At 53.0% G+C, this 57,671-nt stretch carries 50 protein-coding genes, 1 rRNA gene and 1 riboswitch (1 of these 52 running past the window's edge); of the genes, 21 read left to right on the top strand and 30 right to left on the bottom strand.

The features are described 5' to 3' along the window. Nucleotides 1-646, top strand: partial view of an anhydro-N-acetylmuramic acid kinase gene (locus AC9UEO_RS02015; protein ID WP_509529206.1) — the 3' portion only. Its footprint begins 461 nt before the window's first position; the window shows 646 of its 1,107 coding nt (coding positions 462-1,107); the start codon falls outside the window, past its left edge; it ends in the stop codon at nt 644-646. Between the two features lie 3 nt (nt 647-649). Here AC9UEO_RS02015 and erpA read toward each other — a convergent pair whose 3' ends face one another. From erpA to rplM, 3 genes are all read right to left on the bottom strand, one after another. Further along, the gene (erpA, locus tag AC9UEO_RS02010; protein ID WP_509529203.1) at nt 650-1,015 is read right to left on the bottom strand and encodes an iron-sulfur cluster insertion protein ErpA; all 366 of its coding nucleotides are present in this window, start codon (nt 1,013-1,015) and stop codon (nt 650-652) included. A 151-nt stretch (nt 1,016-1,166) separates the two neighbouring features. Further along, nucleotides 1,167-1,559 carry a 30S ribosomal protein S9 gene (gene rpsI / locus AC9UEO_RS02005; RefSeq protein ID WP_509529200.1) on the bottom strand — a complete coding sequence of 131 codons (393 nt, stop codon included), beginning with the start codon at nt 1,557-1,559 and terminating at the stop codon, nt 1,167-1,169. Next, on the bottom strand, nt 1,556-1,999 hold the full coding sequence (gene rplM / locus AC9UEO_RS02000) for a 50S ribosomal protein L13 (RefSeq protein WP_509529197.1): 444 nt from the start codon (nt 1,997-1,999) through the stop codon (nt 1,556-1,558). Before rplM ends, rpsI begins: the two co-directional genes overlap by 4 nt. A gap of 175 nt (nt 2,000-2,174) precedes the next feature. On the opposite strand from rplM, the gene AC9UEO_RS01995 reads away from it, so the two are divergent. From AC9UEO_RS01995 to AC9UEO_RS01970, 6 genes are all read left to right on the top strand, one after another. Beyond that, nucleotides 2,175-3,074, top strand: a complete 900-nt coding sequence (locus AC9UEO_RS01995) for a 23S rRNA (adenine(2030)-N(6))-methyltransferase RlmJ (protein WP_509529194.1) — start codon at nt 2,175-2,177, stop codon at nt 3,072-3,074. Between the two features lie 69 nt (nt 3,075-3,143). Further along, complete coding sequence (gene paaA / locus AC9UEO_RS01990; protein WP_509529191.1) at nt 3,144-4,145, top strand: 1,2-phenylacetyl-CoA epoxidase subunit PaaA; 1,002 nt, start codon at nt 3,144-3,146, stop codon at nt 4,143-4,145. Next, on the top strand, nt 4,142-4,435 hold the full coding sequence (gene paaB / locus AC9UEO_RS01985; protein WP_509529188.1) for a 1,2-phenylacetyl-CoA epoxidase subunit PaaB: 294 nt from the start codon (nt 4,142-4,144) through the stop codon (nt 4,433-4,435). The genes paaA and paaB overlap by 4 nt, the downstream gene beginning before the upstream one ends. After that, complete coding sequence (gene paaC / locus AC9UEO_RS01980; protein WP_509529186.1) at nt 4,432-5,220, top strand: 1,2-phenylacetyl-CoA epoxidase subunit PaaC; 789 nt, start codon at nt 4,432-4,434, stop codon at nt 5,218-5,220. Before paaB ends, paaC begins: the two co-directional genes overlap by 4 nt. 11 nt (nt 5,221-5,231) lie before the next feature. Then, the gene (gene paaD / locus AC9UEO_RS01975; protein ID WP_509529713.1) at nt 5,232-5,732 is read left to right on the top strand and encodes a 1,2-phenylacetyl-CoA epoxidase subunit PaaD; all 501 of its coding nucleotides are present in this window, start codon (nt 5,232-5,234) and stop codon (nt 5,730-5,732) included. A gap of 7 nt (nt 5,733-5,739) precedes the next feature. Next, on the top strand, nt 5,740-6,822 hold the full coding sequence (locus AC9UEO_RS01970; protein WP_509529183.1) for a 2Fe-2S iron-sulfur cluster-binding protein: 1,083 nt from the start codon (nt 5,740-5,742) through the stop codon (nt 6,820-6,822). 3 nt (nt 6,823-6,825) lie between these two features. Here the strand turns inward: AC9UEO_RS01970 and metF are convergent, their stop codons facing one another. The 3 genes from metF to ahcY are packed head-to-tail and all read right to left on the bottom strand — an operon-like array spanning nt 6,826 to nt 9,855. Continuing rightward, nucleotides 6,826-7,671, bottom strand: a complete 846-nt coding sequence (gene metF, locus AC9UEO_RS01965) for a methylenetetrahydrofolate reductase [NAD(P)H] (protein WP_509529181.1) — start codon at nt 7,669-7,671, stop codon at nt 6,826-6,828. Then, nucleotides 7,668-8,420, bottom strand: a complete 753-nt coding sequence (locus AC9UEO_RS01960) for a TlyA family RNA methyltransferase (RefSeq protein WP_509529179.1) — start codon at nt 8,418-8,420, stop codon at nt 7,668-7,670. The genes metF and AC9UEO_RS01960 overlap by 4 nt, the downstream gene beginning before the upstream one ends. Before the next feature lies 1 nt (nt 8,421). Further along, nucleotides 8,422-9,855 (bottom strand): adenosylhomocysteinase, encoded by a 1,434-nt coding sequence (gene ahcY, locus AC9UEO_RS01955; protein ID WP_509529176.1) that lies wholly within the window; start codon nt 9,853-9,855, stop codon nt 8,422-8,424. Between the two features lie 80 nt (nt 9,856-9,935). Further along, nucleotides 9,936-10,012, bottom strand: a riboswitch (S-adenosyl-L-homocysteine riboswitch). A gap of 61 nt (nt 10,013-10,073) precedes the next feature. On the opposite strand from ahcY, the gene AC9UEO_RS01950 reads away from it, so the two are divergent. Then, entirely contained in the window at nt 10,074-11,867 is a 1,794-nt protein-coding gene (locus AC9UEO_RS01950; protein WP_509529174.1) for a response regulator, read from the top strand. Between the two features lie 46 nt (nt 11,868-11,913). After that, nucleotides 11,914-13,545, top strand: a complete 1,632-nt coding sequence (locus AC9UEO_RS01945) for a peptide chain release factor 3 (RefSeq protein WP_509529172.1) — start codon at nt 11,914-11,916, stop codon at nt 13,543-13,545. Here the strand turns inward: AC9UEO_RS01945 and uvrA are convergent, their stop codons facing one another. From uvrA to AC9UEO_RS01885, 12 genes are all read right to left on the bottom strand, one after another. Then, the gene (gene uvrA / locus AC9UEO_RS01940) at nt 13,546-19,278 is read right to left on the bottom strand and encodes an excinuclease ABC subunit UvrA (protein WP_509529170.1); all 5,733 of its coding nucleotides are present in this window, start codon (nt 19,276-19,278) and stop codon (nt 13,546-13,548) included. It abuts the gene before it with no gap. A gap of 7 nt (nt 19,279-19,285) precedes the next feature. Beyond that, on the bottom strand, nt 19,286-20,008 hold the full coding sequence (locus tag AC9UEO_RS01935) for an ABC transporter ATP-binding protein (protein WP_509529168.1): 723 nt from the start codon (nt 20,006-20,008) through the stop codon (nt 19,286-19,288). Between the two features lies 1 nt (nt 20,009). Continuing rightward, complete coding sequence (locus AC9UEO_RS01930; protein WP_509529165.1) at nt 20,010-20,780, bottom strand: ABC transporter ATP-binding protein; 771 nt, start codon at nt 20,778-20,780, stop codon at nt 20,010-20,012. After that, nucleotides 20,777-21,865 carry a branched-chain amino acid ABC transporter permease gene (locus AC9UEO_RS01925; protein ID WP_509529163.1) on the bottom strand — a complete coding sequence of 363 codons (1,089 nt, stop codon included), beginning with the start codon at nt 21,863-21,865 and terminating at the stop codon, nt 20,777-20,779. The genes AC9UEO_RS01930 and AC9UEO_RS01925 overlap by 4 nt, the downstream gene beginning before the upstream one ends. Then, nucleotides 21,862-22,791, bottom strand: coding sequence for a branched-chain amino acid ABC transporter permease (locus AC9UEO_RS01920; protein WP_509529711.1), 930 nt, complete (start codon nt 22,789-22,791; stop codon nt 21,862-21,864). Before AC9UEO_RS01920 ends, AC9UEO_RS01925 begins: the two co-directional genes overlap by 4 nt. 85 nt (nt 22,792-22,876) lie before the next feature. Further along, nucleotides 22,877-24,640 carry an MFS transporter gene (locus AC9UEO_RS01915; RefSeq protein ID WP_509529160.1) on the bottom strand — a complete coding sequence of 588 codons (1,764 nt, stop codon included), beginning with the start codon at nt 24,638-24,640 and terminating at the stop codon, nt 22,877-22,879. Nucleotides 24,641-24,744: 104 nt separating this feature from the next. Next, the gene (locus AC9UEO_RS01910) at nt 24,745-25,008 is read right to left on the bottom strand and encodes a DUF1289 domain-containing protein (protein WP_509529158.1); all 264 of its coding nucleotides are present in this window, start codon (nt 25,006-25,008) and stop codon (nt 24,745-24,747) included. Nucleotide 25,009: 1 nt separating this feature from the next. Beyond that, on the bottom strand, nt 25,010-27,013 hold the full coding sequence (locus tag AC9UEO_RS01905) for an acetyl/propionyl/methylcrotonyl-CoA carboxylase subunit alpha (RefSeq protein ID WP_509529156.1): 2,004 nt from the start codon (nt 27,011-27,013) through the stop codon (nt 25,010-25,012). A gap of 5 nt (nt 27,014-27,018) precedes the next feature. Next, entirely contained in the window at nt 27,019-28,152 is a 1,134-nt protein-coding gene (locus AC9UEO_RS01900; protein ID WP_509529154.1) for an acyl-CoA dehydrogenase family protein, read from the bottom strand. Between the two features lie 33 nt (nt 28,153-28,185). Further along, nucleotides 28,186-28,587, bottom strand: coding sequence for a type II toxin-antitoxin system VapC family toxin (gene vapC / locus AC9UEO_RS01895; RefSeq protein WP_509529152.1), 402 nt, complete (start codon nt 28,585-28,587; stop codon nt 28,186-28,188). Then, nucleotides 28,584-28,865 carry a type II toxin-antitoxin system VapB family antitoxin gene (locus AC9UEO_RS01890; protein ID WP_509529150.1) on the bottom strand — a complete coding sequence of 94 codons (282 nt, stop codon included), beginning with the start codon at nt 28,863-28,865 and terminating at the stop codon, nt 28,584-28,586. The genes vapC and AC9UEO_RS01890 overlap by 4 nt, the downstream gene beginning before the upstream one ends. A 42-nt stretch (nt 28,866-28,907) precedes the next feature. Continuing rightward, nucleotides 28,908-30,515 (bottom strand): carboxyl transferase domain-containing protein, encoded by a 1,608-nt coding sequence (locus tag AC9UEO_RS01885; protein ID WP_509529148.1) that lies wholly within the window; start codon nt 30,513-30,515, stop codon nt 28,908-28,910. Nucleotides 30,516-30,779: 264 nt separating this feature from the next. On the opposite strand from AC9UEO_RS01885, the gene AC9UEO_RS01880 reads away from it, so the two are divergent. From AC9UEO_RS01880 to AC9UEO_RS01835, 10 genes are read left to right on the top strand one after another with little or no spacing between them, the layout of a single operon-like run. Continuing rightward, entirely contained in the window at nt 30,780-31,400 is a 621-nt protein-coding gene (locus AC9UEO_RS01880) for a type II secretion system protein (protein ID WP_509529146.1), read from the top strand. 9 nt (nt 31,401-31,409) lie between these two features. Further along, nucleotides 31,410-31,964 (top strand): toxin co-regulated pilus biosynthesis Q family protein, encoded by a 555-nt coding sequence (locus AC9UEO_RS01875; protein WP_509529144.1) that lies wholly within the window; start codon nt 31,410-31,412, stop codon nt 31,962-31,964. 7 nt (nt 31,965-31,971) lie between these two features. Further along, entirely contained in the window at nt 31,972-33,675 is a 1,704-nt protein-coding gene (locus tag AC9UEO_RS01870; protein WP_509529142.1) for a secretin GspD/PilQ domain-containing protein, read from the top strand. Between the two features lie 4 nt (nt 33,676-33,679). Then, nucleotides 33,680-34,966: a type 4b pilus protein PilO2 gene (gene pilO2 / locus AC9UEO_RS01865; RefSeq protein ID WP_509529140.1), complete on the top strand. Its 1,287-nt coding sequence runs from the start codon at nt 33,680-33,682 to the stop codon at nt 34,964-34,966. Next, a complete protein-coding gene (locus AC9UEO_RS01860; RefSeq protein WP_509529138.1) occupies nt 34,941-35,585 on the top strand; it encodes a hypothetical protein in 645 nt (214 codons plus the stop codon). The genes pilO2 and AC9UEO_RS01860 overlap by 26 nt, the downstream gene beginning before the upstream one ends. After that, nucleotides 35,582-37,339 (top strand): GspE/PulE family protein, encoded by a 1,758-nt coding sequence (locus AC9UEO_RS01855; RefSeq protein ID WP_509529136.1) that lies wholly within the window; start codon nt 35,582-35,584, stop codon nt 37,337-37,339. Before AC9UEO_RS01860 ends, AC9UEO_RS01855 begins: the two co-directional genes overlap by 4 nt. Further along, entirely contained in the window at nt 37,336-38,421 is a 1,086-nt protein-coding gene (locus AC9UEO_RS01850; RefSeq protein ID WP_509529134.1) for a type II secretion system F family protein, read from the top strand. The genes AC9UEO_RS01855 and AC9UEO_RS01850 overlap by 4 nt, the downstream gene beginning before the upstream one ends. Continuing rightward, nucleotides 38,418-39,353 (top strand): type II secretion system protein, encoded by a 936-nt coding sequence (locus AC9UEO_RS01845; protein WP_509529132.1) that lies wholly within the window; start codon nt 38,418-38,420, stop codon nt 39,351-39,353. Before AC9UEO_RS01850 ends, AC9UEO_RS01845 begins: the two co-directional genes overlap by 4 nt. Before the next feature lie 37 nt (nt 39,354-39,390). Continuing rightward, complete coding sequence (locus AC9UEO_RS01840) at nt 39,391-41,430, top strand: hypothetical protein (RefSeq protein ID WP_509529130.1); 2,040 nt, start codon at nt 39,391-39,393, stop codon at nt 41,428-41,430. Between the two features lie 46 nt (nt 41,431-41,476). After that, nucleotides 41,477-43,384: a helicase HerA domain-containing protein gene (locus AC9UEO_RS01835; RefSeq protein ID WP_509529128.1), complete on the top strand. Its 1,908-nt coding sequence runs from the start codon at nt 41,477-41,479 to the stop codon at nt 43,382-43,384. Between the two features lie 32 nt (nt 43,385-43,416). Here the strand turns inward: AC9UEO_RS01835 and AC9UEO_RS01830 are convergent, their stop codons facing one another. Genes AC9UEO_RS01830 through AC9UEO_RS01815 form a run of 4 tightly spaced genes read right to left on the bottom strand, consistent with a single transcriptional unit; the run spans nt 43,417 to nt 47,544 of the window. Then, entirely contained in the window at nt 43,417-44,598 is a 1,182-nt protein-coding gene (locus tag AC9UEO_RS01830) for an acetyl-CoA C-acyltransferase (RefSeq protein ID WP_509529126.1), read from the bottom strand. A gap of 21 nt (nt 44,599-44,619) precedes the next feature. Next, nucleotides 44,620-46,437 carry a bifunctional isocitrate dehydrogenase kinase/phosphatase gene (aceK, locus tag AC9UEO_RS01825; protein ID WP_509529124.1) on the bottom strand — a complete coding sequence of 606 codons (1,818 nt, stop codon included), beginning with the start codon at nt 46,435-46,437 and terminating at the stop codon, nt 44,620-44,622. A 9-nt stretch (nt 46,438-46,446) separates the two neighbouring features. Next, entirely contained in the window at nt 46,447-47,106 is a 660-nt protein-coding gene (can, locus tag AC9UEO_RS01820) for a carbonate dehydratase (protein WP_509529122.1), read from the bottom strand. A gap of 12 nt (nt 47,107-47,118) precedes the next feature. Then, nucleotides 47,119-47,544: a MerR family transcriptional regulator gene (locus tag AC9UEO_RS01815; protein WP_509529120.1), complete on the bottom strand. Its 426-nt coding sequence runs from the start codon at nt 47,542-47,544 to the stop codon at nt 47,119-47,121. A gap of 53 nt (nt 47,545-47,597) precedes the next feature. Between AC9UEO_RS01815 and AC9UEO_RS01810 the strand changes: the two genes are divergently transcribed. Next, on the top strand, nt 47,598-48,665 hold the full coding sequence (locus AC9UEO_RS01810) for an MBL fold metallo-hydrolase (protein WP_509529708.1): 1,068 nt from the start codon (nt 47,598-47,600) through the stop codon (nt 48,663-48,665). Here AC9UEO_RS01810 and AC9UEO_RS01805 read toward each other — a convergent pair. The 7 genes from AC9UEO_RS01805 to AC9UEO_RS01775 all read right to left on the bottom strand — a co-directional run bounded on the left by AC9UEO_RS01805 (nt 48,634) and on the right by AC9UEO_RS01775 (nt 56,316). After that, nucleotides 48,634-49,482, bottom strand: a complete 849-nt coding sequence (locus AC9UEO_RS01805) for a M48 family metallopeptidase (protein ID WP_509529118.1) — start codon at nt 49,480-49,482, stop codon at nt 48,634-48,636. The genes AC9UEO_RS01810 and AC9UEO_RS01805 overlap by 32 nt on opposite strands. 3 nt (nt 49,483-49,485) lie before the next feature. Continuing rightward, nucleotides 49,486-50,232, bottom strand: coding sequence for a lysophospholipid acyltransferase family protein (locus AC9UEO_RS01800; protein WP_509529116.1), 747 nt, complete (start codon nt 50,230-50,232; stop codon nt 49,486-49,488). Further along, entirely contained in the window at nt 50,232-50,825 is a 594-nt protein-coding gene (gene gmhB / locus AC9UEO_RS01795) for a D-glycero-beta-D-manno-heptose 1,7-bisphosphate 7-phosphatase (RefSeq protein ID WP_509529113.1), read from the bottom strand. Before gmhB ends, AC9UEO_RS01800 begins: the two co-directional genes overlap by 1 nt. A 12-nt stretch (nt 50,826-50,837) precedes the next feature. After that, nucleotides 50,838-52,973, bottom strand: coding sequence for a glycine--tRNA ligase subunit beta (gene glyS / locus AC9UEO_RS01790; RefSeq protein WP_509529110.1), 2,136 nt, complete (start codon nt 52,971-52,973; stop codon nt 50,838-50,840). Nucleotide 52,974: 1 nt separating this feature from the next. Beyond that, nucleotides 52,975-53,880: a glycine--tRNA ligase subunit alpha gene (glyQ, locus tag AC9UEO_RS01785; RefSeq protein ID WP_509529108.1), complete on the bottom strand. Its 906-nt coding sequence runs from the start codon at nt 53,878-53,880 to the stop codon at nt 52,975-52,977. Between the two features lie 24 nt (nt 53,881-53,904). Next, complete coding sequence (gene lnt, locus AC9UEO_RS01780) at nt 53,905-55,386, bottom strand: apolipoprotein N-acyltransferase (RefSeq protein WP_509529106.1); 1,482 nt, start codon at nt 55,384-55,386, stop codon at nt 53,905-53,907. A gap of 81 nt (nt 55,387-55,467) precedes the next feature. Beyond that, the gene (locus AC9UEO_RS01775; protein ID WP_509529104.1) at nt 55,468-56,316 is read right to left on the bottom strand and encodes a CorC family transporter; all 849 of its coding nucleotides are present in this window, start codon (nt 56,314-56,316) and stop codon (nt 55,468-55,470) included. 104 nt (nt 56,317-56,420) lie between these two features. On the opposite strand from AC9UEO_RS01775, the gene AC9UEO_RS01770 reads away from it, so the two are divergent. Then, on the top strand, nt 56,421-57,338 hold the full coding sequence (locus tag AC9UEO_RS01770) for an MBL fold metallo-hydrolase (protein ID WP_509529102.1): 918 nt from the start codon (nt 56,421-56,423) through the stop codon (nt 57,336-57,338). A 58-nt stretch (nt 57,339-57,396) separates the two neighbouring features. Here AC9UEO_RS01770 and rrf read toward each other — a convergent pair. Next, nucleotides 57,397-57,509, bottom strand: a 5S ribosomal RNA gene (rrf, locus tag AC9UEO_RS01765). Between the last annotated feature and the right edge of the window lie 162 nt (nt 57,510-57,671).

Here is a 57,671-nt window from a genome sequence, read left to right as displayed (position 1 = left end):
GCTGTGGGGCGACACGGCAGAAACTACGGCCATACTCAATATTGGAGGCATGGCCAACCTCAGCATATTGCACCCAGATAAAAGTGCTTCAGGTTTTGACTGCGGGCCTGGCAATGTCCTACTCGATCTCTGGTGCCAGCAACACCTTGGACTTGCCTTCGATGCAGACGGCGCTTGGAGCGCCAAAGGAACACAGTCTGAAGCGTTGATCGAACACCTACTGACCGAGCCTTTTTTTGCACTTGCACCGCCTAAAAGTACAGGCCGCGATTTGTTTCATGCACACTGGCTTGCTGAACACCTGTCGGACTTCCAAGCCTTGTCGCCTGTGGATGTTCAATCCAGCTTGGTACACCTGAGTGCTCGCAGTGCCACAGAGGCTGTGGCTCGTTTCGCACCTGAAACGAGTCGTTTAATGGTTTGTGGCGGCGGGGCCTACAACCTGCACCTGATGTCACTGCTTGGCCGCTATCTTCCAAAGGTTGAAGTCAGCACCACAGCGTCCCATGGCTTGCCGCCACTGCAAGTCGAAGCTGCTGCGTTTGCATGGCTGGCCAGACAGTTTGTCTTGGGTTTGCCTGGCAACCTGCCTAGCGTGACAGGAGCCAAAGGCTTGCGTGTCTTGGGCGGGCTGTACCCCGCTTAAAACTTAAGCAGAGAAGGAAGAACCACAACCACAGGTAGAAGTGGCATTGGGGTTTTTAATGACGAACTGGGCACCTTGCAAATCTTCCTTGTAGTCGATTTCAGCGCCTAGTAAATACTGGTAACTCATGGCGTCGATCAGCAGAGACACGCCATTTTTAGACATGGTGGTGTCGTCTTCATTGGTGATCTCATCAAACGTGAAGCCATATTGAAAGCCCGAACAGCCGCCGCCTTGTACAAAGACACGCAATTTCAAATCGGAATTGCCTTCTTCAGCGATCAAATCGGCCACTTTGGCAGCTGCGCTGTCAGTGAACACTATGGGTTCGGGCATGGTGGTAGGTGTTGCTTCAGCTAAGGCACTCATAGCGCACTCCAAAATCTTGATGTCTTAATAGTAACCTAGTTTACTCAACAATACCCGAGAGAGGGTTATTGCCAGGGCATGAAAAAAGCCGCCAGCAGGAATGCCAGCGGCTCTTGTTTGGGCTTGCCCACGCCAAGTGGGCATAACAGCATCAGCGTTTGCTGAACTGCTTGCGGCGACGAGCGCCGTGCAAACCGACCTTTTTACGCTCGACTTCACGCGCATCGCGGGTGACAAAGCCTGCTGCGGACAGCACGGGTTTGAGCGTTGCGTCGTAATCGATCAGGGCGCGGGTAATACCGTGACGAGCGGCACCCGCTTGTCCAGATTCGCCACCACCTTGCACATTGATTTGGATGTCGAAAGATTCGGCATGTTGAGTCAAAAACAAAGGTTGCTTGGCGATCATGATGGATGTTTGACGACCGAAGTATTCGGCGATGTCTTTGCCATTGATCTTGATTTGACCTGTGCCTTTTTTCAGAAACACGCGGGCAACGCTGGATTTGCGACGGCCGGTGCCATTGTTCCATTCACCAATCATTTCGACGCTCCTGAGATGTCCAGCACTTTAGGCTGTTGGGCGGTGTGGGGATGCTCGGCTCCGCCGTACACCTTGAGCTTTTTGATCATGGCAAAACCCAAAGGACCTTTGGGCAGCATGCCTTTGACAGCTTTTTCCAAAGCACGGCCAGGGTGCTTGGCTTGCATATCGCGAAAGTTCATGCTGGAGATGCCACCTGGGTAACCAGAATGGCGGTGGTACATCTTGTCTAAAGACTTGTTGCCTGTGACACGAATTTTGGCTGCGTTGATGACGACAATATAGTCGCCGGTATCGACGTGGGGCGTATAAATGGCTTTGTGCTTGCCGCGTAAACGGAGGGCTGCTTCGCTGGCAATCCGTCCGAGCACCTTATCGGTGGCGTCAATCACAAACCACTCATGCGTCACGTCAGCGGGTTTTGCGCTGAAGGTGGACATGTTTTTCCTAGAGTGGGTTGTGAGGCCCTTTTCCACGGTCGGTGTTCCTCTGCTGGGAACCTCTTAGGTGGGGATGAAAACTCCGCCGCGGGGCCTTGTTCGCTGCGAAGCCTGACATTCTATGCCATTTACTGGCCTTTTTAGCTATTTTGCTTTGGGCGAGTTACGATAGTGCATGTTCAGTTACCGTCACGCCTTTCATGCAGGAAACCATGCCGATGTCTTAAAACACACGGTTTTGATCTCTGCGATGAATTATCTTGCACAAAAAGAGGTTGGTTACACCGCCTTAGATACCCACAGCGGCCCTGGCCTCTACAAACTTGACAGTCCAGATGCCAAACAAAGTGGTGAAGCACAGGAAGGCTTGTTGGCACTGATTCGTAACAAATCCAAGCTATCTGGCCCGATGGCCCCTGCTTTGCTGGCCTACCGCGCCGTACTCGACCACTTCAACCCCCAAGGCGGCTTGTTGAATTACCCCGGCTCTCCTTTCATTGCCCATCATCTGTTGCGCGAGCAAGACAAGCTGAAGTTGTTTGAACTGCATCCTACAGATATCCGCAATTTGGTAGCCAATGTCGAAGCTTTACAAGCTGGACGCCAGACTATGGTGATGAATGAAGATGGGTTTTTAGGACTGCCCAAATACTTGCCGCCGCCTACCCGCCGAGGCTTGGTGTTCATAGACCCCAGTTATGAAATCAAACTCGATTACGAGCGTGTGGTGGTGGCTGTGTCAACTGGCTTGCAGCGATTTGCCACAGGTACTTTTGTGGTGTGGTACCCCATCATTCCGCGTCCCCAAGCGCACAGTTTGCCTCGCCATTTGACCAATTTGGCTCGCCAATCTAACCGGCCTTGGTTACATGCAACTTTGCGCATCCGCTCAGGGGCTCAAGGCCCACAGGCGGTCACGGGAGACCCTGTCAAACGTTTGGGCTTGGTTGAAAGCGGCATCGTGGTGATCAACCCACCTTTCACTTTGAAAGAAGAATTGGAAGCGGCTTTGCCTCAAATGGTGCAACTCATGGGGCAAGACAAACAAGCCGGTTTCACACTGATCACCGGTTAACCAACCGCCCGGTTGGCTAATTGATATACTGCTGCCAAACCCTGTTGACCAAGGGCAATGGAGCTTCCCATGTACACACAGGCTTTGGACCTGAATCCCCCACTGAACAACGCCACTGTCGCCTCGACAGATGCAGACAAACAAGCCCACTTTGAAGAAACCATCAACCGCGAAGGCAAGATAGAGCCGCGCGACTGGATGCCCGAGCACTATCGCAAAACGCTGGTGCGTCAAATCAGCCAACACGCGCACAGCGAAATTGTGGGCATGCTGCCCGAGGGCAACTGGATCAGCCGTGCGCCCAGTTTGAAACGCAAAGCCATCCTGATTGCCAAAGTGCAAGACGAAGGTGGTCATGGTCTGTACCTGTACAGCGCCGCCGAAACATTGGGCACCAGCCGCGACCAAATGCTCGAAGCCTTGCACAGCGGCAAAGCCAAATACAGCTCGATCTTCAACTACCCCACCTTGACTTGGGCCGATGTGGGCGTGATTGGTTGGTTGGTTGATGGCGCGGCCATCATGAACCAAATACCGCTGTGCCGCTGCTCTTATGGGCCCTATGCCCGCGCCATGGTGCGCATTTGCAAGGAAGAGTCTTTTCACCAACGCCAAGGGTTCGAATCGCTGATGGTGATGATGCAAGGCACGCCCGAGCAACAAGCCATGGTGCAAGACGCGGTCAACCGCTGGTGGTGGAAATGTTTGGCCATGTTTGGACCGCCCGACAGCGACAGCCCCAACTCAGCGCAAAGCCAGCGTTGGGGCATCAAGCGCATCAGCAACGACGATTTGCGCCAAAGCTTTGTGGATGCGACCGTGCCGCAAGCCAAGATTTTGGGGGTGAGCCTGCCCGACCCCGATTTGAAATGGAACGAAGAACGCCAGCACCACGACTACGGCGCCATCGATTGGGACGAGTTTTGGGCCACCGTCAACGGCAACGGGCCTTGCAACCAAGAGCGCTTGGCCACCCGCGTCAAAGCCTGGGACGACGGCGCTTGGGTGCGTGAGGCAGCGCTGGCACACGCGCAGAAACAACAAGCCCGACAACTGAAGGAGGCCGCATGAGTTCAACCCCACATGAATGGCCGCTTTGGGAGGTATTTGTACGAAGCAAGCAAGGTTTGGAACACCGTCATTGCGGCAGTCTTCACGCCAGTGACGCAAAACACGCTATGCAGATGGCGCGTGACGTCTATACCCGCAGACAAGAGGGCGTGAGCTTGTGGGTAGTGGCCTCTGCCAACATCCACGCCAGTGAACCGCATGACAAAGCCGCTTTGTTCGATCCTGCTGGCGACAAAATTTTTCGCCATCCCAGTTTTTATGTGATTCCCGACGAAGTCGGGCACATGTGATGGACTCGCCGCAACTGCCTTTGCTGCTGCACTTGGCGGACAACTGCTTGGTCTTGGGTCAACGCAATGCCGAGTGGTGTGGTCATGCCCCCGTCTTGGAAGAGGACATCGCATTGGCCAATCACAGCTTGGATTTGATTGGCCAGTCTCGCTTGCTTTACCAATACGCGGCAGAGTTAATCGGTAAAAGCGAAACCGAGGACAGCTTGGCATATTTTCGTGATGCGCCAGCGTTCAGAAACTTCACCTTGCTAGAGTTACCCCACCATGGGCCGCTCGCTCCCAGTGGCAGCAGTTCGCGTGACTTCGCCACCACTTTGGTTCGTAATTTTTTATACAGCGCTTGGGCTTTGGGCACGTGGACACGCTTGGCCAAATGCGGTGATGCGCAACTTGCAGCGATTGCGGCCAAGGCAGTCAAAGAAACCCTCTACCACTGGCAATATGCGCAAGATTGGGTGATTCGCATGGGGGATGGCACCACAGAGTCGCAGCTGCGAGCCCAAACTGCGCTGGAGCACCTCATGCCGTTCACACAAGAGTTTTGGATGCCTTTGGCACACGCCGAGGCTGCGCAAAGTGTGGGGGTGATGCTTTCCCATGCAGACGCACAAGCCGAATGGAATGTTTTGATTGATGAGGGGTTGCTACAAGCTTGTTTGAAGCGTCCAACGCAGGGTGGTTTTGTGCCCAGTGGCAACCACGGCATCCATTCTGAGCACTTGACCTACCTTTTGAGCGAAATGCAAAGCTTGGCGCGAGCACACCCTAGGGCGGTGTGGTGAGCCTATCCTCCATGCGCACCGATATGGTGGCGGTCAATGCTGCGCTAGATCAACTATGCGACCCGGAAATACCAGTGGTGAGTTTGCGAGAGATGGGTATCTTGCGCGACGTGCAAATATCCGATAAAGGTGTGGAAGTGGTCATCACACCCACCTACAGCGGTTGTCCGGCGATGGAGCAAATCCATGATGATATTTTGCAATGTCTTCAACAACTCGGTGTGCACGGTCAAGTCAAAACCCAACTTGCGCCCGCTTGGACCACCGACTGGATGACCCCCGCCGCTCGCGACAAACTCTTGGCATATGGTATTGCCCCACCTCATTGCCAAAGCATCAACACGTCGCAAGTGGTGCGTTTAGCCCGTCGCTTGCAAGATGATGTGATTGCCTGTCCTCGCTGTGGCTCCACCAACACCACCATCACCTCTGCGTTTGGCTCGACCGCTTGCAAAGCATTGTGCAAGTGTTTAATTTGCGAAGAGCCATTCGATTATTTCAAGCCCTACTGAATTCTCCATGAGCACCGTTCCTACTTTTCACAAGCTGCAGGTGGTGCGACTGCGCACAGAAGGCGTGAATGGCAAAGCCATCACCTTGCATGTACCAGACGCTTGGCGTAAGTTATTTAATTTCAAACCAGGCCAGTACATGGTGGTGCGAGCTGACATTACGGGTCAATCATGTCGACGCAGCTACTCTGTATGCAGTACGCCAGAACGTCTTCTTGCAACAGGCGAGATCGAGATTGGCGTTCGCACTGTGACGGGTGGTGTGTTTTCTGTGTGGGCTAATCATGATTTACATGTTGGCCAAAGCTTGGAGGCCATGCCGCCTGAAGGTCGTTTTGTGTCTACGCAAGACCAAGTGCGTCATACGGTGTGCTTTGCTGCTGGCTCGGGCATCACGCCTGTTCTGTCCTTAATTGCCAGCGGTCTTGCGTCGAACTCGCACAGTCGCTACAGCTTGGTGTATGGCAACCAACGCATGCAAAGCGTCATGTTCAATGAAAGCCTGCAAGACTTGAAAGACCAATACCCTCAACGCTTGTCGCTGATGCATGTGCTGTCACGCCAAGAGCAAGACATCGCATTACTGCACGGTCGTATAGACGAAGACAAAGTGATAGCGCTTACCAGCAGCCTCTTGCCTGCAAGCGATATGGATGAAGTCTTTGTTTGCGGTCCCAATGCCATGATGCAAGCCACCGTCGCTGGTCTACTGCGAGCAGGTGTAGACCCTGAGCGTATTCACAACGAGCATTTTGGTGACATTACCCCTGAGCCAAAACCTGCAATTCGACAACCCAAGGCCAACGCCAAAGAGATTGACCTGCACATCATTTGCAATGGTAAACAGCACAGTGTGCCCATGTCTGCTGTGGACAACCCCTTGGCTGCAGGCCTGCAAGCCGGTTTGGATTTACCCTACTCTTGTCGCAATGGCGTGTGTTGCACCTGTCGCGCCAAGGTCATGCAGGGGCAGGTCAGCATGAACAAAAACTTCACACTGACCAAAGAAGAAATAGCGCAGGGCTTTGTGCTCTCATGCCAAGCCAAAGCGCTCACGCCTAAACTGGTGCTTAGCTTCGATGAGCGCTAAGTCTTAAACACCCAGCCTGAGGTTGTGACAGATTTGTTTAACTGCAGTACTTTGGTTCATGGTGTAGAAGTGCAAACCAGGCACGCCAGCGTTTAGCAACTGGTCGCACAAATCCGTCACTACCTCTAAACCAAATGCTTTGATGGATGCGCTGTCGTCGCCATATGACTGCAAACGCAAACGAATCCAACGGGGAATTTCAGCGCCACACGCATCTGAAAAACGCATCAACTGCGTTGAATTGATGATAGGCATGATGCCCGGTACCACAGGGATGTCGGCGCCTTGTTGGTAGGCTTCATCGACAAAGCGGAAATACGCATCGGTGTTGTAAAAATACTGAGTAATGGCCGAACTGGCACCAGCCTTGACCTTGGTCACATAGGCTTGTACATCGGCCTGGGGAGACTTGGCTTGGGGATGTACCTCGGGGTAACAACCCACCTCGATATGGAAATGGTCTCCTGCTTCAGCGCGGATAAAAGCCACTAATTCGCTGGCATAACGAAACTCGCCAAAGGTGCCGTGACCACTGGGCAAGTCGCCACGCAAAGCCACCATGCGACGAATGCCTGCTGCTTTGAACTGTGCCAACTGTTCGCGCACGCTGTCGCGCGTGGCACCTATACATGAAAAATGTGGTGCGGCATCGTGGCCTTCAGCCAAGATGGCTTGCACTTGCTGCAAAGTACCGTCTTGCGTGGAACCACCCGCGCCATAGGTGACACTGAAAAAGTCTGGTTTCAGTGCGTATAAATCATGTCGAACATGCTGCAACTTGTCAGCGCCTTGAGCAGTCTTAGGTGGGAAAAATTCAAAGCTGATGGGGGTTTGTAGGGTGTCGCTCATGCGGGACTCCTGAGGTGAATAAAAAATTCGTGGTTGCCGTCGCCGCCAGTGATGACACTGGGCAACCAATGACAGACCACCAACTCCAAATCTGTTGCTGCCGAGCGCAAGCGTTCCTCTACTTGTTGGTACTTGGCAGAATCATTGACCAAGCCGCCTTTGCCAATATCACTGGCTTGCAACTCGAATTGTGGTTTCACTAACAACAACATTTGGCCTTGTTCAGAAAGCAATGGTTTCAATGCAGGCAGCACCAAAGTCAAGGAGATGAAACTCAAGTCGGCCACGATCAAAGCAAAGCCATTTGCCTGACCACACTGAGCCAAACTCAGCCCCCTTGCATTGCAATGTTCTATGCAAACAACACGCGGGTCTGCAAGTAAGCGAGGATGAAGTTGGCTATGGCCAACATCCACACCCGTGACTTTTGCAGCACCGTGCTGCAACAAACAATCGGTGAAACCGCCGGTGGACTGCCCTACATCGAGGCAGGTCCAACCTTTGACTTGCAAGCCTGTGTCACGCATTGCACCTTCGAGCTTCAAGCCCCCACGCGAGACATAACGGATCTCGCCATCGTCTTGCAGCAGCAACTCCGCTGCTTGGGGTAATACAGCACCATTTTTGTCAATGCGTTGCCAGGCTTGCTGACCTACTCGCCAATCCACACCCGCAGCGATCAAACGCTGCGCTTGTGAACGCGAGTTGGCCAAACCGCGCTCGACCAGCAACTGGTCTGCGCGCGGCATATCAGTAGCGGTAAGTATCAGCCTTGTAGGGGCCGGCTTTGCTCACGCCAATGTAGGCGGCTTGCTCGTCGGTGAGTTCAGTCAGCATGGCACCCACTTTGTGCAGGTGCAAACGCGCGACTTTTTCATCCAAATGTTTGGGCAACACATAGACCTTGCCGACTTGGTAGTCGTTGGGGCGGGTGAACAATTCGATTTGCGCAATGGTTTGGTTGGCAAAGCTCGAAGACATCACAAAGCTGGGGTGGCCTGTTGCGCAACCCAAATTCACCAAACGGCCTTTGGCGAGCAAGGTGATTTTTTTGCCGTCGGGGAAGATGATGTGATCGACTTGGGGCTTGATCTCGTCCCACTTGCATTTCTCAAGCGACGCGACATCGATTTCGTTGTCGAAGTGACCGATGTTGCACACGATGGCTTCGTCTTTCATGGCAGCCATGTGCTCGAAGCGGATCACGTTTTTGTTACCGGTGGCAGACACAAAAATGTCAGCCTTGTCGGCCGCGTATTCCATGGTCACCACTTTGTAGCCTTCCATGGCCGCTTGCAGTGCATTGATGGGGTCGATCTCGGTCACCCACACTTGGGCGCTCAAAGCACGCAGGGCCTGGGCTGAACCCTTGCCCACGTCGCCATAACCGGCCACCAAAGCCACTTTGCCAGCGATCATCACATCGGTGGCACGCTTGATGGAGTCGACCAAAGATTCACGGCAGCCATACAGGTTGTCGAACTTGCTCTTGGTGACAGAGTCATTGACGTTGATGGCGCGGAACATCAACGTTCCTTTGGCGGCCATTTCGTTCAAGCGCAACACGCCAGTGGTGGTTTCTTCGGTCACGCCCATGATTTGGGCCGATTTGCGGCTGTACCAAGTGGGGTCCACAGCCAGCTTGGCTTTGATGGCGTTGAACAAACACACCTCTTCTTCGCTGCCAGGGTTGTTCAACAAAGACGCATCGGTTTCAGCGCGTTTGCCCAAGTGCATGAGGAGGGTGGCGTCGCCGCCGTCGTCCAAAATCATGTTGGGGCCTTCGCCCTCTGCGCCCTTGGCAGCAAATTCAAAAATGCGGTGGGTGTAATCCCAGTAGTCATCCAAGGTTTCGCCCTTGTAGGCAAACACGGGTGTGCCATTGGCCACCAAGGCGGCGGCAGCATGGTCTTGGGTAGAAAAGATGTTGCAAGAAGCCCAACGCACTTGGGCGCCCAAGGCTTGCAGGGTTTCAACCAGCACAGCGGTTTGGATGGTCATGTGGAGTGAACCGGTGATGCGTGCGCCTTTTAATGGCTGGGCTTTGGCGAACTCTTGGCGAATTGCCATCAGGCCGGGCATTTCGGTTTCGGCGATTTTTATTTCTTTGCGACCCCAGTCAGCCAAGCTCATGTCGGCGACGTGGAAATCAGTGGTTTGGGCAGGTTTTAAAGATGCATTCATGCGAGGCTCCTAAAAGGTTCAGGGCCACTGACGCAGGAAAATAAGCACTTGGAGGACCGAGGTGCTCACCTCACGTTGTCAGTGGGTGAGCGCAGTTGGAAAATTTTCCGAGCCTCACCTGTTCAACTTTGAACCGGTTGCAGCGCTCCTCGGTGAACATATTCTAATTGTTTTGGATAAGCCCCCTAAAATGACCTGTGATTTGAAAGACTTTAGACATGAACAACCCAAATTACCGGTTTTATTTGTGGGTTCTGCGCAAATTACCGCCCAGACTGCGAAGCTCAAAAGATTTTTATTTCCTGCTCAACTCTTTGGGTGCGGTGGCGTTTTTGATCCCCATTGGGCCTTTGATGCTGTGGCTACAAAACCCTGAAGCAGGCTGGTCATGCATGTTGAGCGCCGTGCTGTTGTCTGTCAATACCGTCATGTGGCGCAAAGGTTTGCCGATGGTATGGGCCAGTGGGATTTACCAAATTACCTTGATTTGTTTAATCTATTACAACGCCGCTTTGACCTATGGCGTTTTTTCTTCGATGCTGGTATTCATGGGCGTGGTACCTATTTTGCCGGTCTTCACTGTTGGCAGAGCATGGGCTATTTTTTGGGTGTTGATGAGTTTTATTCTTCTTATCTTGATGTTCTATGCACAACTTCAAGGTTATTTGCCTATGCACCCAGGCGATGACTGGAAAAAAATGACGCAAGCTGCGGTCTGCATTGTGGTCTTAGAGTGCACACAAATTATTTTGGTGTTTGTGTATGACTCGGCAAACTCGCAAAACTTGGCCATTTTGCGCCGCAACAACATGCGGCTAGAAAAACTCTCCTCAGCCCTGATCAAGGCAGACTCTCACAAAGACAAATTTCTGGCCATGGTCAGCCACGATATGCGCACCCCGCTCAATGCCGTCATCGGTTATCTTGGCTTGCTGCATGACAACAAGCATCTTTCCGAAGAGTCCAAAGATTTTGTCAACAGTGCCCAGCATGCGGCCGCTCATCTGTTAACCGTCATTAACGACTTGCTGGATTTTTCTCAAATCCGTTTAGGTCAGTTGACCCTGCACCCGCAAGTCATCAATTTGCCCTTGGTGCTGCGCCAAACCTTTCATACCTTGAGCAACCAAGCGCAAGAAGCGCAACTGGAATACCGCATTGACATCAATGCGCAAGTACCCACGTGGGTGCTGTTAGACCAAAACCGTTTATCCCAAATGCTCATCAACCTGTTGGGCAATGCCATCAAATTCACACCCAAAGGCCATGTGCTCATGCAGGTAAGCATGAACACCGGTGAACAAGGCTTGGAATTGGTGTGCCGCATCGAAGACACAGGTATTGGCATGACGCCCAGCCAACAAGAACGTATTTACCAACCTTTTATTCAAGTTTATGACACCGAAACGTCGCTAAGACTGAGTGAACCCATGCGCGGCAATGGTTTAGGTTTGGCCATCACCCAAAGCTTGGTGAAAAGCCATCTGGGTCGCCTGCATCTTCAAAGTGAGCTTGGCAAAGGCTCTGTCTTTACCCTTTACCTGCCGATCACGGTCAGCGCGCAACCTGCCAACCCAGCACCTGCTTTCAATTTAGCCACCAGCCAAGATCTCTCACCCATTCATGTGCTGGTGGTCGATGACAACGATGTCAACCGCTTGGTAGTTTCTACCACCTTGATGCGCAGCTTCCCCAATGCCATCATTGAACAAGCCGCTAATGGGCAGCAAGGTTTGGACAAAATGCGGCTCACCCTTTTTGATTTGGTGCTGATCGATTTGGTCATGCCCGACATGGACGGCTCTGAGGTGGTAACCCAAATTCGCCAGTCCTGCCCCGAACCGTTTCGCAGCGTGCCTGTGATTGCCTTGACCGCCAACGTGGCGCAAGACGCGGTAGATCGCTGCAATGCTGCGGGTGTGAACGAAATATTAGCCAAGCCATTTGACCGTCAAACGCTTATTCGTGCTGTGCGTCATTACACCGTTGACAAAGACCTGCCCAAGGCGTGAGCTACACACAGCACAGCTATGATTGCCTTAATAGCTTAGAAGACTTATGACGACTGTTCTCGAGGAAGTGCGCCGCCGGCGCACTTTTGCCATCATCTCCCACCCCGACGCCGGTAAAACCACGCTGACCGAAAAGCTGTTGCTGTTCTCGGGTGCCATCCAAATCGCTGGTTCGGTCAAAGCCCGCAAAGCCTCGCGTCACGCCACCAGCGACTGGATGGAGATTGAAAAACAACGCGGTATCTCGGTGGCGTCATCGGTGATGCAAATGCTGTACCGCGAGCATGTCATCAACCTGCTTGACACCCCAGGCCACAAAGACTTTTCTGAAGACACCTACCGCGTGCTCACCGCTGTGGACTCGGCGCTGATGGTGATTGATGCCGCCAACGGTGTGGAAGCGCAAACCCGCCGACTCATTGAAGTGTGCCGACAACGCGACACGCCCATCATCACGTTCGTGAACAAAATGGACCGCGAGGTGCGCGACCCCTTGGATATCTTGGACGAGGTCGAACGCGAGCTGGGCATGCCCTGCGTGCCCATGACCTGGCCAGTCGGCCAAGGCAAATCGTTTGGCGGCATCATCAATTTACGCACCCAAGCCATGACGGTGTTCGAGTCGGGCAGCGAGCGCTTGCCGCAAGACTTTGAAACCGTTCCCCTTACGGAACAAGGCAAGTTGGCCGATCGCTTTGGTTTGGAATGGCAAACCGCCATGGACAGCATGGAGCTGGCCACCGGTGCCTCACCCACGTTTGACCGCGAAGCGTTTTTGGCTGGCAAGCAAACGCCTGTGTTTTTCGGCTCTGGCGTCAACAACTTTGGCGTCATGGAAGTGCTCGACGCCTTGGTGGACTTGGCGCCCTCGCCTGGGCCGCGCATCAGCCATTTGCTGGTGAACAAACAAGCGGTTGATAAAACCGTGCAACCCGAAGACGCCGGGTTTTCGGGCGTGGTGTTCAAGGTGCAAGCCAATATGGACGCCAACCACCGTGACCGCATTGCGTTTGTGCGCGTGGCCTCGGGCCGTTATGCGCCGGGCATGAAGCTCAAGGTGCAGCGCAGTGCCAAAGAGCTGCGACCCACATCTGTGGTGACTTTTTTAAGCCAGCGCCGCGAAGCGGTGGACGAGGCCTATGCGGGCGACATCATTGGCTTCACCACCCACGGGGGTGTGCAACTCGGCGACACCATCACCGATGGCGCGGCGCTGCAATTCACCGGCTTGCCTTTTTTCGCGCCCGAGATGTTCATGACCGTGATCTTGAAAAACCCGCTGCGAACCAAGCAGCTGCAAACCGGCTTAGAGCAGCTCGGTGAAGAGGGTGCGATTCAAGTCTTCAAGCCCGAGATGGGTGGTGCCATGCTCTTGGGTGCGATTGGTCAGCTGCAGTTTGAGGTGGTTCAGCACCGCTTGCGTGGCGAATACGACTGCGATGTGCGTTTAGAGAACAGCAGCTACACCGGTGCGCGTTGGATCACCGCCGACACATCAACAGAGCTGAAAGAATTCATCAACGCCTATCCCCAACGCATGGCCACCGATGCCGCCCACTCGCTGGCGTATTTGTGCACCTCGCCTTATGACGTGCGTTTGGCCCAAGAGCGTTTCCCCAAAATTCACTTTCACCCGTTGCGTGAGCATGCGGGATTGGCGCTGGGATCGGCTGGCTGATCAGGCTCTGGCCAACACTGTTGCCAAAGCCATGCCGGTGTGAGTACCAAGCTTCACCAAGCCCTCGGGAGTGGTTGCACCCACGACGTGACCGCCGCCTTCACCACCTTCGGGGCCAAGGTCAATCACCCAATCGGCTTCAGCGATGACGTCTAAATCGTGCTCAATGACGATGACACTGTGACCACCATCAACCAAACGGTGAAGCACACGAATCAACTTATCCACATCCGCCATGTGCAAGCCCACGGTAGGCTCATCCAAGACATACAAGGTATGCGGCGTTTTTTGACCACGCCGCGCCACCTCGTCTTTCACCTTGGAGAGTTCGGTGACCAACTTGATACGTTGCGCTTCACCACCACTGAGTGTGGGCGAGGGTTGCCCCAAAGTGAGGTAACCCAAACCCACATCTTTCAATAACTGCAAGGGGTGACTGATGAGGGGCATGGCCGCAAAGAAGTCCACCGCCTCATCCACCTCCATTTGCAAAACATCGCCAATGCTTTTGCCTCGCCAGCGCACCGACAACGTTTCGGGGTTGAAGCGTGCACCTTTGCATACCTCGCACAGCACTTTGACATCAGGCAAAAAGCTCATCTCTATGGTGCGCAAGCCTTGGCCTTCGCAGCCGGGGCAACGACCCTCACCGGTGTTGAAGCTAAAGCGCCCAGGGGCGTAGCCCCGCGCCTTGGCTTCCAAGGTTTCAGCAAACAATTTGCGAATGGTGTCCCAAAACCCGATGTAGGTAGCGGGGCAACTGCGCGGTGTTTTGCCAATTGGGGTTTGGTCTACTTCGAGCACACGCTCAATGCTTTCATAACCTGCCAAACCCACACAGCCTTGCCACACAGGCAACTTGCCAGCGTCATGGGCTTTGCGCCCTGCTTGTGTGGAGCGCAAGCTGACCACTGTCTGCACATTGGCCAGTAACACATCGCGTGCCAGCGTAGATTTGCCAGAACCGCTCACACCTGTGACTGCCACCAAGCGATGCAAAGGAAAGGATGCAGACAGTGTTCCAAGGTTATGCAAATCTGCACCCATCACTTGCAGACTTTCTGTTTTGCTTTTGCTGCGCGACTCCAGCATCACGCTGCGCCTTGCTTGCAAGGGGTGGAGCATGGCGTGGCGTAAATAGCGACCGGTTTGAGAATCGGCCGCACCCATCACATCGGCCACCGAGCCTTGGGCCACCAAATGGCCGCCACGCTTGCCGGCGCTGGGGCCAATGTCAATGATGTGGTCGGCCCGGCGAATCGTGTCTTCGTCATGCTCCACCACCACCAGCGTGTTGCCTTTATCGCTCAGGCTTTTTAAAGCGTCCAGCAAGATATGGTTGTCGCGGGCATGCAAACCGATGGTGGGTTCATCCAGTACATAGCAAACGCCTTGCAAATTACTGCCTAGCTGTGCCGCTAAACGTATGCGTTGCGCCTCACCGCCACTGAGCGTGGGCGCTCCTCGGTCCAAGGTCAAATAGCCCAAGCCCACACGCTCTAAAAACGCCAAGCGGCTTTCAATTTCTGGCAGCAGGTCGCGGGCAATGTCCGCTTCGCGTCCTTGCAAACGCAAACCCTTGACCCATGTGGACATGTCGACCACGCTGCGCTGTGCCAATTCGGTGATGGCTGCGCCACCAAAGTAGACTGCTCTGGCAGTGGGATTCAAGCGGGTACCCGCACAGGCCAAACAGGCTGTGTCGCTCACCTCGTCCAACTCGGGTTCAGCAAAACTTTTCTCACGCCCTTTGTCTTGCGCATCAGCCACCGAGTCGTCCATGGCTTTGCGTTGCTCGCGAGACAGCGCTAAGCCGGTGCCCACACACTCACCACACCAGCCATGCTTGCTGTTGTAGGAGAACAAGCGTGGATCGAGTTCTGCGTAGGAGGTATCGCACACAGGGCAAGCACGACGCGTGGAATACGCATGCAGTCGTCCAATAGAAGCAGTTGACTCGCCACTCAACATCGCTTCTTTCAATGCGCCTATGTCGCTGAGCACATGCAACACACCTTTGCCATGCTCCAAGGCTGTGAGCAAAGCTTGGCGCAGCACGTCTTCCTTGGCGGGGTCTACCGTGAGACTGGCAACCGGCAATTCGATGGTGTGCTCTTTGAAACGGTCTAGGCGAGGGAAACCGGTGGTGGGTAAAAAGTTGCCATCCACACGCAAATGGGTGTAGCCGCGCGGTCTGGCCCAGTCGGCCAACTCGGTGTAGACACCTTTGCGGTTCATCACCAAGGGACTGAGCAAGCCAATATGCTGTCCACGGTATTCGCGCATCAACAAAGCCGTTAAGCGCTCTGGGGTTTGGGGTTGCACCGCCGCGTTGTCGTGGATGCAATGCTGGGTACCCAGCTTCACATACAGCAAACGCAAAAAATGCCAAATTTCAGTGGTGGTGCCTACCGTGCTTTTGCGCCCGCCACGTGACAAACGCTGCTCAATCGCCACCGTGGGCGGTATGCCATACACCGCATCGACCTCAGGGCGACCAGCGGGTTGCACGATGCTGCGGGCATAGGCGTTGAGGCTTTCCAAATAGCGGCGCTGTCCTTCGTTGAACAAAATATCAAACGCCAAGGTGGATTTACCCGAACCGCTGACGCCCGTCACCACATTGAACTGCCCGCGCGGAATGTCCACACTCAAGCTCTTCAAATTGTGTTCTTTGGCGTGGACGATGCGAATATGGTTATTGACCTCGGGTCGCGCCACTGCCACATACGCTGCCACTTGGTCGGACACCTTGTGCACCTGACCCATGCTTTCTTCATAGTCGCGCAGTGCTTGGCCAGTGTGCGACGTCGGATGTTCACGCAAAGTTTCAGGCGCGCCTTCAGCCACCAACAAACCACCCCCCTCGCCGCCTTCAGGCCCTAAGTCGATCAACCAATCGCTAGAGCGAATCACATCCAAATTGTGTTCAATCACAATCAGCGAATGACCTGCCTCTAACAAGCGTCTGAGCGCTCGCATCAGCTTGGCAATATCATCGAAGTGCAAGCCCGTGGTGGGTTCGTCAAACAAAAACAAAGTGCCTTTGCGTGCAGTGGCTTGGCGGCTGGAGGAGGCAGATTTGGCGGCCTCGGCCAAAAATCCCGCCAACTTCAGGCGCTGTGCTTCGCCACCACTCAGTGTGGGCACCGGTTGACCCAAGTGCACATACTCCAAGCCCACGTCCATAATCGGTTGCAGAGCGCGTATCACCTCGCGGTCATTGGCGAACAGTTGAGCAGCTTCGCTCACCGTCAGTGCCAAGACATCGGCCACGTTCAAAAAATAATTGGAATCTGACCCCGATTTTTTTCGCTCGATTTTGACTTCGAGGATTTCGGGGCGATAGCGTTGTCCGTTGCAATCGGGGCAACGCAAATAAACGTCACTCAAGAACTGCATTTCCACATGCTCAAAACCCGAACCGCCGCAATTGGGGCAGCGTCCATCGCCGCCATTGAAGCTGAACTTGGAGGCGGTGTAACTGCGTTGGCGCGACATCGCTGTGTTGGCAAAAATCTCGCGTATCGCGTCCCATGCGCCCACATAGCTCACGGGGTTAGAGCGGGCGGTTTTGCCAATGGGAGACTGGTCGACAAACACCACATCGCTTAAGTGATCAGCCCCCAGCAAGCGGTCGTGCGCACCCGCACCATCGGTGGATTTGCCAAAGTGACGCAGCAAGGCAGGCGCCAAGATGTCTTGGATCAAGGTGGACTTGCCCGAACCGCTGACGCCCGTGACAGTCACCAAGCGCTGCAAGGGGAACTCGATGCTCAGGTCTTGCAAATTGTGTTCACGCGCACCTTCCAATATCAGCCGTGGCGTGGAGTCAGTGACCAAACGCTTCAAGCCCAAACCCACTTGCTTGCGAGCACCCAAATAGTCGCCCGTTAAGGTGTTGGCGCTTTTAAGTTGCTGGGGTGTGCCATCAAAAACGATATTGCCACCGCGCTCACCAGGGCCAGGACCCATGTCCACGATGCGGTCTGCCGCCAGCATAACAGCCGGGTCATGCTCGACCACCACCAAGGTGTTGCCCGCATCGCGCAGTCGCAACATGGCTTGGGTGATACGGTGTATATCGCGGGGATGCAAACCAATGCTGGGTTCATCCAACACAAACAAGGTGTTCACCAAAGACGTGCCCAGGGCGGTGGTCAAGTTGATGCGTTGCACCTCGCCGCCACTCAAGGTGCGGCTTTGTCGGTCCAAACTCAAATAACCCAGTCCCACATCGCACAGGTATTTCAAGCGGGTGCGGATTTCTTCAAACAGCAAATGCAGTGCCTGCTGCTCGGCCTGTGCATGGGCCGTCAACGAATCGTCATGGGCCATGTGTTCGAAAAACACCCGCAAACGATCGACAGGCAAAAGCATCAGGTCGTGCAAACACAAGCCTGGCAAACTTTCCAACTGCCCACGTTGCCACGCTACACCTTGCGGCATAAAGCGTTTTGCGTCAGGCATGGCGGCTTTGGCACTGGCCATGCTGCCAATGCGCCACAACAAACTGTCGGTTTGTAAACGTGCGCCGCCACAATCGCCACACGGCGTGTAACTGCGGTACTTGGAGAGCAAGACGCGTATATGCATCTTGTAAGACTTGGTTTCCAAGTACTCGAAAAACCGCTTGATGCCATACCACTGCTGGTTCCATTTGCCCGTCCAGTTGGGCGAGCCTTGGATCACCCAATGGTGTTGCTCGGGGGTAAGTTTGTTCCAAGGCGTATCACGCGGTATGCCAGCGGTTTCGGCGTGGCGCATCAAATCGTCTTGGCACTCTTGCCATGCGGGTGTTTGTATCGGTTTAATGGCGCCCATTCGCAAGGTGAGTTTGTCGTTGGGAATGACCAAGCCATAGTCCACGCCAATCACACGGCCAAAGCCTTTGCACTTGGGGCAAGCGCCTGCTGGAGAGTTGAATGAAAACATCGACGGCGTGGGGTCGCTGTAGCGCACATCGCTGGCTGGACAATGCAGGCCAGTTGAAAAGCCAAAGGCTTCGCCCTTGGACTCTGCGTCGGCGTCTGGCGCCATGCGGTAAGCCGTCATGCGACCGCTGCCACGCTGCAATGCCAGCTCGATGGCCTCCATCACCCGCGCAGGCTCGGCGCTTTGCACACGAAACCGGTCGGCGGCCACGTCCAACACCTGAGGATCGTTCTTGGCTTTGCCGACACGCTGGGTATGTACGCGGCTAAAGCCGCTTGCACTCAACCATGCTTGCAATTCTTCAGCGCTGGTATTGGCGGGCAACGCCACAGGAAAGGTGATGACCCAGCGCGGGTCGTCTGCGCTTAAGGCTTGGAGCTGCGCAAAAATGGTTTGTGGGTTGTCGTGTTTCACAGCCTCGGCAGTCTGCTTGTCAAACAACTGCGCTGCTCTTGCGAACAATAGCTTCAAATGGTCGTTGAGCTCGGTCATGGTGCCCACGGTCGAGCGTGAACTTCGCACAGGATTGGTTTGGTCAATAGCAATGGCTGCTGGTACACCATCTACTTTGTCAACCGCAGGACGGTCCATGCGGTCTAAAAACTGCCGCGCATAAGCGCTGAAAGTTTCTACGTAACGACGCTGACCTTCAGCGTACAAGGTGTCAAACACCAAGCTGGATTTGCCCGATCCACTGGGACCGGTGAACACCGTCAATTCACCCGTGTGGATATCAATGTCCAGATTTTTGAGGTTGTGCTGACGGGCGCCTCGAATACGAATGAGTCCCTGTGCCATAAGGTCGCTATTCCCCGAGGTAGGCGGCCCGCACCCTTGGGTCGTGCAGCAAATCGTTCGCCTGACCTTGCATGCTGATTTGCCCGGACTCCATCACATAAGCACGTTGCGCAATCTTCAAAGCTCGGCTGGCGTTTTGCTCTACCAGCAATAAGGTCACGCCCATGGACGCCACCTCTTGGATGACTTCAAAAATTTTGTCGACCATCAAGGGCGACAAACCCATGGAGGGTTCGTCCAGCAGCAAGACCTTGGGGCGACTCAGCAAAGCACGGCCCATGGCCAACATTTGCTGCTCACCCCCCGACAAGGTACCGGCCAACTGCGTGCTGCGCTCTTTTAAACGAGGGAACAAAGTGAAGACACGATCAACGTCAGCAGCAATGCCGTCTTTGTCATCGCGCAAATAAGCGCCCATTTGCAAGTTTTCCAAAATGCTCATGCGGGTGAAGACGCCACGCCCTTCGGGCACCATCACCAAGCCTTGCTTGACCAAGTCCCATGCGCCTTGGCCTTGGATATCTTTGCCCAAGTATTCGATGCTTCCCGACGACGCTGCGAGCGTGCCGGTGATGGCCTTCATGGTGGTGGTTTTACCCGCGCCATTGGAGCCAATAAGGGACACCAATTCACCTTCACGCACCTCTAAGCTGATGCCCTTGACGGCTTGTATGCCGCCATAGGCCACTTTGAGGTTGTTGACTTTCAACAGCACTTTAGGGTCACTCATCTCAATGCTCCCCCGTGCCCAAATAGGCTTCAATCACCTTGGGGTCTGACTGCACCTGCGCTGGTGTGCCCTGCGCGATTTGTTTGCCGTAGTCCAGCACCGTGACCGCATCGCACAAACCCATGACCAGCTTCACATCGTGCTCGATCAACAAAATGGTTCTTCCGTCTTTGCGTATGCGATCAATCAACTCGCGCAGCTGCACCTTCTCGGTGGCGTTCATGCCCGCGGCAGGCTCATCCAAGGCGATGAGCTTGGGGTCGGTGGCCAAGGCGCGGGCAATCTCCAAACGGCGCTGGTCGCCATAACTTAGGGTACGCGCTTTGAACTCGGCCAAATGGCCTATGCCGACGTAGTCCAGCAGTTCTTGGGCACGCATAGCAATGTCAATTTCTTCTTGCACGAACTTGGCTGTGCGAAAGATGGCACCCAGCAAACCCGAGCCAGTACGCACATGGCGACCCACCATGACGTTCTCTAGCGCAGTCATTTCGGCAAACAAGCGTATGTTTTGAAAGGTACGCGCAATACCGGCTTGCGCGACTTCATGCACTGCGGTGGGTTGGTAAGGTTTGCCTGCCAGCATGAAGTCGCCGCTGTCGGGGGTATACAAACCCGTGATGACGTTAAAGAAGGTGGTTTTGCCTGCGCCATTGGGGCCGATCAAGCCATACACCTGACCCGACTGAATGGTCATGCCCACGTCGCTCAAGGCTTGTAAACCACCAAAGCGCTTGGAGATGCCTTGCACCTGCAACACCGGTGTGCTCATGGCTTGTCTCCGCTGCTGGGCAAGACTTTGCCATGCTCAGGCGAGGGCCATAAACCGCGCGGTCGCCACAGCATGATGATGATCATGGCCAAGGCAATGAGCAACTGGCGCAAGATGGCCGCATCCAAGCGCCCATCGGTCATGGCTTGCAAAGGACCTGCCACATAGCGCAACACCTCGGGCAAGGCCGACAACAACACCGCACCCAAGATGACGCCAGGCAAATGCCCCAAGCCACCCAAAACCACCATGGCCACAATCATCACCGACTCCATCAGACTGAAGGACTCGGGCGACACAAAGCCTTGGAAGGACGCAAACATGACACCTGCCACCCCGCCGAAACCAGCACCCATGCCAAACGCCATCAGCTTTAAATTGCGGGTGTTGATGCCCATGGCCTTGGCCGCAATTTCATCTTCACGAATGGCCATCCATGCACGACCAATGCGTGAGGTTTGCAAGCGGTAACAAATGAGCACACTCACCAAGACCAGCGCCAAGAACAGGTAGTAGTACTGGGTGACACTAGAGAGTTCCATCAAACCCAAATCCAATTTGCGCGACAAACGATGACCCATCACCGTCATCGGGTCTATGGCACCCAAGCCCTTGGGGCCGTTGGTGATGTTGACCGGGTTGTCCAAGTTGTTCATGAACACGCGAATGATTTCGCCAAAGCCCAAGGTCACAATGGCCAAGTAGTCGCCACGTAATTTCAAGGTGGGCGCACCCAGTAACACCCCAAACAAACCCGCCAAACCCGCGCCAATGGGAATAACAGCCCACAAAGGCGTGTGCAAGCCATTGGGAAACATGGCCGCTATCCATGGGAAGGTGTCGGTGAGGTGCGGCGAAGCCAGCAACCCAAACATATAAGCACCCACCGCGAAGAAGGCCACGAAGCCTAAATCGAGCAAGCCAGCGTAGCCCACCACGATATTCAGGCCCAGCGCCAGCAACACATAAAGCAAAGCCATGTCGGCGATACGCACCCAGGCATTGCCCACCGACTGCAGCAGCAAAGGCAACAGCAACAGGCCAATTGCCCATAGCACATAAGAAGAGGGTTTGGACTTGTTCATGCGCGGTCCGCCACACGTTCGCCAAGCAAACCAGAGGGGCGCAAGGTCAGCATGATGATGAGCACCACAAACGCAAAAATATCTGCGTAATGACTGCCCAACACACCGCCTGTCAGGTCGCCGATGTAGCCCGAGGCAATAGATTCGATCAGGCCTAGCAAAATGCCGCCCACCACCGCACCAGCCAAATTGCCAATGCCGCCAAACACCGCTGCGGTGAACGCCTTCAAGCCCGGCAAAAAGCCCATGGCGTGTTGCACTGTGCCGTAATTAGAGGCCCACATCACACCGGCCAAGGCGGCCAGCACCGCACCAATGATGAAGGTGGCTGAAATGATGGTGTCGGGTCGCACGCCCATCAAGGTGGCCACGCGAGGGTTCTCGGCAGTGGCTCGCATGGCTCGCCCCAAACGTGTGCCGTTGACCAACCATATCAAAAATGCCAGTGAAATAGCGGTCACACCCAAGATCATGATTTGCGTGGGCGTGATGACCGCACCGCCAATGTCGATGGGGTCCGCAGGCAGCAAGGTGGGGAAGGCCTTGTTATTGGGCTTCCAAATAATCATGGCCAAGGTTTGCAACAAAATGGACATGCCAATGGCGGTGATGAGGGGCGCCAACTTCGGTGCGCCGCGCAATGGGCGATAAGCAATTTTTTCGATAGCGAAATTCAAAGCGGCCGCCACTGCGCAAGCCACCACCAAAGAAACAAGCAATATCAACCACCCAGGCAGCCAAGGCATATGCTCTTGCAACAAACCCACCACCGTCCAGCTGGTGAGTGCGCCCACCATCAACACCTCGCCGTGGGCGAAGTTGATCAGGTTGATGATGCCGTAGACCATGGTGTAGCCAAGCGCAACCAGCGCGTACATACTGCCCAAGACCAAGCCATTGATGATTTGCTGAAAAAAGATATCGATGGCTGATCTCCCAAAGGTGCCGGATTGTAGGTAAAAAAAAGCCCTCCGTAAGGGAGGGCTTGGCAAGACAGGGAAACTGAATGCTTCAGTCGTTGGCGTAAATATCCACGTCTTTGGTTTCCTTGATGAACAAGGAGCCAATGATGAAGGTCGCACCAGCAATGATGATGGGGTACCACAGGCCGTTGTACATATTGCCGGTCTGCGCCACGATGGCAAAAGCCGTGGTGGGCAACAAACCGCCAAACCAACCGTTACCAATGTGATAAGGCAATGACATGGAGGTGTAGCGGATGCGGGTGGGGAACATTTCCACCAACATGGCAGCAATGGGGCCGTAGACCATGGTAACCAAAATCACCAAATACGTCAGAATAACAATGACATAAACATTGTTCACTTTGGCAGGATCGGCTTTGGCGGGGTAGCCCGCCGCCTTCAAAGCAGCGCTCAAATTAGCCGAAATAACTGCGTCTTTGCTTTTCTTCTCATCCGAAAGGTTTTTCAAAGCGTCTTCGGCGGTCTTGACAGCTTTTGCGTTGACAGGCTCTTCAGCTTTCAGTGTGGCCAATTTTTGCTCAGCCACTTCTTTGGCAGCAGCAACATCTTCAGGCGTGACGGTGGTTTTGATTTCAACGTCACCCACTTTGATAACGGCAGGTGTGCCAGCAGCTGCGATTTCGTTGGAGTAGCTGACAGAGCTGGCAGCCAATTTTTGCTTGGCAATATCGCAAGACGAGGTGAACTTCACAGTACCCGTGGGGTTGAACTGGAAGGAACACTCGCCAGGATCAGCAATCACGACCACTTTGTTGGCTTGTTGAGCCGCGTGCAAATCGGGGTTGGCGGCTTTGGTGAGTTGCTCAAACACAGGGAAGTAGGTGAGCACAGCCAACAAACAACCCAACATGATGATGGGCTTGCGGCCGATCTTGTCAGACAGTACGCCAAACACAATAAAGAACGGTGTGCCGACGATCAACGATGCGGCGACAAACAAATTGGCGGTGGCACCATCGATCTTCAAAGACTGCGTCAAGAAGAACAATGCGTAGAACTGACCTGTGTACCAAACCACGGCTTGGCCAGCGGTTAAGCCAACGAGGGCCAAGATGACGATCTTGAGGTTCTTCCATTGGCCAAAAGACTCGGTCAAGGGTGATTTAGAAGTTTTACCTTCTGCCTTCATTTTCACGAAAGCGGGTGACTCGTTCATGGACAAACGGATGTAGACCGACACGGCCAACAAAGCGATAGAGACCAAGAATGGAATGCGCCATCCCCAATCGACGAAAGCCTCTTCACCAATGGCCGTGCGGGTTCCCAAAATCACCAACAAGGACAAAAACAGCCCCAAGGTGGCAGTGGTTTGAATCCAAGCGGTGTAAGCACCTCGCTTGCCGTGGGGCGCGTGTTCTGCCACGTAGGTAGCTGCACCTCCGTACTCACCGCCCAAAGCCAAACCTTGCAACAAACGCAAGGCAATCAAGATCACGGGAGCGGCCACACCGATGCTGGCATAGGTTGGCAACACGCCGACAATAAATGTCGACAAACCCATGATGAGAATGGTCACCAAGAAGGTGTACTTGCGACCAATCATGTCGCCCAAGCGGCCAAAAAAGATGGCACCAAAAGGTCGCACGATAAAGCCAGCCGCAAACGCCAAGAGCGCAAAAATGAAGGCTGAGCCAGCGTCCAAACCGCTGAAAAACTGCTTGGCAATGATGGCGGCCAATGAACCGTACAAATAAAAGTCATACCACTCGAACACTGTGCCGAGGGATGACGCAAAAATAACTTTCTTCTCTTCCGACGACATTGGTCGGTCTTCATGAACGATGGCCATGGGGTCTCCTAAGGTTTATAGGGCCCAGTGATTGGACCGTCACCGCATTGTGGTGATGTGTGCTTGCCGTGGACTGACTTCAAGCTGAACAACTGCTGACAATCCTAGGGCAAACCCTGTGAATTGGTATCGTTATATGAAATAAGTTCACCCAACCGCGCCCAAATGCGGTGCTGCTCCTGCGAGCTGGCAAATGACCAACGGCCAATCTCGTCCAAGGTGCGCAAACAACCCACGCATTCGCCTGTGCTGTCGTTCATGGTACAAATCGACATGCATGGCGAGATCGGTTGTTCGTCGGCAGGGGTTTGCTGCACCGACAACCAGCGCTCACGCAACACATGCCAAGGGGTGGCGGGCAGGTTCATGTCAATCAGCTTCCAAATCCAAACGCAGCAAAGGCACACCTTCAAGCACTTGGTCGCCAGGTGCATACAGCAGTTCAGCGACGGTGCCATCGGTAGGTGCGGTCACGGTGTGCTCCATCTTCATGGCTTCCATGACTGCCAAGGCCTGACCCGCCTTCACCATGTCGCCCACTTTCACTGCAAAGTTCAACAACTTGCCTGGCATGGGGGCGGACAGATTGCCGCTGGCCGCAGCACCTTGCGCTGCGTGTGCCAAGGGGTTGATGAAATGCAGGCTGCAACTGCCCACATCGGCAAACACATGCAGCTGTTCCTTCACCGCGTACACATGGGCACGCAAGCGCTGCTCGCCCCATTGCAACTGAACGGCATCGCCGTGGACCTGCCATGCCAATGCTTGGGTTTGCTCGCCAATTTGCAACAAAGCAGGACCATGGCTATAACGGGTCAGCAAGGCTACGCCTGCTGCTTCGCCACATACATAGTCGAACTTGCGCAGGCTGTGGCCCTGCATCACCCAACCATCGGTGTGCAACCAAGGATCGACCCAAGCTTGACCGCGCGGTGCTTCTTCAGCCAAGCCGTGGGCCACCGCCGCGGCCACGGCCAGCGCGATGGGCAAAGGCTGTTGGTGAAACAGTTGGTCTTTTTCACGATCAATCAAAGCCGTGTCCAACTGCGCTTGTGCAAACGAGGGGCTACAAACCACCTGCCGCAAAAACCCCACGTTGTTGGCCACCCCCACGATGTGCAACTCGCTGAGAGCTTGGTCTAAGCGAGCCAAAGCTTGTTCTCGGGTGTCGCCATACACGATAAGCTTGGCGATCATGGAGTCGTAATAGGGACTGATGCTATCGCCCTCTCGAACGCCGCTGTCCCAGCGCACACCGCCCTGGGTAAATCTTGTCGCCAAAGGTATGCGCAACACCTGCAAACAGCCAGTGGCAGGCAAGAAATCGTTATCAGGGGTTTCAGCGCAAATCCGCGCTTCAATGGCGTGGCCTTGCACCTTCACCTGTTCTTGCGTCAAGGGCAAAGGCTCGCCTGCAGCGATACGAAGTTGCCACTCGACCAAGTCCAAGCCAGTCACCGCTTCGGTGACAGGATGCTCGACCTGCAAGCGGGTATTCATCTCCATGAAGAAAAAATCCATGCTGCGCTCAGACTGCTCAACGATGAACTCCACCGTGCCAGCACCCACATAGTTGACCGCCTTGGCAGCCGCCACCGCCGCCGCACCCATGCGTTGGCGCATCTCCTCGGTCAAGCCAGGTGCGGGCGACTCTTCCAACACCTTTTGATGGCGGCGTTGTACCGAGCAATCGCGCTCGTGCAAATGGATGAGTTGGCCGTGGCTGTCGCCAAACACCTGTATCTCGATGTGCCGCGGACGCTGCACATACTTTTCAATCAGCACCGCGTCGTCGTTGAAACTGTTTTTGGCCTCACGCTGACAAGATGCCAAGGCCTGGTCGAAATCTTCTGAGCGTTGAACGATTCGCATACCTTTGCCGCCGCCGCCCGCACTGGCTTTTATCAACACCGGAAAACCTATGCGCTTGGCTTCGCTGGCCAACAAAACAGGGCTTTGGTCAGCCCCGTGGTAACCAGGCACCAAGGGCACACCGGCTTTTTCCATCAATTGCTTGGAGGCGGCTTTCAAGCCCATGGCATGAATCGACGCCGAGGAGGGGCCAATGAACACCAGGCCCGCTTGCTGGCACGCATTGGCGAAGTCGGCGTTCTCGCTTAAAAAGCCATAGCCAGGGTGGATGGCTTGGGCACCAGTCTGCAGGGCTGCTTGCAAGATACGTTGCCATTTCAAATAGCTGTCTTGGGGCGCATTTCCACCAATGTGCACTGCCTCATCGCAGGCTTGCACATGGGCTGCATTCGCATCTGCGTTCGAGTACACCGCCACGGTGCGAACACCCAAGCGACGAGCGGTGGCGGCGACGCGGCAGGCGATCTCGCCTCGATTGGCAATCAGGATTTTGTGAAACATGGGGCTCAGTAGCGCTTGGCCACTTCTTCCAACATCACCTCGGTTGCACCGCCGCCGATGGCCAGCACACGGGCGTCTCGCCACAGGCGCTCGATGGGGGCTTCGCGCATATAACCCATGCCGCCCCAAAACTGCAGGCAACCGCCCACCACCTCGTTGACCAAGTCGCCGGTCAAGGCTTTGAGCATGGACACCTCTTGCACGATGTCGTGGTCTTGCGTGACCGACCAAGCGCAGTGGTACATGAGTTGTCGTGCGGCGCGGGTTTTGGCGTCGAGCATGGCGATGCGCTGGCGAATGTGTTGCATGTCCCACAGCGCTTTGCCAAAGGCTTGGCGTTGGCGCACATAGTCCAAGGTCAACTCGATGGCGCGTTGGCAGTGGCCGACCGCCATCGCCGCTAAAGCGATGCGCTCGGTTTGCAGGTTGCGCATCAGCGCATAAAAACCTTTGTCTTGCTCACCCAGCAAAGCCTCGGGGCCCAGTCGCACGTTGTCGAGCACCAACTCGGCGGTGTCCGAGCACAGCCAACCGGTTTTGTCCAAAGAGCGGCCCACGCTGAAGCCGGGCGTTCCTTTTTCCACAATGAACATCGACATTTGATGCTTGCCTTCGCCAGTTTTAGCGGCGACGAAGTACACATTGGCATGCACGCCGTTGGTGATGAACATCTTGGTACCGTTGAGCAGCCAGCCGTCGCCGTCGCGCTTGGCGGTGCTTCGCATACCCGACAAATCCGAACCCGCGCCCGGCTCGGTCATGGCGACGGCACTGATGGTGTCGCCCGCGATGATGGGGGGCATGTACTTGGCTTTTTGCGCTGGGGTGCCTGCATGGTGCAAATGCGGACTGGCCATGTCGGTGTGCACCAACACGCTCACGATGAAGCCTGCAAACGTGGACTGCGACAGCGCTTCGGCAAACACCAAATTGGTGAGCGCATCGGCCTCGGCGCCGCCGAAGTCGCTCTCGTACATCAGGCCAAAAAAGCCAGCTTGACCCATTTTGCGCAGCACCTCGCGCGGCACTTTGCCAGCCTTTTCCCATTCCATGCCGAAAGGCTCGACCTCGCGCTCAAGAAAGCGCTGCATTTGGTCGCGCAGGGTTTGGTGTTCGGGCAGGTGGTAGATGTGGTTCATGGCTTTGTATTTGTGTGTTTTATGTGGAGGGAGTCAATGTGGCCATGTGTCTAGGCCACCCAAGATTTGAAGAGCGGAAAAGTCGGCATCACGGTGCAGCAGCACATGGCCGTTGTTCATGCAGTAGCTGGCCAGCAGCACATCGACGGGGCTGTTGACAGTTCGCCCTTTGACGCGCAATTGGCGATAACGGGCTGCGCCCAGTAGCGCGTTATCTGTACCGCCAAGTTCAACCTGCGGCAGTGCACACAACAGTGCTTGTGCATCTCGCATGGCGGGGGTGTCACGAAATCCGCGCATGACTTCAAACAGCACCAAGTCGGCCATGCCAACCTCGACGCTGGCATCTCCCAGGCACTGCGCCAAGGCGGTGCTGGCAGCGCCGTTGTCACCGCGAAAGAAGTCAATCCAGACGCTGGTATCGACCAAAATCATTTGGATTTGCCAACCTTTCGGGACACGCCCTTGGCTTGGTAAGCAGCCTTGGGTTCTTGGACGGTGACTGGCTGTTGCGCCTGCGAACGGGTCCGCGCCCAACCCGCGTCGGTGTCGTCCCATTGCAATTTGCCACGCAAGGCGAGCAAACCGTCATAGGTTTTTCGGCGGCCCACCAAGCGCAAGCCCTCTTCCACAGCTTCGCGCTTGGTTTTGAAGCCGCCTGCGGCCATGGCCGCAGCCATTAAGTCGTCGTCAATATCAATGTTGGTTCGCATGGTCACGGCCTCAATGTGTATGAAATTACAAAATTATACACATTACATGCGAAACACACCAAAGCGTGTCTCTGGAATCGGCGTGTTCAGCGCCGCAGAAAGCCCTAGCGCCAGCACGCGGCGGGTGTCGGCAGGGTCAATCACGCCGTCGTCCCACAGGCGGGCGCTGGCGAAATAGGGGTGAGATTGGTGGGCAAATTGGTCCAACAAAGGTTGCTTGAAGGCGGCCTCTTCGGCGGCGCTCCAACTGCCGCCTTTGGCCTCGATGCCATCGCGGCGCACTGTGGCCAGCACGCTGGCAGCTTGCTCGCCGCCCATGACGCATATGCGGGCGTTGGGCCACATCCACAAAAAACGCGGGTTGAAAGCACGGCCGCACATGCCGTAGTTGCCCGCGCCGTAACTGCCACCAATGATGAAGGTGAACTTGGGCACTTGCGCGGTGGCAACCGCCGTGACCATCTTGGCGCCGTGGCGGGCAATGCCCTCGTTTTCATACTTGCGCCCGACCATGAAGCCGGTGATGTTTTGCAAAAACACCAGCGGGATTTTGCGCTGGCAACACAGCTCAATGAAATGCGCCCCTTTTTGCGCCGACTCGGAAAACAACACGCCGTTGTTGGCGATGATGCCCACCGGCATGCCCTCGACATGGGCAAAACCACACACCAAGGTGGCGCCAAAACGGGGCTTGAACTCGTGCATCTCACTGCCGTCGACGATGCGGGCAATGATTTCACGCACGTCATAGGGCTTTTTGGTGTCAGCGGGAATCACGCCGTACAGCTCTTGCGGGTCGTACAAGGGTGCGCGAGATTCACGCACCGCCAGTTGAATGACTTTTTTGCGGTTCAAGCGGGCCACGGCCTCACGGGCCAGCGCCAAGGCATGGGCGTCGTTGTCGGCCAAATGGTCGGCCACGCCAGACAGGCGGGTGTGCACATCGCCTCCGCCTAAGTCTTCGGCGGAAACAATTTCGCCAATGGCGGCCTTCACCAAGGGCGGGCCGCCCAAGAAGATGGTGCCTTGGTTTTTCACGATGATGGTCTCGTCACTCATGGCAGGCACATAGGCGCCGCCAGCGGTGCAACTGCCCATGACCACCGCGATTTGCGCAATGCCTTGGGCACTCATATTGGCTTGGTTGAAGAAGATGCGGCCAAAGTGCTCTTTGTCGGGGAAGACGTCGTCTTGGTTGGGCAAGTTAGCGCCGCCCGAATCCACTAAATATATACAGGGCAGATTGTTTTGCTGGGCAATCTCTTGCGCCCGCAAATGCTTTTTCACCGTCATGGGGTAATAGGTGCCGCCTTTGACCGTGGCGTCATTGCACACCACCACACAGTCCACGCCGCTCACGCGGCCAATGCCGGCAATCACTCCTGCACAAGGCGCGTCGCCGTTGTACATGCCGTGCGCGGCCAAAGGGCTGAGCTCTAAAAACGGGGTGCCGGGGTCTAGCAAAAGCGCCACCCGCTCGCGGGGGGGGAGCTTGCCACGCGCCAACTGTTTGGCCCGCGCCGCCTCACCGCCACCTAAAGCACTGGCTTGTAACTGGGCACGCAAGTCGGCCACTGCGGCTTGCATGGCCTGCGCATTGGCCACAAAGTCTGCAGCGCGGGGGGACAAAAAAGAGGTGAGAACAGGCATGGCAAGCCGTCAAAGTCAAAGCATCGACTTTAGTTGACGTTGACGTAAACGTCAATCTCGACAACGCACTAACCAATGGCGAAAGCGAAATCAACTTTAATAAATTGTTTTAAGTATTTGATATATATACAAGGGTTGTAAAAATATAACAAATAGCTAAAAATTGTTTTTTTTATAGCTAATTTTGGTATATATTAATCATTAAGTGATTAAAAGGTTTTAATCATTTGTTTCAATTAACACTTAACAACCAAAGGAACTCCCATGAAAGAAGTTAATTCATTACCCGTCAAAGCAAAGCAAGGCGGTTACACCATTGTTGAACTCTCCATCGCGCTGACAGTGATCGCGATTTTGATCGTCGGCGGTTTGTCTGGCGTGAGCGCTTTGCTCACCAGCAGCAAGGCCAACGGGCAAATTGAAGACTCTGGCAAAGCTTTGACCAAACTACAGTCCATACTCACCAGTACCTCGGTTTCTGGACTGACCACCCCATCAGGCATTGGCATGGGTTTGTTTCCCGCCAACCGCATAGTTGGCACCACCGTTACAAACGTTTTGGGCGGCAAAGAGTATGTCAATAGTAATATCACCGCATTAAGCACCGCTAATGGGCTATCTACAGAACTGGCAGCTAACGCAGCCGCTATTTACACCTTAACGGGTATTCCCAAAGCCGTTTGCACAGACGTAGCGGGACCCTTGGCCAGCCTAGCCGCCGCCGCCTATATTTACAACGCCACAGCAGCTGATAGCGGTGCTACCGGCAACTTAATATCAGGCAACCTAATCAAGTCGCCGGGCGGAACTGTTCAAGGCACCGCGATGGGTACTCAGTGCAACCTTGCCAGCACGCTGAACATGTCTTTTGTTTTGCAACCCTGAAGAGCTTGCATGAGACTTCTTGCTTGTTGTCGCGGTTTGCACCTGACAGGTTTGCTGGCAGTGGGTTTGAGCTGGCAAGCCTTTGCGCAGGTCGCGCCTTCTCTGCCGCCGACTCAGATCGCGCCCATTCGCGCCAAACCCGCGAAGTCAATCGGGGTTGGCGGGTCTGCGGCGGCTGAAAGCCCAGCGGCAGGGGGTATCTTTGAAATATCGGTGGAGTTGGCCAAGTCCGTCAAGCCTACCCTACCCAAACCTACTGCCACGCCCAGTGAGCTGCGTCTGCCCGAGGACGAACCTTCGTCAATTTGGTATTTGAAAACCCAAGACCAAACGCTTTACCACAGCATGAGCCGTTGGGCACAAATTGCCAACTGGCAGCTGATGTGGGAAGCCGAACGAGACTTCCCGATTCAAGCGCAAATCAGTATCGAAGGTAGCTTCAAGGCCGCCATTCAGGTGGTGATGAACTCTTTGGCAGGCAGCGACTTTCCCTTGCAAGCGGTGATGAACGACTCCACACGCGTCATCAGCATCATCCGCCACCAAGACCCCTTCATTCGCTGAAACCACCATGACAAAACACGCATTTCGCTCCACCCATGCTTGGGGATTGTGCTGCCTGTTGTTGCTGAGCGGTTGCACCACGTCTAAGTATGAAAACAAGATCGCCTCGTCGCACGCAGACGTAAGCAAGCGCAACGAACAAGCCAATGCCTTGCTTCGCAATTACCCGGGGCCTACGCCCTCGGTGGTTAGCAGCCAAACACCGCGCTTCACCTCGCATTCCATTCCCTTTGACCGCAGCGAAATGCTGCCTAACCATATTGCCACGGTGACCTTGCGGGTACCGGGCAAACACAGCATCAAAACCATCGCCGAATTGATTGAACAGGCGACTGGAATTCCGGTGAATGTAGCCAATGACGCCACCTTGCCTAGCAACATGTTTTTGCCCATCGGCATGGCCCAGCAAACACCAACCGCTGCCACACCCGAGCCCGCTGCTGTTGCAATCCCTGCGGCTAACGCAACCCCAGGGGCTAACGCAACCCCCACCACCGCATTGGAACCCACCGACAAATCCATTTTGGATAAGGTGCAACGCTCTGGTGGCAACCGCCTGAGCGCCAACAACGACCCCGCCACGCAAAATAACATCGAATTGAACTACTCGGGTAGCTTGGCGGGCTTACTCAACCAAGTGGCGCTGCGCTCGGACCTGCGCTGGTCATACGAATCGGGGCGCATCCGCTTTTTCCGCGTGGTGTCGCGCACTATGGCGGTGAAAACCTTGCCTGGGGGACTAAAGCTGTCCTCATCGCTGAGCCTGACCTCCACCGGCGGGGGCTCATCGTCATCGGCCATCAGCAGCGACGTCAACATCTGGACCGGTATCGAGAAAAACCTGGCCAATATGGTGTCTGTTAGCGGCAAGCTGGTGATTGACCCCAATACCGGCACCGTCACTGTGCGTGACGCGTTTCGCAATGTCGAGGCGATTGAACAATATGTCCAAAACCTGAACCAAAACCTGATGCGCCAAGTCTCGATGACGGTAGAGGTCTTGCAGATCACGCTGAGCAACGAATTCCAATCGGGCATCGACTGGAGCTATGTCTCCGAGACCATGCGCATAGGTCAGCTGCAACTCAAAGGACCCACCCCTGTCACCAGCGCAGCCAGCGCCGGTAGCGTCGGCTTGGTATTGCAAAAAAGCGCGAATGTCACCAACCAATTGTTGTTCCAAGCGCTGGAAAAATTCGGTCGGGTCAGCTCGGCCTATTCCACCGTGGTCACCACCGTCAACCGCCAAGCCGTGCCGGTGGGCAGCCAAACCACCCAAAGCTATTTGAAGTCGGTCGCTCCCACCGTCATCAGCTCCGCGTCCGGCACCACTTACGGCCCATCCACCTTGACGCCTGGCGAGATCACGACGGGCTTTACGCTGACGCTGTTGCCCATCTTGCTCGACTCCAACCATGTGCTGGTCGAGTGCGGTTTGTCGCTGAGTGCGCTCAAATCTTTGACCTCGTTCAACTCGGGAACCGGCGCAAACCTGCAAACCATCCAACAGCCCAGCATCGCCAACTTTGGCGTGATGCAGCGTTTGGTAGCCAAGTCCAGCGAAACCATTGTGCTCAGCGGCTATGACCAAGAGGTCTCCAACAGCGAAGGGGTCGATCCCCTGATTCAAAAGGTACCTGGCTCCAGCAAAGGCTCCAAAGAGCGCACCACCACCGTGGTACTCATCACTCCCCGTTTGCAGGACCAATAAAGCCATGAACCAAAACGCTTTATGGGTGAGTTTTGACCAGCACCACTTTGTGCTGGGCATGGAATGGCGCCTGCTGCAGCCGGCCGAGAAACTGTTGCAATCCACCTTGTCGCAAATGCGGCGCGAAGGCATGCAGTGGTATGCAGCCAGCGGTTTGCAAGATGTGGTGGGCATGTGCAGTGGTATTGCCAAAGCCCGTAAAACCATGCACTCGGCGGCCTTGCATTTGGCCAGTCAGTGGAGCAATGGCGGCATAGAGTTGTTTGTGTTTGGCATGGCCGAGCAGCGTGTGGCTGTGGTGGCACTTAATGACCATCGTCCCTTGCCCGGGTTTGACTTCATCGGCACATTGGCTGAGGCGCAAGAACTGATTGAAGAGTTCGAGGCCATCCAACAAAGCGAGGTGGTGCGACGCGTGGGTGACTTGGGGTTGCTGGACAACGAAGAACGCATCAGTGCCCAAACCGTCTTCGACCAACCCAACGCTGAATCGCGCCTGAAGAAAATACCGAGCTTGCGAAAACTCATGATGATGGGCGCAGGCTTGGTATTGATACTGGGCTGCTTGGGCGGTTTTTATTACTGGCAGGAGCAAGAGCGTGCAACTACCTTAGCCAATATGCCTGCCCCTTTGGCCCCCAACATTGGCCCCAACATCGACCCCAATACTGAATACAACCAGCAGGCGGTGCAGCAGGTACAGGCCTTGTCAAAGCAAGGTCAAACCTTGTACCAAGCATGGGTGCAACTGAGTAAACAGTTGCCGCTTGCACACCAAGGCTGGGTGCTGACCCAGGTTGAGTGCAAAGCCGAGGTTTGCACCGCCGACTGGAATCGCATGTACGGCAGCGTGGACGACTTTTTTGCCCAATTGCCAGTACGCACCAGCATGACGCAACACCTGTCAGTGGACAAAGATGCGCTTACCCACGTCCTGCAAACCAGCCACCCCACGCCGCCCAAAGAGACCCATCGCAGCTATGAAAAAACGGCCGACTTGCCACAGGCAGAAGAAGGGTTTCGCGGCGTGTCTTCATGGCTGCAAGACCTGAGCCTGTTTGGGGCTCGAAATCTGCTGGTGGGAAAACCGCAAATCTGGGCGTCGGGCGCCGATGCCGCCGCCTTGAATCAGCCCTTGCTGCAAGGCACTTGGACAGCGGAACTGCCCCTGACCTTAACAAGCGACTTGGAGATACCCCCCTACGCCACAGTTAGGCTGTTCAAAACCAACTTAGGTGATACGTACCAGTTAACCGGAGACTACTATGTCCGCTCTGACGCCATCAAATAAGGCCTTGCTGATTGGTCTGTGCAGCATGTGTTTGGGCGCAACCTATGCCCAAACACAGAATGTACAAACCTTGGGTGACATGATCAACCAAGCCAAGCGTAAGCAAGAACTCTCTATGAACGCGATGTCCGACCCCCAGTCAACAGGCGCTTCGAAAAGACGAGCACCTGTTGAGCCTTTTGGGATTCTGCCCCCGCCCAACAATCCCCCTTTATTGTGGACGCTCACAGGTGTTAACAACCAATTGGTGGCCGAGGTGATTTACCAAGAATCGGTGCATGTATTGCGCTTGTCAGACGGCGACCGCGAGATTGGTCCATGGCGAATCGAGCGCTTTAGCCCCAACGGTTTGTATCTGGTATCCAGTGACCCCAGAGACAACAACAAGAAAAAGGGCTTGTTTTTGGCAGCGCCCATGCCCGGCACCTCCCTAGATCAATATAGCTCGAGTCTGCCCACCACAGCTACGTCACCTACTGGCAAGCAGCGCAGTCCCAGTCGATCGGAGCTGGCCGTGGTGGAAGACCTCACCGATAACGTGCTCGCCCAAATGCTTCAAGAAGCCAATATCAATCGCCAACCACCTTCGACGCGCTTACCACCGAAAAACATCAAATGAAGCCCCACGCCACCGTCGACAACAACAGTGCTAAACCATCTCTGCTCAGCGGCGAGCCGGTGATGGTCAAGCGCAACCACATCGACGACTACACGCAGATCCCCGCCTTCAAGAACGTGCTCTCGCATGGTGACAAACCGCTGCTCGCCATCCCCAAGAGCCAACTGGCCTGCATGATGGCGCTGGGCACTGACAATGGCCGCTTCATCGTGCTGTGCCTGCCCAGCGAATACCGCAGCACGGGCTGGTTCAACCTGATCGAGCAAGGTAAGCGATTGAAGTTGAGCTTTGGCGGCGCGTATACCTGTGCGCCTGATGTTTTGCAAACGGTGATGCAAGAGCATGTGTACGAAAAGGAGGCACTCAAGGCCCAAGAAGTCCAAGCGCAAGAGCGCGAAACCATGGCCAAAATCATCCAAGATTCTGCGCCGCTGGGCTGGCTTAGTGGCATCGTGGCGCATTGCTTGCAACTGGGCAGCAGCGATATTCATTTTGAAGTGCGTGGCGACATCACCTTGCTGCGGGTACGCTTGGATGGTTTGATGCGCTTGGTCAAGCACCTGCCTTCGCGCATGGTCATCAGCGGCATTTCAGCCGGCTATACCGTGTTGTCGCAATCGGGTTCTAGCTCAGAGGTGGCCTTCAACGCAGGCCTGCCTCAATCGACCATGATTCCCATGGAAGTGCATGGGCAAAAGCTGCAACTGCGCTACCAAAGCCACCCCAGCGTGGGCGGCTTTGATGTGACGATTCGCATCTTGCGCACCGGTACGGTCAACCACGCCGATTTGCCGCAAATCGACAAACTGGGCTACACCCCATGGCAAATCGAGCAGCTGCGTGAAACCACCCAATCGGCTTGGGGCGGCGTGTTCGTCGCAGGTATCACAGGTTCGGGCAAAACCACCACGCTGACGGCGCTGTTGTCTATGCTGGCCTCGCAAGGGCAGCGCAAGATCATCTCGATTGAAGACCCGGTGGAATACATCGTGCCGGGGGTTTCTCACTTTTCCATACAACGCCAAGCCAAGGGCAATAACCAAAACCCCTTCGAGGCGGCCATGATGGCTTTTTTGCGTATGGACCCCGATGCGGGCATGTTTGGCGAAATCCGTGACCGCGTCTCGGGGCAGATGGCCCATGCCGCTATCCAAACCGGCCACAAACTCTTGACCACGGTGCACGCCACCTCAGCGCTGGGCATTGTGGCGCGGCTCACCTCACAGCACATTGGCTTGCTACGCGAAGACGTGTGCAATGCCGAATTTTTATCCTTGCTGGTCTACCAAGTGCTCATGCCGCTTAACTGCGAGCACTGCAAAGTTCCTGCCATTTCAGCCTTACCTGTGCAAAGTTTGGTGGAATATGAAAAATACTTTGGCCTGGATGTGGCCCAACTGCGCTGCGCCAGTGACATGGGCTGTTCGCACTGTCAAGTGCCTGGCTTGGATGCTGCGCACCACGACCATTCGGGCGTCAAGGGTGTGAAGGTGTGCGCCGAAGTCATACCCTTGGACAACGTCTTGCTGGGCTTGCTACACCAAGGAAATGACTTTGCCGCCCGCAACCACTGGCTGGGCTTGCGCCAAGCGGCATTTGACCAAGAGAACATGCTGGGCAAAGAGGCGTGGGGCCATGCCTTGTACGACATGTCGAAAGGTGTCATCGACCCCTATCACTTCGAGCGCACCTTTGGCTCACCTGCGGTGATTGCACGCACACGCCAACTGGCGGTCATGCGGGGTGCCGCATGAAGCAGTTATTGATGTCCATTCCCGTTTGGTTTGCCAAGCGCGATTTGCATGAGCGTCGCGCAGATTTTTATTACGACTTGGCTTCCACCTTGAAAGACCACGTACCCTTGTTCACCACGATTCGCAAGCTCGAGTCGCGAGCACAGCAACGTACACCTCTGAGCGCCCCCATGTACCTGCAGATGCTCAAAGGCTTGGAGGGTGGGTCGCTGTCTGAAGCGCTGCGCGGCATTGCCTCGACCACGGAATTGACCATGATCGACGCCACCCAGGCTGCAGGCGACGCCACCATGGCCGATGGTCTGATGTTTTTGGCTGAAACCGTTCATAAAACCGACGCCATGTCAGTGTCCATGCGAAAGGCTGTGACCTACCCCATTGTTTTATTGCTGATGTTTGCATCTTTGCTAACGGGGTTTTCTCTCAACGCGGTGCCCATCTTGACGCAGCTCTCGCCACCTAGCAACTGGCCACCCATGGGCCAAGGTTTGTACGCAGTGTCAAAGTTCATCACCGATTACGGCATTTACATAGGCCTGATTGCAGCCGTATTTTTTGCAACACTGTTTTACAGCCTACCGCGATGGACGGGACGGGTGCGCAAGCAATTAGATAAGTGGTTACCACTGAACTTGTACCGCGACTACGCCAGCTCGATGATGATGATTTCGCTGGCCTCGCTGATGCGCTCGGGTATTTCGCTTCGCTCGTCGCTGGAGCGCACATATAAAAACAGTTCGCCGTGGGGCAAATGGCATATACGCCAAATCTTGATCAACCTATCTAAGCCCAGCAACGGCACCTTTGGCCAAGCCTTTTCTACCGGCTTGTTTGACCAAGAAATGGAAGACCGCATCCAAGACGCGTCTGAACGCAGCAACCCGATTGAGTCGTTTATTCACATTGGTGTGGGCTCGATCGATCGCATGATTTTGCGAATCGAAAAGCGTGCCAAGCAACTCAACAACATGATGATGATGATCTGCGGCGTGCTGCTGGCCAGCATGATGGTGGCGTTTTTCTCCACCACCATGTCCCTTCAATCAGGCATTCGTAACCCCGTCCCTGGAGTATTGAAATGACCCCCAACCCAATCGCCATCGCCATGGTGAGCTCTTGCGTTATTTCGAATGGCCTTGAGCCTCGAGGAGCGCAGCGTCGTGCTGTCAAAACACATCAAACCGGCTTTAGCTTGCTAGAAATCAGCGTGGTCATTGCCTTGGCCGCCATGGTGTCAATTGGTTATTTGTACAACCAAAGCAGAGAAAATGAAATCAACGTGGCAAAAGCCCAAGCCGGCTATTTCCTCACCCTCAATGATGCTGTGGGCAACTACATGCTTCAAAACTACACTTACTTAAAAAGCGATCAACTAATTCCCATTGAGTGCTCAGAGCTTAAATTAAGTGCAGGTGACAAACCTACACAAGGCCCAATACCAAATTGCACATTTAGAGACGGCCCTTATGTAGGGAATAAGAGCCCCAAAAATGTGATGCAACCCACCCTGGCCGATTTGAAAGCGCAAGGAGTATTAGATCAGAGTTTTGATAACAGTTTTTTATGGAAAACCGTCCCAATCTCTACTTCTCAGTCCAATAACCCCCTCAACGTCTATAACCCAAATGGAATAGAACCCGTGGGGTATGCCATACGCATTGAACGCTGGTGCAACGGAAAACTCGCTACCAACAACAATATTTGTGCCGTAGATCAGTTCAAAAGCTTGATCATCAATACACAGCCTTTTGCTGATGACGATAAGAGCAGTTTCTTCAGATTGTCACGCTTTGAAAAACTCAACCTAGCGATTACCTCCATAGGCAGTGATGGTTTCATGTCTTTAGATAGAAGCATGGACAACGACAGCAGTGGCAAGTTGTGGAGTGTGGGCAAGAAAACTTTTTTAGAAAACCCTATTAAAGATAAAAAAAACCCATCCACCCCAGGCATTGAGGGTGTTTTGGCAGTACAAAACGCCGTTAATTGGACCTGCAAAGCCCAATCACTTTGACAACCGAATCCCACCACACCCTACAAGGAGAATTCAAATGCTCAGATTGATACGCTTGATCAAGACCGTCTGCTTGATCTCTGTGCTTTGTTTGGGCATCAATACCGCATATGCAACCAATTGCCCACACACCGTAGACATCTATTTAACGGACAACAACAACCCGACTGTGCCGAAAACAACCCTGCGCAACCTAATACTCCCCAAGGGGCCCGTCAATCTGACGGGCATGATGTTATTCAATATAGCTGTCTATGGGCCCTCTGGTGGAGACTCTTGCATTGTGACTTTTGATGTGCCAGGTGGCCAGCGCAACATTGGCGCGGGTCTCACCTTGGGTTGGGAAAATATGTACTTCAATGTCAGCCCTAACAATACCCCCCAATATCAGAGTTTCCCAACTGATAACAGTTTCAAGCGCGGAAGATGTGGCCAACAATACCCCATACCACAGACCAGAGGCAATTCCTACAAATGGAATGCAAATTGGGCCGATATTGCCTACGGCACCCGCTCAACCCGCTACGCGGCCTACGAAACTTGGATGTGCAGCCCAGATACATTTTGGGTGCCCTTCAACATCACCGGCACCTATACCGGTGAAACCATCTCATTAAAACCCTATTCTTCTTCGGTAGGTGGTACGAGTAATCCCACATACAGACCAGCTGGTTGGTATGCCATCGCTGCCGGTGAACTTTCCAGTCGATTTAACCCCACTTCAGCATTTTGGGACAACATCAGTACCGTGGCTCCATTGGTGTTGACAGGCGCCGGAAGTTGTACACAAAGCATTTCTACAGCCCCGCAAAATTCCAATTTCTACTTCACCCAATCCAACCTGAAAACAGGTGACAGTATTGAATTAGCGAATTTCTATACAAGCCAAGAATTTAGAAATTGCAATTTCTTGCCAACTGACCAAATGGTTTTCTACAGGAGGAAGTTGTATTCAGGGATAGTAGGGGTTAGCGAAAAATTTTTTGTGAGATCTAACTCTTATTCTGGCAACGGTTTGTCATTCCAAACGATTTATAAATTCAGGTGCACAAATTGCGGCCCAACACCACAAGATGAAAATATTGAAATGCACATCACCCAGACCTTGTCCGGACTGACCAGCAACAATACCGCATGCGGTATAACAGGCAGGATAGTTGTACCTAATATATACGCAAACAACTTAACGAATTGCACCAGCTTGAAGTTGCTCTCCGAGGTCAAGTTTGTGCAAACGGGTAACTTGCTTAACAAAACAGTGAATCCTAATGCTCAAACGTCATTGCCTGTTTACCCATTCTCCTACGCTGATATTGGGTATGTGTCCTGGGCAATCAAGACAACAACTCTCTTTACCGATAGCACATCGTATAAAGCTTTGGCTAAATCGGATATCACATTAGGCGCACCCGCCTACCAAGCCCCCAACGCTTGCGCTGCGTTGGACACCGAGCGTTTTAACCAAAGCAAGGATATTTCAGTAGAAGGTAAATACATCGTTCTACCCACCACACCTGAAACCTTAGCTTCATGGGAAACCACCACCAAGGCCACTGGTTGTGCTTTTGACACCACAAAATCAGTCTCTGCTTCGCCAAGCATTACCAACAAGACCCTTATAAAGAAATCCTCGATAAAGACAGAGAATAAACTCGTTAGCCAATATCAGTTTGAATGCACTACCTGTGGCACTAATGTGCAAACGAAATATGAAAACATCATCTTCCAAGTGACCCAAACCTTATCAGCCGAAAACAAAAATCTAACTGCACCAAAATGTTCGGCAACAATGTCATCAGCTTCAAAGTTCACGATAGGCAATCTACAAAATTGCGATACCCTCATCTTGAATGAAAAATTTGAAATATTGCAAACCGCTCCGATGGTCGGGGGAGGGCAAGAAGGCTATAAATTTTTATCTAATCAATTAATAGCAACTGATTTTTCTGTCCCCCAAACCAATAATACAACTCCCCCCCCTATTTCATCCAATGAGCAAAATATTGCGGTGAACCCCACTTTGGGTGGCGGGTGCGTACCGACTCTGAAAAGCACCATAAAGCGCAAGCGGGACTGATGCTAATTTGCACCACTCAAATTTCAGCGGTAACTGACGTAAAACTATGTTCACCACCAACACCTCTTTGGCTCATCTGAGTACAGCCCTCATCCAGGAAGGTCTGCGGTTTACCGCCGATGACTTAGTGCATCTGCCGCACTTGGGCATGTGTACCAAACTGGCGTATCGCCATGTGTGGTGCCGTGTACACGATACAGCGTTGCTCACCCACCCTTTGTCGCAAAACGAGTTTTTAGTGATGCTGGCTACCGATGCCAGCTACCCGCCCACCGACATCAGACAAACCCTGTCCATGATGCTCAACCAGTTATTGGTATTGCGTGTGGAAGACTGGGAAACCACCCCCGACAAAGACATCTGGCTACGCTGCGCGGTGCTGGGCAGCTTTAACCAAGCACTCAACCCCGATGCTCCTTGGATCTTCACCAGCCAAATCAGTTTGAGCAAACCGGCCACTGCGTTTCGTTTGTACGCGCCCTCACCTAAGGTGCTGCAAAACTTGGTTAACGGTACGCTCAATCCTCAGGGTGTGCTGGATTTCGGGCGTCTTCGCTACAACGAACAAAGTGATTGGAGCAAACACGCCGTACCCACGCGAATTGCCATGCAAGACATGCTGTCCAAGCGTACCGCCATGCTGGGGAAAACACGTTTGGGCAAATCGAATGTCGTCAAGCTTGTCGCTCAAGGCATGTTGGACTTCACCCGCCAAACCCAAAATGTGGGCCAACTGCTGTTTGACGTGAGCGGCGAATACTCCAACACCAACCCGCCAGAGGGTGAGATCACCTTGGCCTCGCATAACCCTGGGCGCTGCATCGCTTATTTTTTAACGCAACGACAAGGCAACACCAACGGCAAACTGTTGCGTTTTAACTTTTTTCAAGCCCCCGATCAAACCTTGGAGGTTTTTAAAGAGTTGCTGCCCCAATCGGTAGCCGAATCTGACCTGATGCGCAGCATGTTGACATGCCGCATACCCAGCCTGACGCCTATGCCGCAAGACAACGAAGCGACGCGTCACCATCACTTGCGTAAGGTGATGTGGCTGTGGGCAGTGCTTGATGCGGCAGGGTTTGCCTTCGACAACGAACGCATACGCCTATGGCTTGTTGCGTTGGGCTATGCCGCACCTTTCAACCCTGGCTTTGCCGTGGGTTTGCGCCAAGCGGCGTACCAAGCCATTCTTAACCGCCCGGCTCCTGCGCCCCCTAGCAACATGGTCACCTTGCTAAGCGAGCTCAACACCGTGGCGCGGTTTCGCATGACCTACACCAATGACCCCAACCTGATGCACAACAATCGACCCTTGTTTGACAGTGAAGAAGACCTGTTGATGCAGTTTTTATGCGCCGAAGGTGGACAAGGTCCTTACCAATTACGAACGTGTTTGCCCTATCACAGCCCCAGCGCCGAAGACTTCACGTCGCACATCTTGTCAGCCCTGGACCAGGGACATACGGTGATCATTGACGTGAGCAATTCCCCCGACCGAGTGGTGCGCTACTTCGCCCAAAAACTGAGCTTGGCGATATTTGCAGCGCAAGAACACAAGTTCAAATTGAATACCTTGACAGGTCGTTATGTGCAACTTTATTTTGAAGAAGCGCACACCATCTTTCCCTTGCAAGACACAGTTATGACAAATGTGTATGCTCGTTTTGCCAAAGAGGGCGCAAAGTTTCATATCGGCATTGCCTATGCCACCCAGTCGCCCAGCACCATCAATCCCGATTTATTGACGCAAACCGAAAACTTTTTTATTGGCCACTTATCGAGTCAAAAAGAAGTGGACTGTCTGTGTGAGTTGCAAGTGGCGTTTCAGGGTTGTGAAAACGCCATCCGCTTTAATCGCACACCTGGCTTAATGCAGGTACTGACCCAATCGCACCGCTATGTGGTACCTATGCAAGCCAATTTGTACGAAGGCAAAAATTTGCTGATGTCGTAACTGAAGCATGGTTTTGATCGCCCAGCCATGAATTAAACCAACGCCAAGGCCATGGCAGTACCTTCACCTCCACCGATACACAAAGTAGCCAATCCCTTTTTCAAACCCTTGGCTTTCAAAGCATGCAACAAGGTGACGATGATGCGAGCACCCGATGCCCCAATGGGATGACCCAAGGCACAGGCGCCGCCGTTGATGTTCACAATGTCGTGAGGGACTTTGAGTTCGTGCATCAGTGCCATGGGGACCACGGCAAAAGCTTCATTGACTTCCCAAAGATCGACGTCACTCACCTTCCAACCCGCACGGGCCAAGGCTTGCTGGGTAGCACCCACGGGGGCGGTGGTGAACCACTCGGGCGCTTGCGCAAACGTGGCGTGGCTAACAATGCGGGCCAAAGGCGTGCAGCCCAATTTTGCTGCGGTGCTTTCGCGCATCATGACCAAGGCCGCAGCGCCGTCGTTAATTGATGAACTGGACGCAGCGGTGATGGTGCCGTCTTTTTTGAAGGCGGGTTTCAAAGTTTTGACTTTGTCGAGTTTGACTTTGCCAGGGCCTTCATCGATGCTGATGATGCGCTCACCAGCGCGGTCTTTCACGGTGACAGGCATGATTTCAGCGGTAAAAGCGCCCGACGCGCTGGCGTCCTTGGCCCGCTGTACGCTGGTCATCGCAAAGTGGTCTTGCGCGTCGCGGCTGAAGTTGTATTTGGCAGCGCAGTCTTCACCGAAGGTGCCCATGGAGCGACCGGCTTCATAAGCGTCTTCCAAGCCATCGAGCATCATGTGGTCGTAAATTTTGTCGTGGCCCATGCGGTAGCCGCCACGGCCTTTTAACATCAGGTAAGGCGCATTGGTCATGCTTTCCATGCCACCGGCAATCATCACGTCTTGACTGCCTGCGCTCAATATGTCGTGGGCAAACATGGCGGCTCGCATACCCGAGCCACACATTTTTGACAGTGTTACTGCACCTGCACTAGAGGGCAAACCGCCCTTGAAAGCCGCTTGACGTGCAGGCGCTTGTCCTTGACCGGCCATCAAACAATTGCCAAACAACACCTCGGTCACTGCATCGGGCGAAATGCCAGCGCGTTGCACGGCGGCGGCAATGGCCACACCGCCCAAGTCGTGTGCCGATAGGGCTGAAAAATCCCCTTGAAAACTGCCCATGGGGGTACGGGCGGCGCTGACGATAACTATGGGGTCTGACATGAAATGCTCCTGAATAAAAAACTAAAGGGAAGCGCCTAAAGCAGCGCGTTGGATTTGAAAGCGTTTATCGGCCTCGTAGGGAAACACATCGTGCACATGGCCATCGCTGATTTTTTCCTTATGGCCTTGCCAAAAACTGGCGTCGAGTAAATCGGCATGGTGCTTCATGAACACTTCGCGAACACTGGGGTTGCCCAGCAAAAACGGTCCAAAGGTTTCGGGAAAGACGTCATGGGGGCCGACGTGGTACCAAATTTCGCCAGACATTTCGTCTTCTTCGTTGCGCGGTGCTGGCACACGGCGAAAGTTGCAATCGGTGATGTATTCGATTTCATCGTAGTCGTAGAAAACCACTTTGCCGTGGCGTGTGACGCCAAAGTTTTTCCACAACATATCGCCCGGGAAAATATTGGCTGCCACCAAGTCTTTGATGGCGTTGCCATATTCCACAACAGCTCTCTCCATTTGACTTTTGGCCCGCACATCGTCCAAGCCTGCGTCAAACGCCTCTTGTAAATAAATGTTCAAAGGAATCATGCGCCGCTCAATATAGGCGTGCTTGATAACCACCTCTTCTTGGCCAGTGTCAGCGCGGCGGTTGATCTCAATTTGGCTGGGTGCAAATTTTTGAATTTCGGCAATCAACTCGTCTTCAAAACGCTCACGTGGAAACGCCACATTGCTGTACTCCAAGGTGTCAGCCATGCGTCCCACGCGGTCGTGTTGTTTCACCAATAAGTACTTGCCCTGAATTTGCTCACGAGAGGTGTCTTTTTGCGGCGGGTAAAAGTCTTTGATGACCTTGAATACAAATGGGAATGAAGGTTGATCAAAGACCAACATGACCATGCCCTTGATGCCAGGGGCAATGCGAAATTTATCTGTGCTGTGACGTTGGTGATAAAGAAGATCACGGTAGAACAAGGTCTTGCCCTGCTTGGCCAAACCTAAGGCGTTGTAGATTTCCGCACGTGGTTTACGCGGCATCATGCTGCGCAAAAACTGCACATACGCAGAGGGCACATCCATGTCCACCATGAAGTAAGCCCGCGCAAAGCTGAACAAAATCAGCAAATCTTCTTCGCCAAACAAAGCCGCATCGATCACCAACTGGCCGCTGTCGTTGTGCAAAATCGGCAGCGCAAAAGGGATTTCTTGAAAGCCGTTGATGACCTTGCCCACCACATACGCGCCCTTGTTGCGAAAGAACAGGCTAGAGAGAACCTGCACCTGAAAGTTGGCGCGATGCTTAGCTTGGCCCAAGCGCTGTCTCACGTTGCGCAAAATATCGTCAGCGTCGCGCTCTAAATTTTCAAACGGGCACTGCAAGTCAAAGTGACGAACCATGCGCAAAATGACATCATGTAAATTGTTCTCGCTGGGGTACCACGCTTTGTAGGTGGGCTTAGCATCGGGTTCGGAGTTTTCGATGTACTCGGTGCTGACCGCAGGACGCACAAAAATAAAGTCGTTTTGAAAATAACTGCGGTCCAATATTTTGGTGGTCACAGAGTTGAAAAAGGTTTCTGCCAACTCAGGCTGAAAGTGGTCTACCAGTAAGCCGATGTAGTGAAGTTTCACCTGTTGCCATACCTCGCTGGCTTGCTCACCTGCTTTGTATTCGGTTTCTAGTCGACTCGAGCACTCCTTGACCCGCAAATCATAAAACTCAATTCTGTCTCGTTGTGCGCGTTGTTGTCCATGCCAGTCTTGGTTTTCATAGCGGTGCTTGGCCTGAGCAGACTCGGTACGAAACAAGTCGTAATGGCGATTGAATCCGTCCATCATGGCTTGGGCGATGTCGTAAGCCAAAGCTGAATCAAGTCGTTGCGCGTTCATGGGTGTTGCCTATCCAGCGATTTGTCGTGGATAGCGCTTAAATGCGTTGCGAAACACATCAACCACTTCTGCCGAGTGGCTCATGCTGACATGCAGGTCTTTGAGCAAGCCATCGCTCAAGCCATAAATCAAACCATGGACTTGTATTTTTTGTCCCCGCGCCCAAGCGTCTTGCATCACATTCGACAAAGCAACGTTGCCCACTTGCTCTAAGACATTCATTTCACACAACACATCTTCAAGTTCGGCTTGCGGCAAATGGTTCAGGCGTTGGCGATGACGCAAGCGCACATCTTGCACATGGCGCAACCAGTTATCGACCAAGCCAATGCGTGTACCTCTAGCGGCTGCAATCACGCCGCCACATCCGTAATGCCCCACCACCATAATGTGCTCGACCCGCAAATGCTCCACAGCAAATTGAATGACCGACAAAGCATTCAAGTCCGAAGGCACCACCACATTGGCCACATTGCGATGCACGAACACTTCGCCAGGGTCGAGGCCGACAATTTCGTTGGCGGGTACGCGGCTGTCTGAGCATCCAATCCACAGATATTTAGGCGACTGCTGTTGGGCCAGTTTTTGAAAAAAACCTGGCCGCTCTTTGGACATGCGGTCTGCCCAGTCGCGGTTGTTGGCAAAAAGACTGTTCAGAGATTCAGACATAGACAGAGGTGATCATTCAGTGATAACAGATTGAGGTGAGCGTTTGCTTTTGGCGTTGTGTTTGTTCAGCAAAGCCTTGGCTTCGCGCTCATGTTGTTTGACTTCATCCAGATTGGCTTGGATTTCTTCCAACTGAGACTCTAACTGTTGTCGATGACTGGCTAAAACTTCGACAAATTTTTCTAATTGGGGCGCTGTGTCTCTGGGGCTGTCATACATGTCAATGATGTCTTTGGCCTGCGTCAAGGATAAACCCAAGCGCTTGGCTCGCAATGTCAAGCGCAGCCTTGCTCTTTCACGAGCGCTGTACATGCGGTTGCGTCCACCCGGGCCATGGCGTTCGGGGCGCAACAAACCCATGTCTTCGTAAAAACGAATGGCTCGAGTTGTCAAATCGAACTCTTTGGCCAATTCGCGGATGGTGTAGAGGGTCGCCATGTAGACAGTTTACGTTTACGTAAACGTCAATTATGAAGCAAAATCCTCACAACATGAATGCCGACGAAAAAGAACTTGACTATCCTTTGGGGGAACATTTGCCCCAGCCTGGCGCAATGACCGAGGTGGCCCCTGGCGTTTATTGGCTGCGCATGTTTTTGCCCTTTGCGCTGGACCATATCAATCTGTGGCTGCTGCGCGATGTGTATGAAGGGCGTGAAGGTTGGGCGATTGTGGATTGTTGCCTCGACCAAGCCAGTTCAAGGGAACAATGGCAGTCTATTTTCGACCACAGCCTTGAGGGGCTACCGGTGCTGCGTGTATTTGTCACGCATTTGCACCCCGATCACTTGGGGCTTGCGCATTGGCTTTGTGATTATTGGAAAGTGCCGTTGTGGATCAGTGCCACTGACTTTCACACCGCACACACTTTAATTCACCCGTCTAACCCGCTACAAGCCGATCAAGCCGTGACGTTTTTACAGTTGCATGGTGTCACTGATGAACAAGTGCTGAAAGCTGTCACAAAACGCAATTTTCAGTTTGCCCACATGGTGCCAGCGCTACCCAAGCAATTTATACGTTTGCATGACGGCTTGTCAGTCATGATTGGGGGCAAGCGCTGGCGTTGCATTAGCGGCTATGGCCATGCGCCAGAACACATTGCGCTTTACTGCGAGTCTGTGAACGTGCTGATCAGTGGTGACATGGTGTTGCCACGCATTTCTACCAACATCAGCGTGTACGATTCTGAGCCAATGTCGAACCCTCTGCAATTATTTTTGGATTCGCTGAAAAAATTTGAGGCATTGCCAGCCAACTGCTTGTGCCTGCCCTCGCACGGAAAACCATTCCGTGGCCTACATATACGCATTGGGCAACTGGTACGTCACCATGATGAGCGACTGCAAGAGTTGCGTGAGGCTTGCGCACAGAATGCCATCAACGCTGTCGAGGCCATGGCAGTATTGTTCAAGCGTGAGTTAGATGGTCATCAAACCACCTTTGCGCTGGGCGAGTCACTCGCCCATTTGCATTGGCTTTGGTACCGAGGTGAGTTAGAGCGTGTCGCAGGCGATGTGGTGCGGTTCAAACCCACTGGGGCAAAACTTCCTCATTGAGCGCATTGCGTCGCAGCTGGTAATCGGGTACCAGCGAACCCACTGTCTCCCAGAACTGCGGGCTGTGGTTCATCACACGTAAATGGCTGAGTTCATGCACCACTACATAGTCAATCACGTCTTGCTTGAAATGAATCAGGCGCCAATTCAAACGGATGCTACCGTCAGCCGACGCTGTGCCCCAGCGCGAACTGGCATTGCTGAGTGACAAGCGCTTCCACTTCACACCCAATTGCGGCGCGAAATGATCAAGACGCTGCGTGAAATTGAGCTTGGCTTGTTGCATCAACCAAGCTTGTACAGCATCACGGATTTGCCCGGGTTGCGCATGAAGCGAAAGAGGTACCTGCAAATACTTGGCTACAGCACCTTGATTGCTGATAGTTGGGGATTGATGCTCGGGGTCTAAACGAACCAACCATTGCTCTCCCAGAAAAGGCAATGAGGCGCCGTCACGCCATTCGATGATGGTGTGGCGCATTTGTTTTTGGCGCTCTTGTGACTCTTGCAGCTTGCGCAAAATCCATGCGCTTTTTTCGTGCAATACCGCTTCCACGCTGGCAACCGTCGCCCAACGTGGGGCACGCACTTCCAATCCGTCAGCGCCCACCGACATGCCGATGGTTTTGCGTTTGACCCGCTGAAATGCATAAGCGATGGTCGTTTGCTGCAGTTGTATTTGTCGACTCGCCAATGGATGCACAAAGGCGCATGAACTGAATGCTTTGGAAACCAAAGACACAGGAGCAGGAATGGGCTCATCTTGGACGCTATGACCACCCAGCCAATCAAGTGCAAGCTGAACAAATGCAGTCATCGTTTAGGCTGTAGCAATTGCATATGCTTCGGGGTCGAGGCGGTGCATTTCACTCTCTATCCAATGCTCCACCTGCTGCATCATTTCTTCAGGTTGGCGGCCTGTGCTTTCAATCATGGGGCCAATGGACACCGTTACAGTGCCGGGGTGTTTGATCAAGGCCTTGCGTGGCCAGCATCGAGCAGAATTAACGGCGACGGGTATGACTGGCACACCTGCTTCAATCGCCAAACGCGTACCACCGGCTTTGTAGGTTCCGGCTTGACCACGTTCTATGCGCGTCCCCTCAGGAAACATGATGACCCAAATGCCTCTGCCCAGTAAATCGCGCCCTTGCGAGACAACTTTTTGAAAAGCTTGGCTGCGCAATTTACGGTCAATATGAATCATGTCTAAGCGGCCAATGCCCCAACCAAAAAATGGTACATAGAGCAATTCTTTTTTGAACACATAGGCCAAGTCACTGGGCATGATCACGGGCATTAAAAATGTTTCATAGGTGGATTGGTGCTTGACCAACAAGATAGCTGGTTGTCCAGCCGCAGGCAAATTTTCAAGACCGAGTAATTCATGGCGTATGCCCAAAATGTGTTTGGCCCCGCCAATTGCAAGCGACAACCAAAATACAGCCATGCGGTACAAGCGATGGCTACTTACTTGCAATGCCGCTGCCGTCAACATCGCAAAAGCCACCGGAATGACGGTGACCAACATCCACAGCATATGCAGCAATGAGCGAAGCAAAGCCATCAAGCAGACTCTGTCGATGCGTCGGCTGAATTTTTTGCCAAGGTTTGCTGTATCAACCAGTCGGCGAAGGCGGCTAAATCGGCGTGAATACGTGTTTGCGCAGGAAATGTGTCTGGCAAGGCTTGATCTGCAAACTGTTCGCCTTTTCCAGTCAACACCAAATGCGGGATGCAGCCGCTGGCCGAAGCTGCTTGTGCATCGCGTAAGGAGTCACCCACTGCGTGAACCTCTTTGAGATCAGCGCCAAAGCGTTCGCCAATTTGCTCGAACAAGCCAGGCAGCGGTTTTCTGCATTGGCAGTGTTCATCCGGCGTGTGTGGACAATAAAAAATAGCATCCACTCGTCCACCTGCCTTGGCCAAAGCCTTATTCATTTTGTCGTGCATCTGATTCAATGTGGCGACATCAAACAAGCCCCGCCCCAAGCCTGATTGGTTGGAGGCGATAACCACCCGCCAGCCTGCATGGTTGAGTTTGGCAATGGCGTCAATTGCACCAGGCAGTGCAACCCACTCATCAGCTGACTTGATGTAGTCATCGCTGTCATGGTTCACCGTGCCATCTCTGTCCAAAATTACAAGCGGGGTGTGCATGTGTTTGCCTTGTCAGTTTGCCAAACGAGATAAGTCCGCGACGCGGTTCAAGCTGACGTGGAGTTGGTTCAAAAGGCCCAAACGATTTCGACGAATATCTTCATTGGGATCATTAACCATGACATCGTTGAAAAATGCGTCGACCGGTTCGCGCAGTGCTGCCAAAGCCTTCAAGGAGTCGGTGTAGTTTTTTTGTGCGTAGAAAGTATCGGCTTGCTTGACACTTTGGGCCATGGCGTCATACAGGTTTTTCTCTGCAGGCAGTGTCAGTTGTTCTGATGAAAAATGGCCACTGTCTGCGTTGCTTGCTTTTTTCAATATATTGCTTATTCGTTTATTGGCGGCAGCCAAAGCCTCGGCTTGCGGCATTGCAGCGAAGGCCCTAACAGCCTCCATACGGGCGGGTACATCCCCAAAGCATTGGGGACGCAATGCCAGCACGGCATCCACCTCAAAAGCGCTATAGCCTTGGTCTTTCAAATTGACAGCGAAGCGATCGAGTATGAATTGGTATAGCTCAGTCTTGGCTTTGACCACATCGATGTCACATTCTTTAGCAAGCACAGCCAAACCAGTCTCAAGCAAATGTTCTAGCTGCAGTGCGTCAAAGGGAGCACGCAGCAAGATACGAATCACACCTAACGCTTGACGGCGCAAAGCGTAAGGGTCTTTATCGCCAGTCGGTAAATTGCCAATACCAAACATGCCTGTCAGTGTCTCGAGCTTATCTGCCAAGGCAAGCAAGCAACCGACATCGCTGCGCGGCAAACTGTCGCCTGCAAATCGTGGCTTATAGTGGTCTTCAATGGCATGAGCTACTTGCTGTGAGTGCCCGTCATTCAAGGCGTAATAAGCGCCCATGGTGCCCTGCAACTCTGGGAACTCAGCCACCATATCGGTGAGCAAATCGGTTTTGGCCAGTTGTGCTGCAGTCAATGCATCGGCTTTCTCTTCTACTGAACTTAAAACCGCTGACAGTTGTTGCACCAATGCGCTGACCCGCAACATCCGCTGTTGTTGTGTGCCGAGTTGATTGTGATAAACCACTTTGGCCAAACGATCAAGCCTTGAAGCCAAGGTGTGTTGGCGGTCTTGGTTGTAAAAGAATTGTGCATCTGCAAGACGAGGACGAACCACCCGCTCGTTGCCGGTGATGACTGCGCTGGGGTCAGGTGGCGTGATGTTGCTGACCACCAAAAATTGATGGGTTAATTCTTCTTTGGCATTTAGCAGTGGAAAGTATTTTTGGTTGGCCTTCATGGTCAATACCAAGCACTCAGCTGGAACGTCTAAGAAAGCCTTGTCAAACTGACACAGCAACACATTGGGCTTTTCAACCAAACCTGTCACTTCCATCAGCAAGGCTTCATCTTGGATGGGCTTTAAGCCTTCTCCAGCAGCTTGAGCGACTTGAAGCAGTTGCTGCTGTATCTGCACTTTTCGTTTATCGAAGCTTGCAATCACCGCGCCTTGCTCGAGCAATTCCTGTTCATAGTGGTCGGCATGGCTGATATCTATGGACGCTGCTTGCGCTTCAAAACGGTGGCCTAATGTTTTTCGACCGGCCGTTAAGCCCAAAGTTGTGACAGCCAGAACCTGCTCACCAAACAAAGCCACCAGATGATGAACTGGACGCACAAAACTCACGCTGTCCCAGCCAGGCAATGCGCAGTCTTTGTCAAGTTGGTAAGTCATGAGCTTCGGGATAGGCAAGTGACTGATGCTGTGGTCTAAGGCTACTTGCAAACCTTGCTGTATCGACACCCCGATTTGCGCTTGCTCTATGAACAAGGCCAAGGCTTTGCCATCCATCTTTTGCGCTAGGTGTGGCACTTGCTGCGCATCCATTCCCAGAGACTGCATCTTTTTCAACAATGCGGGCGTGGCTTGCCCTTGCGCATCCAGACCTACGCTGACTGGCATGAGCTTGACTTGAATGTTCTGGTCTTCGGCTTTGGCAGATACATGGCTGATGTGTGCGGCCAATCGTCTTGGCGTGGCAAAGGGAGTCAGTTGCGAATCACTCCCTAGTAAGCCCTGTTGCAGGAGACTATTGAAAATACCTTGCGCAAATGCATTAGACAAAGACGATAAGGCCTTGGGCGGCAATTCTTCGGCTTGCAATTCAATCAATAAACTGTGGTTCATTTCAGATTGCCGCTTCTGTTAAATGTGTGACCCATTCCTTTGGTGCCATGGGGTAGCCAAGTGCTTCACGGCTTTTGACATAGCTTTGCGCAACATTGCGGGCTAAATTACGAATGCGTCCAATATAGGCGGCTCTTTCAGTGACACTGATAGCGCCACGGGCGTCAAGCAGATTGAAGGTATGCGCTGCTTTCAAAACCTGCTCGTAGGCTGGCAGGGCCAAGGCCTGAGTCATCAAATAGTGGGCTTGTTTTTCATGTGCGGCAAATGCATCAAATAAAAATGTGGCGTCGCTGTGCTCAAAGTTGTAGGCAGATTGCTCTTGCTCATTTTGCAAATAAACATCGCCATAACTCAAGGCGTCTGTCCACTGCAAGTTGTAAACATTGTCTACGCCTTGTAAGTACATAGCCAAGCGCTCCAAGCCGTAAGTGATCTCGCCGGTAATGGGTTTGCAATCTATGCCGCCGACTTGTTGGAAGTAAGTGAACTGCGTGACCTCCATGCCATTGAGCCACACCTCCCATCCCAAACCCCACGCACCTAATGTGGGGTTTTCCCAATCGTCTTCCACAAAACGGATGTCGTTGGCTTTTAAATCAAAGCCCAGTGCTTCTAATGAAGCCAAATACAACTCAAGTATGTTGGAGGGTGCAGGCTTGAGCACTACCTGGTACTGGTAATAGTGTTGCAAGCGGTTGGGGTTTTCTCCATACCGACCGTCCTTGGGTCGTCTTGAGGGCTGAACATAAGCCGCCTTCCAAGGCTCTGGGCCGAGTGCCCGCAAAAAAGTAGCCGTATGTGAAGTGCCGGCACCAACCTCCATGTCCAAGGGTTGCAGCAAAGCACAACCTTGCTTGTCCCAATAGTTTTGCAATTGCAGAATGATTTGTTGAAATGTCAGCATAGTTTCATCAGTTGAACCTGCATTTTAGTGACTATGTGTTGGTGAACTCATCCTAGGCCCCATCACCGCAAAACTCAGAATAACCAATGCGCAAAACAGCCACAGAGGGCGCAAGCCCCATCGCCCTGCCCATTGGGCAAACCATGTGACGCGGCCGTCACTGGCTGGAACATTGCCAACCAAAACAGTTTGTGTATAAGGTTTTGCAACTGCTTGAATTTTCCCGCTTGCATCAATGATGGCGGTCCCACCCGAATTTGTCGCACGAATGCTAGGTCTGTTAAGTTCAATGCTGCGCATACGTGCAATATGCAAATGCTGTGGAATAACCACCGTGTTTCCAAACCACGCTATATTGCTCATGTTCACCAACAGCGAAGGTATGCTTTCTTGTTTCACAGTAAACCTTTGAGCCAACTCTTCCCCAAATAAATCTTCGTAACAAATTTGAATGGCTATGCTTTGGCCGTTCCACACAAAAGGTTCTGGCTTGAGTGGTCCCCGTATGAAGTCGGTAATACCAAAATTGACCATTTGATTAAACCACTTAAGGTATTGAGGTATGAATTCACCAAACGGTACCAAGTGCTGTTTGTTATATATGTACTCATCCGAGTTTGCTTGTAGTGCGATGGCTGAATTACCAAACCCCTTGTTCTCTTGAAATGTGGGAATTCCTACGATGAGCGCTTTTCGACCTGATGAAAAGTGTGTGCTGATTTTCTTCCACGCTTGATTGGGTATATCTTGTGGAAGATAAGGTATGGCTGTTTCAGGCATGACAACCAAGTCGGTTTGGGCTTGCACTGCATTTTCGATATACCAGTTTACGGCTTGCTCCCTTAGCTTTGTGTATTTCAAATCTTGTGGGATATTCCCTTGTAGCAAGCTCACACTGAAGTTTTTGTTGTTATTGCTTGTGTTGACATGCCAAGGCAGCGCCAGCAGAAGCAAGCACCCTAGAGCAAGTCCTACTTCTTTGCTTATTTTTTTGTCTTGTTTAAAGGCTCTAAGGCTTGGGGCTAGACAAGCTGAAAGATAAGCAGCAACCCAACCAACACCATACACACCTAGCCATGGCGCAAACGATACCAGTACGCTGTCAACATGTGCATAACCGATGGCGCCCCAAGGAAAACCGGTAAAAAACTCTGCCCTGGCCATTTCTGCAAGTGTCCAGCAGGAAGCAAACATACTTGCACTCCAGTATGTTCTGTGTGATTTTTTCAATTTGTAATAGAGGGTGACCGTGGTGGCGTAGTAGATTGCCAATCCTCCACATAACAAAAGAATTGCCAATCCAGTTAAAACCACTGGCAATCCACCAAAATGGTGAATCGATATATATAACCACCAGACTGAGGCAATGAGCCAACTCGTTGCAAACACCCAAGTTTGTAAAAATCTCTTCTTTGGTTGGGTGTTGTTTTGCTGTGTACTTAGGAAAACGGCGAGTGCTGCCACTTGAAGCCAAGCATTTGGCTCACCACTCCAAGGGGATGCCAATGCAAATGCTTGGAGTATGCCCAATAAAATGATCAGGCTATAGAAGAGTAAGGAGCTTAACAATGGATGCGCTGCAAATCGTTAAAGCCTTAGGCGAAACCATTTAACAGACCCACCTTTGGCATGCATGACCTCGAACCTCAAGCCTGCAATGGTGATGGACTCGCCCTTTTGTGGCACATGACCTATTTCATGCGCAATCAGCCCGCCGATGGTGTCGAATTCTTCTTCCATGTCTTGTAGCAAATTGGTCTGAAACGATTTGTTCAATTCCTCTATAGAGCAGTTGCCTGCGATTCTGTAGCTTTTATCAGCCAAGGTGTAAATATCGGTTGAGCTGGTTTCTGTGTCGAATTCGTCTTCGATTTCTCCGACAATTTCTTCAAGCACATCTTCTAGCGTTACCAAGCCCGCAATTCTGCCGAATTCATCAACAACCAAGGCAAGGTGATTGCGGCTTTTTTTAAAATCTCGCAGCAAATCAACAAGGCTTTTGGATTCGGGCACATACAGCGCATTGCGAAGCAGGGCTTTGATGTGGAAGTCAGGTGCTCTTTGTAACTTCAGCAGGTCCTTGGAGTGCAGTACGCCAATGATATTTTCTCGGTTTTCCTCAAACACAGGGTAACGTGAATGACCAATATCTATGACCTGGTGGAACAATTCATCACGGTCCATTTCTATATCAATCATGTCAATACGCGGGCCTGCTACCATGATGTCTAGCGCTCGCATTTCGCTGATACGCAATACACCTTCCATCATTAATCGGCTTTCCGAGCCTATCAGGCTGTACTTTTCAGCTTCAGACATGACCTCTAAGAGCATTTCTTTAGATTTAGGTCTGATTTGAAATGCCTTAAATAATTTACTGCGCCATTTTTTTGCGCCGTTATTTTTAGTTTGATTTTTGTGTGAAAGATCGTCCACGTGCTTGCAGGCCAAAGAACCTGCTTTTGTTTCTATTCCTCAAGGATACTGTTTTTTAGGCCGATTTATCTCTGTTTTGCTATTTTTTTCAGCTAAAGTAAACCATGACTTCTTTGCTTCCTAACGGTTTGCATTTCTTCGAGCGAGGGTGGCTTTCTTCAAACAGTATTTTGCTTGATGACGGCAATTCCGCTGTTTTGATTGACTCAGGTTATGTCACTCACGCAAGCTTTTTACTCTCCTTAATTTTCAGCCATCTGCAGTCGCGCCCATTGACTCATTTGGTCAATACGCACTTACACAGTGACCACTGCGGTGGAAATCAAGCAATCCAATCTCAATTTCCTTTTGTTCAAACTTTTATTCCTCACGGACTTTTTGAACATATTCGACAATGGGACACGGGGTCTCTTTCATATGAAGATACGGGGCAATTGTGCTCACGCTTTACTGCAGATGTTCCTTTGCGATCTGGCGATGTTTATTTTTGGTCTGGGTATGAGTGGGAGGTTCATGGCGCTCCCGGTCACGATCATGATGCCTTGCTCTTTTTTAACCCCGAACACCGGATTTTGATTTCTGCAGATGCGTTGTGGGGCAATGGCTTTGGCATTGTCTTTCCTGAAATATTGGGTGGCCATGGATTTGCGGAAGTGGCAGCAACTTTGAACGTTATTGAGCAACTTAAACCATCATTGGTTTTTCCTGGACATGGGCCCATCATTCATGATGTTCCTCAATCCTTGGCAAGAGCTCACTCCAAACTCAATTATTTTGTTCAGTCGCCAGCTCTTCATGCTTCTCATGCGGCAAAGGTACTTTTGAAATTTAAACTTTTAGAGCTGCAATATATCTCTTTGACGGAATTCAATTTATGGATTGTGAACACGCCATTGCTTTTGCGTATTCATAATTCTTTTTTTATCACCACGCCCATCCAAGATTGGTGTCGTGAGCTTTTAGATGAGTTGATTCATAAAAAAGTTGCTTTCATCAGCAACGGTATTGTTTATAACAATTAGTCGACATAAAAAACAAAAAGCCCAGTTCTTTCGAACTGGGCTTTCTGAGGCTGTAATAGCCTGACAATGTCCTACTTTCACACGGGTATCCGCACTATCATCGGCGCTGACGCGTTTCACTGTCCTGTTCGAGATGGGAAGGAGTGGTACCACGTCGCTATGGTCATCAGGCATAACTTGTTCTCATCATGACAAAGTCAGGACAAGGAATTCATAGAGCAAATCAGCATTTATATTTTGAATGCGTCACTTGGCATAACAACCTTGAACATTGCTGTATCAAAGTTATAGGGTCAAGCCGCACGAGCAATTAGTATCAGTTAGCTTAACGCA

The organism is Limnohabitans sp. (assembly GCF_040401495.1).
Classification (GTDB): Bacteria; Pseudomonadota; Gammaproteobacteria; order Burkholderiales; family Burkholderiaceae_C; genus Limnohabitans.
The sequence above is the reverse complement of the archived record's forward strand: the minus strand, read 5'-3'. Positions and strand labels throughout refer to the sequence as shown.

Coding starts and splice junctions, on each gene's coding strand:
- glyQ (WP_509529108.1), bottom strand. CDS start 53,880: ATGCTGACATTTCAACAAATCATTCTGCAATTGCAAAACTATTGGGAC.
- uvrA (WP_509529170.1), bottom strand. CDS start 19,278: ATGGCACAGGGACTCATTCGTATTCGAGGCGCCCGTCAGCACAACCTC.
- AC9UEO_RS01995 (WP_509529194.1), top strand. CDS start 2,175: ATGTTCAGTTACCGTCACGCCTTTCATGCAGGAAACCATGCCGATGTC.
- AC9UEO_RS01845 (WP_509529132.1), top strand. CDS start 38,418: ATGACCCCCAACCCAATCGCCATCGCCATGGTGAGCTCTTGCGTTATT.
- rplM (WP_509529197.1), bottom strand. CDS start 1,999: ATGTCCACCTTCAGCGCAAAACCCGCTGACGTGACGCATGAGTGGTTT.
- paaA (WP_509529191.1), top strand. CDS start 3,144: ATGTACACACAGGCTTTGGACCTGAATCCCCCACTGAACAACGCCACT.
- paaD (WP_509529713.1), top strand. CDS start 5,232: ATGCGCACCGATATGGTGGCGGTCAATGCTGCGCTAGATCAACTATGC.
- AC9UEO_RS01905 (WP_509529156.1), bottom strand. CDS start 27,013: ATGTTTCACAAAATCCTGATTGCCAATCGAGGCGAGATCGCCTGCCGC.
- AC9UEO_RS01855 (WP_509529136.1), top strand. CDS start 35,582: ATGAAGCCCCACGCCACCGTCGACAACAACAGTGCTAAACCATCTCTG.
- AC9UEO_RS01815 (WP_509529120.1), bottom strand. CDS start 47,544: ATGGCGACCCTCTACACCATCCGCGAATTGGCCAAAGAGTTCGATTTG.
- vapC (WP_509529152.1), bottom strand. CDS start 28,587: ATGATTTTGGTCGATACCAGCGTCTGGATTGACTTCTTTCGCGGTGAC.
- AC9UEO_RS01890 (WP_509529150.1), bottom strand. CDS start 28,865: ATGCGAACCAACATTGATATTGACGACGACTTAATGGCTGCGGCCATG.
- AC9UEO_RS01835 (WP_509529128.1), top strand. CDS start 41,477: ATGTTCACCACCAACACCTCTTTGGCTCATCTGAGTACAGCCCTCATC.
- AC9UEO_RS01935 (WP_509529168.1), bottom strand. CDS start 20,008: ATGAGTGACCCTAAAGTGCTGTTGAAAGTCAACAACCTCAAAGTGGCC.
- rpsI (WP_509529200.1), bottom strand. CDS start 1,559: ATGATTGGTGAATGGAACAATGGCACCGGCCGTCGCAAATCCAGCGTT.
- AC9UEO_RS01875 (WP_509529144.1), top strand. CDS start 31,410: ATGAGACTTCTTGCTTGTTGTCGCGGTTTGCACCTGACAGGTTTGCTG.
- glyS (WP_509529110.1), bottom strand. CDS start 52,973: ATGAACCACAGTTTATTGATTGAATTGCAAGCCGAAGAATTGCCGCCC.
- AC9UEO_RS01945 (WP_509529172.1), top strand. CDS start 11,914: ATGACGACTGTTCTCGAGGAAGTGCGCCGCCGGCGCACTTTTGCCATC.
- ahcY (WP_509529176.1), bottom strand. CDS start 9,855: ATGAATGCATCTTTAAAACCTGCCCAAACCACTGATTTCCACGTCGCC.
- AC9UEO_RS01880 (WP_509529146.1), top strand. CDS start 30,780: ATGAAAGAAGTTAATTCATTACCCGTCAAAGCAAAGCAAGGCGGTTAC.
- pilO2 (WP_509529140.1), top strand. CDS start 33,680: ATGAACCAAAACGCTTTATGGGTGAGTTTTGACCAGCACCACTTTGTG.
- AC9UEO_RS01805 (WP_509529118.1), bottom strand. CDS start 49,482: ATGACTGCATTTGTTCAGCTTGCACTTGATTGGCTGGGTGGTCATAGC.
- AC9UEO_RS01925 (WP_509529163.1), bottom strand. CDS start 21,865: ATGAACAAGTCCAAACCCTCTTCTTATGTGCTATGGGCAATTGGCCTG.
- AC9UEO_RS01770 (WP_509529102.1), top strand. CDS start 56,421: ATGACTTCTTTGCTTCCTAACGGTTTGCATTTCTTCGAGCGAGGGTGG.
- AC9UEO_RS01930 (WP_509529165.1), bottom strand. CDS start 20,780: ATGAGCACACCGGTGTTGCAGGTGCAAGGCATCTCCAAGCGCTTTGGT.
- erpA (WP_509529203.1), bottom strand. CDS start 1,015: ATGAGTGCCTTAGCTGAAGCAACACCTACCACCATGCCCGAACCCATA.
- AC9UEO_RS01950 (WP_509529174.1), top strand. CDS start 10,074: ATGAACAACCCAAATTACCGGTTTTATTTGTGGGTTCTGCGCAAATTA.
- AC9UEO_RS01860 (WP_509529138.1), top strand. CDS start 34,941: ATGTCCGCTCTGACGCCATCAAATAAGGCCTTGCTGATTGGTCTGTGC.
- AC9UEO_RS01870 (WP_509529142.1), top strand. CDS start 31,972: ATGACAAAACACGCATTTCGCTCCACCCATGCTTGGGGATTGTGCTGC.
- AC9UEO_RS01970 (WP_509529183.1), top strand. CDS start 5,740: ATGAGCACCGTTCCTACTTTTCACAAGCTGCAGGTGGTGCGACTGCGC.
- metF (WP_509529181.1), bottom strand. CDS start 7,671: ATGAGCGACACCCTACAAACCCCCATCAGCTTTGAATTTTTCCCACCT.
- gmhB (WP_509529113.1), bottom strand. CDS start 50,825: ATGCACACCCCGCTTGTAATTTTGGACAGAGATGGCACGGTGAACCAT.
- can (WP_509529122.1), bottom strand. CDS start 47,106: ATGTCTGAATCTCTGAACAGTCTTTTTGCCAACAACCGCGACTGGGCA.
- AC9UEO_RS01885 (WP_509529148.1), bottom strand. CDS start 30,515: ATGCCTGTTCTCACCTCTTTTTTGTCCCCCCGCGCTGCAGACTTTGTG.
- AC9UEO_RS01830 (WP_509529126.1), bottom strand. CDS start 44,598: ATGTCAGACCCCATAGTTATCGTCAGCGCCGCCCGTACCCCCATGGGC.
- AC9UEO_RS01915 (WP_509529160.1), bottom strand. CDS start 24,640: ATGGCCATCGTTCATGAAGACCGACCAATGTCGTCGGAAGAGAAGAAA.
- AC9UEO_RS01900 (WP_509529154.1), bottom strand. CDS start 28,152: ATGAACCACATCTACCACCTGCCCGAACACCAAACCCTGCGCGACCAA.
- AC9UEO_RS01850 (WP_509529134.1), top strand. CDS start 37,336: ATGAAGCAGTTATTGATGTCCATTCCCGTTTGGTTTGCCAAGCGCGAT.
- AC9UEO_RS01810 (WP_509529708.1), top strand. CDS start 47,598: ATGAATGCCGACGAAAAAGAACTTGACTATCCTTTGGGGGAACATTTG.
- AC9UEO_RS01800 (WP_509529116.1), bottom strand. CDS start 50,232: ATGGCTTTGCTTCGCTCATTGCTGCATATGCTGTGGATGTTGGTCACC.
- paaB (WP_509529188.1), top strand. CDS start 4,142: ATGAGTTCAACCCCACATGAATGGCCGCTTTGGGAGGTATTTGTACGA.
- aceK (WP_509529124.1), bottom strand. CDS start 46,437: ATGAACGCGCAACGACTTGATTCAGCTTTGGCTTACGACATCGCCCAA.
- AC9UEO_RS01960 (WP_509529179.1), bottom strand. CDS start 8,420: ATGCCGCGCGCAGACCAGTTGCTGGTCGAGCGCGGTTTGGCCAACTCG.
- AC9UEO_RS01840 (WP_509529130.1), top strand. CDS start 39,391: ATGCTCAGATTGATACGCTTGATCAAGACCGTCTGCTTGATCTCTGTG.
- AC9UEO_RS01910 (WP_509529158.1), bottom strand. CDS start 25,008: ATGAACCTGCCCGCCACCCCTTGGCATGTGTTGCGTGAGCGCTGGTTG.